The organism is Nostoc sp. FACHB-110 (assembly GCF_014697425.1).
GTDB lineage: Bacteria > Cyanobacteriota > Cyanobacteriia > Cyanobacteriales > Nostocaceae > Nostoc_B.
The window spans coordinates 1-57,671 of sequence record NZ_JACJRU010000038.1; the positions used below are offsets into that span (position 1 = coordinate 1).

Below are 57,671 nucleotides of genomic sequence, written 5' to 3' on the forward strand. Positions count from 1 at the left end.
ATCCAAGAAATCTTTGACCAACTCACATTTGAGCAGGTAATTTCTGTGTCTTCTTATAACTTTATCCTGGAAGCTCTATTCTATGCAGCTTCATATTAAATTGGTATGAGGACGGAAGTAGGAAGTGAAGAGTAGATTTTTCATTCATTTAAGACTGCTATAGTACAATATTTTGTAAATATTTATTGCAAATACTTGACATTGAAATTATTAGCGATCGCCACTAATTTACAAAGGTTAAATTAATCTTAAGATTTCTATTTTTTCTCATAAATTATGCAAAAAATCCGGCTTTTAACGGGAAATTTTGTATTCTCGAAATATTAGTCAAAAATAATATCCATTTCTGTTTTGATTAATATCAAATAACCCTGATTTATCTAAAAATTCTTTTCAAGAAAAGGTTGGATAAATTACTATATAAATCTTAGAGACTGCCTTAACTCATAACTACTAGAACTGTGCAAATTCACTCTTACCCGGAATTTGACCCTAGATCAAACCAACCTGTCGAACAGGGGCTAAAAAGAGTTTTAGAACGCCTGGTGAGAACAATGCAGCGTGATGCCTTAATCAGGCAAACAACGCAAGAACTAAGAGAAGCTCTGCAAGTTGATCGCGTGGTTCTATATTACTTTTACTGGCAGTGGCATGGACAGGTGACTTTTGAAGCGTTAAGTTCAGAAAAATATTCTATTTTAGGTTCTACAGGGCAAGATCATTGCTTTACGAATGAGTATGCAGATTTATATTTAGCAGGTAGGGTAAGAGCGATGGCTGATATTTATCTAGAACCTCTTGAAGCTTGTCATCGAGAATTTCTTCAAAGCCTACAAGTACGTGCCAACTTAGTTGTCCCGATTTTAGTACCCAAGGGATTATGGGGACTGCTAGTAGCCCATCATTGCCAAGAACCACATGAATGGTCGCCAGCAGATATCAGTTTAATGCAAGCCGCAGCAGAAACCCTAGCAACGGATAGCAAAATTTTTGCCAGCTAGCAGGGGCAAAGGTCAGGGCAAACGCACCTTCAACTGGTACAATGAATGTTGACATTTAAGAAAATGTGTGCATTAAAGTTCTTGATTGATTTTGCTCATCCATGAGCCGCCATTATCAAGAGAACTAACTCATCCTACAACCCATTATTTGCCATCACTTTAAATTTAAGATGCAGTTGCCCGGAAATAAAGCCTGATGATTCTGCGTGGAAAGCATGACCACTTTCCAAAAAAGCATTGCTGCTGGAAGAGCAGAAAGACGAACAAAGCGAGCGCCAATTTCATGGCAATACTCTCTAAGCTCTATCCTCAAGAAAACAAGAAACACTAACAAAGGTTACTGCATAATCTCAAATTGTCAGGTAAGCTGACAAATGCAGTTTTTATCCTCAAAAAAAATGACGGCAACTAGTCCTACAATTTTAGCCTTAGACTTTGATGGAGTTATTTGCGATGGACTAATTGAATATTTTGAGGTAGCATGGCGTACTTATTGTAAAATTTGGTCGCCTGCTGACGATACGCCACCAGATGACTTGGCTTTAAGATTCTATCGCCTCAGACCTGTAATTGAAACAGGTTGGGAAATGCCTGTTTTAATCAAAGCTTTGTTAGCTGGAATTTCCGATGAGGAAATTCTGCAAGAATGGACAAAAATTACTCCACAAATTCTCTTAAAAGATAATTTAGTAGCCAAAGAAATTGCTACCAAACTCGACCATTTGCGAGATGAATGGATATCTACAGACTTAGATGGCTGGCTGAGTTTGCACAAGTTTTATCCAGGTGTCATCGAAAAAATTAAATTGACTCTTGCTAGTGAAGTTCAGGTATTTATCGTCACCACTAAAGAAGGGCGATTTGTACAACAATTGTTACAACAAGAAGGAGTTAATTTACCTCCTGCAGCAATTTTTGGCAAAGAAGTCAAACGTCCTAAATACGAAATTTTACGCGAGTTGATTCATTCAGCGAATCAACAACCAGTAAGTTTATGGTTTGTGGAAGACAGAATTAAAACTTTGCAGTTAGTTCAACAGCAAGCTGACCTGGAAGATGTGAAACTTTTCTTGGCAGATTGGGGCTATAATACGCAACCAGAAAGAAAAGCTGCCCAAGACGATGCGCGAATTCAACTATTATCGTTGTCTCAGTTTGTGAAAAACTTCTCTGATTGGTTGTGAAAAAAATTGTAGAGACGCAAAATTTTGCGTCTCTCTATTATTCCATGTTATCAGGGTCAATGCCTAATTCTCTGAGTTTGGCTGCTAGTTTTTGCCGTTGTTGTCTTTCTATTTGAGCAATTTCATCAGAAGTTAAATAGCGATCGCCAGTCTGATCATACCAATACAATACTTCTCTTTGTACTGAGCCAGATATATAGTTTGAACGCCCAATTCATCATCTGGGGTTTTAGAAACTACTTCTAAGACAAATTGCGGTGCTATATGTCTTCATTATCCACAGGTGTATCATCTGAACTTGGTAATTCAGCACTGGTAGGTAGAGTTTTATAAGGGTCAAACTTTACCATAGGTAACATTTTGTGGTCATTTGACCAATAAGCTATGTCTAGAATTATATTTTATGCTTGATTAATTAATGGCTGCGGTTAAAAATCTATGCTTGACCTAACAAAATTAGCGCGACAAATGCAGGGTTTAAGTCAGCATCTTTCTTTAGAAGCTGTGGCAGGTCGCCAGCGTTTAGAATTAGCACAACAACATTTAAAAAATGCTTACGAGTATCAGCAAGATTTAATTGAACGTCAAGAAAAATGGCGAGATCGCATTCTGTTTGCTAATGCTACCCCCATTGAGCCATTAGAAACTCGCATTGATATTCCTGTACCGCCTAAAGTTCATACTGTAATTGCTACTGACGGTTCGCAAATTGCCCCTAGTCATCATGAAATTGCTTACTGTTATTTGTTAAATATCGGTAGAGTAGTGCTGCACTACGGTCAAAATCGCCACCCAATTCTTGATAGTTTGCCAGAAGTATTTTACCGCCCTGAAGATTTATATGCGTCGCGGCAGTGGGGCATTAGAACCGAAGAATGGATGAGTTTCTGTCGCACAGCCAGTGAAACAACGGTATTGGCAGAATTAGCCTGTGCATCTAAAGGTGAAGGGCCAAACCTGGCAATGGTGGATGGTTCCTTAGTTTATTGGTTTTTAGAACAGTTACCCCTAGATGCACGCGATCGCATCTTACCGCCGATTTTACAAGCTTGGCAGCAGTTACGCGAAGCCCAAATCCCTTTGATGGGTTATTTGAGTGCTTCGCGCAACGTAGAAGGTATCAACTTTTTGCGCTTGATGGCTTGTCCACATCCCGCCCCTGATTGTTTGAGTTATTGCCCTAATCAGTTAGAAAAAGTTCCTTGCAAAGTCTTTGAACCGTTGCGGGATACTTCTTTGTGGTCAACCCAACTCCAACCCGGACAACGCGGCCCTCTTTGGCGGAGTAATGCGCGAATATTAGAGTTTTATCAAGGGCAGAATATTTATTTTTGTTATGTTCATGTTGGGGCGGAAATTGCCAGAGTTGAAGTGCCAGCCTGGGTTGTAGAAAATCAGACTATGTTTGATGAAGCCCTAGGTTTGATGTTGGCACAAGTTCAAAAAGGCTATGGCTACCCAGTTGCGATCGCAGAAGCGCATAATCAAGCTGTGGTTAGAGGTGGTGATAAAGCGCGTTTCTTTGCCCTTTTGGAAAAGCAAATGATTAAAGCTGGCTTAAAAAACGTTGGGACTTCTTACAAAGAAGCCAGAAAGCGCGGCAGTATTGCTTAAAAAAATCTGGGACTCATGTTGGATTTGGTAAAAAGCTCAGTTTACCTTTTTGTTGCCGCCTGTTCCCTGCGCCGAGGAGATTTGTAAATATTTATTAATTTATTGGCAACATATTGTAACTTGTTCGCTTAACACTTCTTATTTGAATTTGTTGTGGTTCATGTTTACTTCATACTTTTTTAGGGAAATCTATACTTAGAAGATTGGGTAACAAAAAGCTACTCGTACTCGAAAATGTCAAGTTATCAATATAGTGCAGCAGTTTAAACACTGCTGTGAATATTCATGATTTTTTGTTGCTATTAACCGACTAATCTCACATCTTGCACCTAGCCCCAGCGAATGGAATTCGCGGCTATACAAACGAAGTCCGCCTACGCGGACTGACGAGAAATCAAGGGTTTGGAACCCGCGCAGGTGGTCACTGAGCTTGTCGAAGTGCGGGTTTTGTCTGTGTAGCCGCGACTTCAGTCGCAGGCGTGCAAGATGTGAGTAATTTTATCTAGTCGAGTTGCTAGTACTTTATTGGCATGGCTTGTGAAATGTGAAAGTGAATTTTCACCAAGATTCTCAAGATTTATAAAGTCAAACACAACCAACAAATCTCAATATGCAAGCACAAGTCCCAGTAATTCAAGACCAAGCAAAAGAACAATATTCTCGGTTCTTTTCTCTATCTTTAGATTTATTATGTATTGCAGGATTTGATGGTTATTTTAAAGAAATCAATCCAGCCTGGACAAAAATTTTAGGTTGGTCACAACAAGAATTACTAGGTAAGCCATTTATTGAGTTTGTACATCCTGCCGATAAAGATACTACGCTTTTAGAAGCTCAAAAACTAGCGATGTCTTTTGAAACAATTTACTTTGAGAATCGCTATTTGTGCCATGATGGTTCTTATAAATGGTTATCTTGGTCTTCAACTCCATTTGTTGAAGAACAGTTAATTTATGCTGTGGCTCGTGACATTACGCTACAAAAAGAGAATGAAATAGCATTGCAAAAAACTATTCAAGAGTTAGAAGCATTCAAATTTGCGTTAAATGCTCATTCTTTAGTAGCAATTACTGATGCAACAGGACGCATAAATTATGCTAACGATAAATTCTGTGAAGTTTCCCAATACTCTAGAGAAGAATTATTAGGGCAAGACCATCGGATAGTTAATTCTGGGTATCATCCTCAGGAATTTTTTGCTAATTTATGGCAGACTATTACTGCTGGGAGAATCTGGCGCGGAGAAGTGAAAAACAAAGCCAAAGACGGCAGTTTTTATTGGGTAGACACGCTAATTGTCCCGACGTTGAATAGTCTGAAAAAACCACAACAATATGTAGCTATTCGTACAGATATTACACAGAGGAAGCTTTCAGAATTAGCTTTGTTAGAGCGATCGCGTTTATCATTATTAAGTGCAGAAGTTAGTTTAGCTTTATCTCAAGGTGGTGCTTTATCAGATATTTTACAAAGTTGTACCAACACCATCTCTAATTATCTTGATGTTGACTTTGTATGTATCTGGACTTTTGAGCGACAAACACAGCAAATAGAATTACAAGCTGGAGTGCATTGCCAAGATACTAGCTGTAGTGCGTTAAGCTGTCATAACCAATTTCCTAACCATATCTTGGTCGCCAACAAAATTGTTGGGATTATGGCACATAATTATCAACCAATTTTGAATGAAAAATTCAGTTTTAATTATTCCGGTAGTCTGATTGACCAACACCTTTCCAGGCTGCAATTATCAGCTTACCCCTTAATTGTTGAAGAAAAATTAATTGGAATTATTGCTTTATTTCGTCAAGAAGTATTTAATGAGCCAAGCCATAATTTATTAAATTGGATTGCTAATAATATTGCAGTTGCTATTGATAGAATCTGGGCAAGAGAAGAGTTATTGAGTCGCAGAGAAGCATTATTACTTAGTTTAGCTAGTCAAATTCGGAGTTCTCTTGACCTCAACACAATTTTAGAAACTGCTGTCAAGGAAATTAGGAGTTTATTACAAATTGACCGTTGTTACTTTCTGCAATATTCTCCAGGTATTTCATCAACTAACTTAGAAATTACTCACGAAGCAAGGCATCCAAATTTAGCTCCGATTTTAGGTAAATTGTCAATCCAAAATTATGATTTATTAGCACAAATGCTGTTAAATCAAGAATTGGTTTGCATTGACAGTAGCTACGAAAATTTATCTAATCAGCCAAATCTGCAAGCATTGTTAAGAGAGTTTGGCATAACTGCTCAATTACTCTTACCCGTTAAAAACCATGCTGGTGAATTAGGAGCAATTGTTTGTAGTCATTGTGATGGCGATCGCATTTGGAGTAATAGTGATATTGGACTATTGCAAGCTGTTACCGATCAACTAGCGATCGCTATTGATCACGCCCAATTATATCATCAAAGTCGCACTGCTACTTTAGCCGCTCAAGCTCAAGCCGAACAGCTAACGGAAGCTTTATATCAATTGCAGCAAACCCAATCTCAACTCATTCAACATGAGAAAATGTCTAGCTTGGGACAATTAGTAGCTGGTGTTGCTCATGAAATTAATAACCCAGTTAACTTTATTCATGGCAATATTACTTACGCCAGTGAATATGTTCAAGACTTGCTAAATTTGCTCAATCTTTATCAAGAACATTACCCAGATGCAACACCAGTAATTACCGAATTTGCCGCAGAAGTAGATTTAGATTTTATCCGCAATGACTTAACCAAAATTCTGAATTCCATGAAAATGGGTACTAATCGCATTCGAGAAATTGTGTTAGGCTTACGCAATTTTTCCCGGCTTGATGAAGCTGATAAAAAATTAGTAGATATCCATGATGGAATTGAAAATACATTGTTAATCTTACACCATCGCTGGAAAACTAACGGCATAGGCCTCTGCATCAACATTGTTAAAGAATACGCTGATTTGCCTTTAGTAGATTGCTACCCTGGACAATTAAATCAGGTATTTATGAATATCTTAACTAATGCGATTGATGCTTTAGAAGAATTGATTATTAGTAAAGGTAAAACTTTTGCACCTACTATTTGGATTCGCACAGAAATGTTAGATAACAATTTTATCGCTATCCGCATTTCTGATAATGGTTCTGGGATGAGCGAAGACATCCGCAAGCGTTTATTTGACCCATTCTTTACAACTAAACCTGTAGGTAAAGGTACAGGTCTAGGTCTTTCTATTAGCTATCAAATTATTGTGGAAAAACATGGCGGTAGTTTGCACTGCATCTCAGAACTAGAAAAAGGCACAGAATTTATCATTAAAATTCCCGTGACAGTAAATTAAAAATGCTTTTGTCAGAGAGAAATTGTCACATTAAATCCCCGACTGCTTAAAGGTCAGGGATTTAATTTCAACTAGAAATTTGATGTTCTGCACCTGTGAATTACCACTAAATCAAATCACTTTTCTGGCATGTAAATTTCTCTGCATCAAGAAAAACAAATTCTCATCTTTGGGAAGTTCCCAAGCCAGCAGCGATCGCCTAAACTATCTAACATAGAATTAGCACTACAACCGAAAGCCATGCAAAATGTCAATCAATTTAGCACGATAGGGCTAAGTTTAGAGCTATTCCATGTTCAGAGTAACAAAACTTTTGAATTCCCACCGAATCTCATAGTGATTCGCATTGGTAAGCCAAACGACCAAACACCGCCAGATATTGACGTTTCCCATTTACCATATGCTGAAGTAGTTTCGCGTATCCATGCTCAAATTCAGGTCAATAGCAACAATTATTTCATTGAAGACTTAGGCAGTTCTAACGGTACATTTCTCAACGGTGAAAAGCTAGAACCAGGAGTTAGCTATGATTTAAATTTAGGCGATCGCATCGACTTGGGGCAAGGTCATAAAGTCACTTTTATCTTTCAATACAAACAGCCAAATCTACTGGCTAGTTCTCATCTCACTCATATTGATCAACATCAACCAACTGTGGTCAATCAAACAACCAAGCTGGTAGGTTTAACTTTAATGGTCGCCAGCATCGTCATTTTAACTGCCAGTATTAATGTTGGCATAATTTTGCGAATTCCCGGCATTATTCTCTGCGTGACGGGAATTTTTGTGCTGTGTCAGCCGCGTAGCTATCGCCAGCTTGGATGGATTTTAATTGCTTTAGGAATCGCAGTTATTATCTTTACTGGGAATATTTTTGCTTCCGTGAACTTGTTGCTTTTGCTAGTAACATCTGCATTATTTTTCGCTGGCTATCTAATTTTTACAACCGGAAAAATCTTCGGTTATGATTTGCGATTTTTCCAGCGACTTATGCATAAATGATTGCTCTAAATACATTTTACACAAATCATATTTATCTGCATACGAAAAACTGTCACAACTTATCAGGACTTACGCACAAGCTACTGAAAATCGTAGACGCGATAGCGGCTTGCCGCAGGCTACCACAGAGGCGCAGAGTTCACGGAGAAATGAGAGTTTGAGAGATATTTTGCGTAAGTCCTACTTATTTGTTCCCCATTTCTTTTTTCAACAACGACGTAACTGTGCTAACAACACCACAACCTCATCAATAGCTTGTCTAATATTAGTAACTGGTTGTTCAGATTGATTCACCATAATACTAAATGCTAAAGGCTCATATTGGGGAGAATTAACATAACCAGATAAAGTGACAACACCCATTAAAGTTCCTGTTTTGGCTTGGACAATTCCGGCTGCTGGTGTGTCACGAAAACGATTGATTAAACTGCCACTGACAGCCGCCACAGGTAAAGAATCTCGAAAGATATTTGCTTCTGGTGCTGTCGCCATTGCTTGTAAAATTTGGACTAACGCTGCTGGCGTAATTAAATTTTTGCGCGATATGCCTGAGCCATCTACTAATTTATAACTATTAGAATCAACACCTAATTTTGTTAATGTATCTGTCATAACTTGCAAGCCTAAATCAATCGTAGATTGATTTTTAGCCAGTGGTTGATTATTCGCTAAACTCCTCAATAAAGCCTCAGCAAATAAATTATTACTATTTAAATTTGTCTCTTTGATTAAATCAGATAAAGGTGGAGATTCTACAACTGCAACTTCCCGTGCATTAATACTACCCATAGCAATGGATGTTTGTTTTACCGTAATACCTTCTATAGCTAAACTTTGGCGCAAGTGGCGCAAAAAATTTTGTGTCGGGTCAAAAACAGCAATTCCCGTAGTATTGGGGGGTGAATTTACTGCTAATTGCCCTTGAACATACAGCACAGCCCCTTTTAAATCACGGCTGACTGCAACTGCACCTGGTTCATCTTTTTCAGTAGTCACAGAATTATTCACCACGCGCCATTGATAGGCTTGTGTAGGATCATCCCATCTTAGTTGCAATGGTTGTCCCACACTTTGAGGTATGGCTGTTAATTCAACAGCATTTTCATTCAAAATTAAGCTATTAACAGGCGCACCATAATCAGCTTGCACATCTTCCCATTGCCAACTAGAAGGCACAACATCACCTTGGAAATAACTATCATCGGCAATTAGTTCATTAACTTGAGTCAGGCCTTGTTGACGCAGCTGCTTGGCTAAGGCTGTCAATTGAGCATCTTTGAAACTAGGATCTCCCCTACCAACTACGCGCAAAATCCCTTCACTATCTTGATAAACAGAAGTACGAATGCGAAAGTTTGCGCCTAAGTGCTTTAATGCCGCAGATGTGGTGAATAATTTAGTGTTAGAAGCTGGTGTAAAGTATTTCTCGGCATCATGGCTGTAAAGAGTTTGAGTAGCAGCCAAATTTTTTACTAAAATTCCCCAACGGGCGCGACTAAATAAAGGACGATTGATTACTGTATTGATAGATGCTTCTAATTGAGCCGGACAAAGTGTTTTTGCTGTAGTTGCAGGTGGAGTTTGGGCTTTAACTGCACTTTGAGCCAGACTAATGTGAGTTCCAAAAAACAACAATAGCAAGCTCAGAGAAATTTTTCTAGAAAACATACTCAAACTTCGACTAAAATCTTCAACCATGTGCTGCTTAAACTCCTACTGCCCTAGCAAGTCAACTTTTTTAGTTCATAGTCAGAAAAAACATTCTTGTCGCCTTTATTTTCCCCTCTCTACTCCCAACTGTTTATTTTTAACCATCTATGGCTAAACTTTTTGAAGGTATCACTGCGGAACTACAAGAGTTTATTACTGCTCAACAGATGTTCTTTGTTGGTAGCGCGCCTTTAAGTCCCACAGGTCACGTTAATTTATCACCTAAAGGTCTAGATTGTTTTCGTATCCTATCACCCAATAAAGTAGGTTACTTAGATTTAACAGGTAGCGGTAACGAAACATCTGCTCATCTTCAAGAAAATGGGCGCATTACTTTTATGTTTTGTGCTTTCACTGAACCTGCTTGTATATTGCGACTTTATGGCAAAGGATCTGTAATTTTACCGAATTCTCCTGAGTGGGATTCTACTTATTCTGTGTTTCCTCAGCTACCAGGAACTCGGCAAATTGTTGTAGCTGATATTGAGATTGTGCAAACTTCTTGTGGCTTTGGTGTGCCACTTTATGAATATCAAGGTCAGCGTCAGGTATTAGTTGATTGGGCGAGTAAAAAAGGCGAAGAAGGAGTCAGGAAATATCAACAAAAGAAAAACCGGATTAGCATTGATGGTTTACCAACTCCGCTAAGTGAATTCCTGGAGCCAGAAGAGTTAGCTATCAGTCAAAACCAAGAAGTTTAAAAGTGATGGGAATTTATTTTTTTGCTAAAGGAACTATTATTTTAGTTCAGTGTCTTGACGTAAGGAATTGTCCCGAATTATGATTCGAGTTTATTCCGGATCAACTGGAACACTCCCGAAAATTAGTGCAAGTAAATTCAACTGTCGCTCTGATAATCACACGCATGAGATTACGCTTTTTTTTACTTAGCGTTGTCAGTATTGTCCTGCTTTCTTCTCCTGTAAGAGCAGTACGCTTACAATCTTGGAACTTTGATACGGCGCAAAATCAACTCAACATTACAACAGCATCTGGAGTAAAACCAAGAGCATTTTTAATTCAAAATCCTACAAGACTCGTAATTGATTTACCAGGAACTGAATTTGATAAGAATACAGTTCGTCAAAACTTTGGGGCAACAGTCAGAGAAATTCGAGTTGGTAAGGTTGATGAAACAACCACTAGACTAGTAATTGAATTAGCACCAGGGTATACTGTTGACCCTGCTAAATTATTAGTTCAAGGTGATTCTGCAACTCATTGGATAGTGAAATTTCCCCAGGTACAACGCATTGATAGTAATAGTAATGTTGTTGCTTCTAGTGAAGAACAAATTCCGGTTGCAGTTAGCGATGTTTCTTTGTTTGCCGGAGTTGTGCCTTTAGGTAAGGAAATACCACAATTGCGATCGCAAGTACAAGCATTAGCAGCGCGTTATCGTTCTCTTGATCCTGGCTTATTCTTCTTAGATTTAGAAACTGGTAACTATCTCGACTTCAACGGAGAAAAAGTATTTCCTGCCGCTAGTACAATTAAATTCCCCATTTTAATTGCCCTATTTCAAGAAATTGATGCAGGTAGAGTCAACCTAAATGAAACCCTAGTCATGCGCCGTGATTTAATGACTGGTGGTTCTGGTGAAATGCAATATAAGCGTGCTGGTACTAAGTTTAATCTCTTAGCAACCGCGACTCAAATGATTACCATCAGCGACAATACTGCTACCAACATGATTATTGATCGCTTGGGTGGTAAAGCTAAATTAAATCAGCGTTTTCGCAGTTGGGGTTTACAAAACACCTACATTCAAAATCTCTTAGGCGACTTCAAAGGTACGAATAAAACTAGCCCGAAAGATTTAGTGCGTCTGTCAGCATTAGTAGCCAGCAATAAGTTATTGACTGACTCTAGCCATGCCAAAGTCATCAGTATTATGCAGCGTGTTCATAATACCAAATTATTACCTGCTGGTCTTGGTAAAGGTGCAGTCATCGCTCACAAAACCGGAACTTTAGGAATTGTTTTGGGTGACGCTGGAATTATTGAAATGCCATCTGGTAAGCGTTACTTAGCCGGAATTTTTGTCAGAAGACCTTTTAATGATTTAAAAGCTAGAGATTTTATTAATCAAGTTTCTCGACTTGTTTATGGTTATTTAGATCAGCCAAGAGTTGCCAGCAAATCTGAATGATTTGGGCGCGGGAAATTAATATTTTAGTTAACGCAACCCCTGATATTTATATCTAGGGGTTTTTTGCGATCGCACTCTACACTAAGTCAAGTATGAATGTTACGATTCGCCAACTAACCCAACAAGATGAGCCGTTTCTCTGGCAAATGCTATCCGAAGCAGCGCATATCCAAGCCGAAGGTAAAACGATGCAGGATTTGATGAATAATCCTGATTTGGCTAAGTATGTTCAAGCTTGGGGAACGAATGATGATTTAGGTGTGATTGCTATCCATCACAGTAATCATCAACCTGTAGGAGCCGCATGGCTGAGATTATTCACGGTAGAAAATCCTGGTTATGGCTATATTGACGATCGCACACCGGAACTCGCGATCGCAACTCTCCCAGAATACAGAAATCAAGGTATAGGTACTCAATTACTCGCTCATTTAATCACCATCGCTCAAACAGCTTACCCAGCAATCTCACTCAGTATTAGAAGCACAAATCCTGCTTTGCATTTGTATCAACGATTTGGCTGGCAAGTTGTCCCTGGTAGCGAAGTTGTTAACCGCGTTGGTGGTATTTCTTTCATAATGAAGCTTGATTTTAACTAGCAAGTAATAGCTAGCAGCATCTCATACAGCATTTTTGACATCTGAAATTGCTCAAGCCTTGTGGTATCAATATTTTTCTCTTTTAGCTACTGCTAACCACTCTTGCATCGCTGGTAATTCTAGAATAGCTTGTGCGTAATTTCTAGAAATATCGTCTAACTGCACATCGTAGGTAATAAAGCGCATAACTACCGGAGCAAAAAAAGCATCGGCAATTGTAAATTGACCAAATAAGAAATCACCACTTTGACCAAAATTCTGCCGACATTCTTGCCAAATATTAGTAATGCGATCAATATCTTTTTGTACTGCTGGCGTTAAACCTTGACCAGGAAGTTTAGCACGGCAATTCATGGGCATATTCTGGCGCAAATCTAAAAAACCAGAGTGCATTTCTGCACTAATAGAACGTGCTATGGCCCTATGTTTTTTATCTTGCGGCCACCAATAAAGGTGTGGAAATACTTCGGCTAGATATTCACAAATAGCGATAGAGTCCCAGATAATTAAATCATCATGAATTAAGGCTGGTACTCTTCCCGAGGGAGAATATTGCCTAATTTTTTCGCCACTATCTGGCTTATATAGGGCAATGTTAATCTCTTGGAATTCTAAGCCGACCTGTTTCATAATTATCCAAGGGCGTAGCGACCAAGATGAATAATTTTTATTACCAATTACTAAAGTCAGTTCGTCCATAATTATCAGACCTCGATATTTGTTCAATCCATATACATACATCAGCTTCCGAGCCAGAAGCAAAAGACTTTTCAGTTTTTGGGTCGTAAGCAACCCAGTAATTATTACCTTGGCGATCAACTTTTTTCCAGACTTTTAATTCGTTAGGGTCTGCTAATAAAGCTTGCTGGAATTTTGCCCAAATATATCGCAGTATTGTTGGGATATATGCATATTGGCGGACTGGTAATTGTTTGTTTAAGATTGGGTTACAATTTGTTTCTATGTCTTTAGATTCTAGACAAACCAGGTTATTTTTCATATTATTCTTTGAGAAAGTAGCTTAGTAATTAGAACTTTAGCAATGTCTCTGTGGGTAATCAAAACATTACTTGTATAGTTTCTATAAATGCGATTTATAGATATAAAGATTTATTCCTATAATCTGTTTGTAAGATAATCTAGTCTCGATTACATCATTGGCCATGAAACTTTCCCAACTTCGTGCAGTGGTGGCAGTAGCCGAGTGTGGTAATTTTAGTGAGGCTGCATTGGAGTTGCAGCTTTCTCAGCCAGCAATTAGTCATGCTATTGCGACTTTAGAAGAAGAATTAGGTGTACCTTTGTTTGCTAGAGGTCGTCATGGCGCGGTGTTGACACCTGCCGGCGATCGCATCCTCTATCATGCGCGTCAAGCTTTACAAAGTTTAGAAATGATGGAGCGGGAAGCAAACTTGCACAAAGGTTTGCATGGCGGCCATGTGCGAATTGCTTCGTTTCGCAGCGTTGCGACGCACTTATTACCAAAAGCGATCGCTAAATTTCACAACCAATTCCCAGAAGTCGCCGTCACTATTATCGAATCTATAGCCTATACAGAAGTCGAACAATGCTTGCGTGATGGCCGCGCTGACATTGGTGTTACTTACCTTCCCACTAGTGATGAATTTGAAACGTGGGAAATTTTGCGAGATGAGTATGTAGTGCTATTACCACCTGAAGCTAAAATCAAAGGTTCAACAATTAGCTGGGACGATATTGCAGTTTATTCTCCAGTTTTATTAGCTTGTTTACCCTGTGGCAGAGCACTACATCATCACATCAAAAAAGTAGCACCTTTTATCCAAACTGTTGCTGATATTCAAGAAGATTCGACAATTGTTAGTCTAGTAAATCAAGGATTAAAAGCAGCTATTTTGCCACGGTTAGCAGCTGTGCCAATTCCTAAAGCAGTGCAGGTTTATAGCTTACCAGAACCAATGGAAAGGGTAATGGCGATCGCTATCTTAAGTAATGCACTTCATGTACCTGCGGTGTTTACATTTTTGGAGATGCTAAAGAAATTTGATTTTTATACCTTGGTTAAAGCTACTTATTGATAATGTTGGGGAAGTAGTTATGAGTAATTAAATTATGACTTATAAATTCGTACATCAACTCACTTCTCAACAGATTGTCGAGTTGGTAGATATGTATAAAAATGAATTTTGGAGCAAACAGCGCACATATCAAGATGTTGAAAAAATGCTCAAGGCTTCAGATATTATTTTAGGTTTAGTCGATAATGAAGACAAATTAGTTGGTTTTACTAGAGTCTTAACTGACTTTGTTTATCGCGCCACTATTTATGATGTCATCATTAAACCAAGCCATAGAAATCAAAGACTTGGTGTTAAATTAATGGATGGAATTGTCAACCATCCCCAATTAAAGCAAGTTGAACATATTGCACTTTTCTGCTTGCCAGAAATGATTACCTTTTATGAGCGTTGGGGGTTTACTACTAATGTGGGAAATCTCAAATTAATGTATCGTTATAACCACTTGGATCAGGAGAAGAACAATGATTATTGACCCCGAAAATGTTCCTAATCGGACAACTTCAAATTACCCAGAGCAATTTAAACATATTGTCAAAGGTAGAGTTAAAAAAGCGTTAGGAAATGCAGCCGGATTAAAAAATTTTGGTGTTAATTTAGTTACCTTACAACCAGGAAGTTGTTCGGCTTTAAGACATTGGCACACCCGACAAGATGAATTTATTTATATTCTTTCAGGGGAAGCCACATTAATAACTAATGCAGGTGCAGAAATTCTCACACCAGGTATGATGGCAGGGTTTCCGGCTGGTGAAGAAAATGGACATCACTTAGTCAACCGTTCTGATGATCTCGTGATTTATTTAGAAGTTGGTGATAGAACTGCTAATGATGAAGGTGCTTATCCCGATGATGATTTGATAGCCAAAGCCGATGGTAATGGTAAATGGATTTTTACAACTAAAGATGGAACATTATATCAATCTTAATTGATGGATAATCTGCGATGCTTATTGTCTATCCGGGCCACCTCAATACGGCAGCTTACTCTATGAAAGAAAAAATTGCTGATATTTGGCAAATCAAGGCATCCTCTGGATTATACAATCAATAAAAACTTGTCCTCCTGAAAAGCGATCGCATCATCCTCAAGACAACAAAAGTATTTTTCCGAGAAAATTTCCCTCTGCGGCTAAACGCAAGTTCGGATACATTAATTGATGGGTTGCAATCATCGGAGAGTAAAATGACAGAAGCGTCACAACAAAAACGTATAGTAGTCGTGGGAGCAGGTTGGGCTGGTTTAGGTGCAACCTACCATTTGGCAAAGCAAGGGTACGACGTGACACTTCTAGAAGCCGGCCCCTATCCAGGTGGACTCGTTGCAGGTTGGAAAACCCCAGGCGGTAAATCTGTAGAAGCCGGCATCCACGGTTTTTGGTATCCTTACAGAAATATTTTTGCCCTAATTAACGAATTAGACATTAACCCCTTCACTAGCTGGACTCGTTCGGCGCAATATTCACCCGCAGGCTTAGAAGTCGAATCACCAATTTTTCAAGAAATGCCCCAACTACCTGCACCCTTGGGTACATTTGTTTACACTCGTTTTCAACGCTTGCCATTAATTGACCGTCTCAGTGCCTTACCTTTACTTTATGCTGTGATTGATTTTGACAACTCCGATGCAGCTTGGCGACGTTATGATTCTGTCACAGCGCGGGAATTGTTCAAAGATTTTGGTGTATCTGCAAGACTTTATCGTGATGCGTTTGAGCCAATGCTGTTGGTTGGCTTATTTGCCCCAGGAGAACAATGTTCTGCCGCCGCCACATTAGGAATGCTTTATTATTTTATTTTGGCGCATCAACCTAATTTTGATGTAGTTTGGTGTCGAGGAACTGTAGGCGAAAAAATCTTTCGTCCTTGGGTAAAAAAAATTGAAAAATTGGGCGGTAAGGTATTAGCTAAACATCGCGTTACTGATGTAATTGTCAATGATCATAATCGCGCCACAGGTGTAGTTTGTGGTGAACAAGTTTTTGATGCTGATGCCGTAATTTTTGCCGTTGGGATTACGGGAATAAAGAAAATTGTTTCTTCGAGTCCTAGTTTACAAAGTCGGGAAGAATTTCGGAATCTGAATAATTTAGGCGCAATTGATGTGTTAGCAACTAGGCTGTGGTTTGATCGCAAAATTGATATTCCGCGTCCTTCTAATGCTTGCTTTGGCTTTGATGACTCTACTGGATGGACATTTTTTGATTTAAATGCCTTGCATGATGAATATCAAAATGAGCCGGGGACTGTAATTGAAGCTGATTTTTATCACGCCAATCAATTGCTCAATTTAAATGATGATGAAATTATTACTATTGTTCATAATTATTTAGCCACTTGTGTACCAGCATTTAAACAAGCAAAAGTAATTGATAGTAGTGTCATTCGCTTACCAAATGCAGTGACTCACTTTGCACCTGGTAGTTATCGTGATATGTTGCCAGCCAGAACCAGTTTTGCCAACGTATTTATGAGTGGTGATTGGATTATTACTCGTCACGGTTCATGGTCGCAAGAAAAAGCCTACGTTACAGGTTTAGAAGCCGCCAATCTCGTAACGTCTTACTTACAACAAGGTCAACCTGCTGAGATTTTACCTGTAGAAGCAGATGAAGTACATATTCAAATTGGGCGATCGCTCAACGAAACAGCCCGTAATTTAGGTAAAGCTATCTTACCTAACTTTTGGTTGCCATAGTAATTTGATTAACCATCAATGGAAGCCATTATTTTTATCGGTATTCAAGGAGCAGGTAAATCCACTTTTTATCACCACAACTTTTTTCATACCCACATCCGCATCAATTTAGATATGCTCAAAACTCGTCATCGTGAGCATATCTTTTTGCAAGCTTGTTTAACAGCTAAACAGCGTTTTGTGGTAGACAATACTAATCCCACCCTCGAAAATAGAAAACGCTACATCATCCCAGCCAAAGCCAATGGTTTTCGAGTTGTGGGTTATTATTTTCAATCTCAACTAGAAGATTGCCAACAGCGCAATCACCAAAGACCACCCAAACAAATCGTCCCATTAGTAGGATTATTAGCCACTGCTAAGAAATTAGTTTTACCCAGTTGGACAGAAGGCTTTAATGCCATTTATTCGGTTAAAACTGAATTGAATTACTCCTTCATGATTGAGGAATGGCAACGTGAAATTTGATGAACTTGATAGCAGAATGCGCGTATTTGAGACTGCCCATGACTATTGTGTTTTGCCAGGAATATATATAGTTGCCAGATTAGATGGGCGAAGTTAAGAGAATAGTAGGTTGGGTGTAGCGATAGCGTAACCCAACAAAGTATGCGTGAATGTTGGGTTCCGTTCCTCCACCCAACCTACACCAGTCTGCCTGTTCCTGCAATACGACGACGTATTCGACGAGATTTAGACCTTCCTATGAAGGATGAATACAGCCTATTTATTCGCCAATTAATCACTGCACCCATTTAATCAGATTAAATCCCCGACTTCTCAAAAAAGTCAGGGATAATGAAGCGGGGAATAAATTGTTTTTTATTTTCTACTCCCCACTCCCTAATCCCGATTCCCTAAATCATTAGCTGGCTGACTGTCGGACATATTGCCCATTTAATCCGGCTTGAATCCAACTTAAGCATTCAAATTCAGAATTGAATAATTTTGGTGCTGCAATATTATTTAATAATTCTGGGGGGTAATGGTCGTAGAAATATTTGCCTTCTTCTGCAAAGATAATTATTAAATGATTGCGGAAAATATAACGCGATTTAAAGCAATCTTTTTGACTGACAAATTCTGAATTTTTGTCAAGGTGTTCTTGAGCAATATCAATAATATTACTGATATTGTTGCCATAAATTGCTGCTGGATTATCTGCTTTGTGGAATTGGCTTTTATTGCCAATTTCTGACAACAGCTTATAGGAATATATTTCGTAGGTATCTGCTTTGCCAAACACAAACGGAATGATGAGATATCCTTTGTATGAAACTGAGTTTTCATAAATAAGACGACTCATCTGAACCTCCTTTCATTCAATGACTTACACAGCGATCGCACCATAATTCACATTCAAAATCAATACACTTCTCTAGTTTATTATTAAGATTTATTACTATGTTTTGAGTAAATTTACCCAAAAGAAAATTAGCCTTCTTTTGTATGAGAAGGTAACTCAAAACTTATTAGAAATGTATATCAATAACTATTATTACTCTTTTTGAAAACCTGATTAACTGAAAATAGCCATCAAATACATAAAGATAGAAAGTTCTACCCTAAGATAGCAATTTGAGGAATGTTAATTTGAATAGATGGCAAAATTGTATCAGCCACAACAGACAATGAATTAACTTGTATAAGATTTATGATGTATGTCTACGTGCTTTATTTTGACTTTACCTAAAAAAATACTTGATTTTTACGACAGTAACATATATATTGCTACCCATCTTTTGCCGCTAAATTTTTGACTTTCATCTTCCGGGAGTTCTGAACAAAGGCGGAATTCTACAAGTTGTAGTGGCGGCTGATGTGTTCACAGAATTCTTTTGGCATACCCATGCGGTTTCGATATCCTTATCATGTCTACCCAACCCATAATTGAAAGCATATACACTGATGGTGCTTGTACTGGCAATCCTGGCCCTGGCGGTTGGGGTGTTGTAGTTTATTTTCAAGATGGCGCAGTTCACGAAATGGGTGATGCTTCACCCCACACCACGAATAATAAAATGGAGATGCAGGCTGCGATCGCAGCTTTAAAATATTTCCACGCCACTAGACAATCTCAACCCATCACTCTCTATACCGATAGCGAATATCTGATCAACTGTGTTACCAAGTGGGTAAAAAATTGGAAAAAAAAAGGCTGGAAAAAAGCAGACGGTAATCCTGTGCAAAACCAAGACCTTTTGGAAGTTTTAGATGAACTAAATACCCGTCAAATTAGTTGGCAACACGTTCGTGGTCACGCTGGTAACGTTGGTAACGAACGTTGTGATGCGATCGCTAGGGGTTTTGCTCACGGTAAAATTCCACATCTGCAAGAATTATCACTGATTGATGCTCACAAAACTTTACCAATTTCTCATAAATTAAATGTAGCAAAAGTTTCTGAAGATAAGGCACACTCGACAATAATTAACAAAGTAAAACCAGAAACCATTAGTTCTGTATCAGATATAACCGCTATGGAACCATCCACCGCGAATACTGCGGGCATAGACACAATAGCTCCCGAAATGAGGGTCGGACAACTCCGCAACTTGGTTGAAACTCTACGTATTGCTGATGAAATCGCTGAAAAAGGCTACCTAATAACTAGTTCAGAACTAGCTGATTTGATGGATGTCCACGCCAGTGCCGTCACTAGCAGGGGAGATCAGTGGCGTTGGCGGAACTGGATAGTTTCACGCGTCCGGCGCGAAGGCAATCAAATTCTCTGGGAACTGGAACGAGGCGATCGCGTAGGAGGTGAAGAAGAATAAAAATTAGGGAGTAGGGAGTAGAAGATTTCTTTTCACTACCCACTTCCTCATTTTATGTGCCATATTTTCTGCCCCGCCATTGTTTAGGAGTGCGGAACGCAGATAAGAAAATACGCAACACTGCTAGAGGATCGGCTAAGGGAGACAACCAAAATAACCAGCCACCTTTAGCAGTTTTGCGATCATAAGAAGGTGCGATCGCTAATAACATCCCCAAGCGAATCAGCAGCAAAAAGGCATTCAACCCTAACAATAAACGCACAGGCAACAGCGCAGCCCCAGGAAAGATGAAGTAAGCAATTAAAATTAGCAAGGGAAGACCTTGCACAGATGACAATAACCATAAATCTCCCCAAGTTTGAGCAGATGTCGAGGCATCTTTCAAGTCGAGACTCCGCCCCCACTCTTTCCAAGTCTCTAATGCCCCTTCATACATCCGCACTTTCAGCACCTTAGCACCATCGAGAAAACCAACCCTAAATCCTTGATGAGCAATATATCGAGCTAAGGTAACATCATCGCAAAAAGAGCTACTCGCACTCCGATAACCACCCACAGCAGCTAACACAGAGCGACGACATAAAAAACATTGCCCATTGGCCATGACTCTTTCTGGCTGTTCGGTTGTAATGCCCGCTGGGTCAAAGCGATACAACAAAGTCATCAATAAAGCAGGTTGTAACAAACATTCCCCTGGGTATTGCAGGATGAATTGTGGCGAGAGAGAAACTAAATCATAACCTTGTGTTTGGGCTACTTTGACCAACCCAGCCACTAAACCCGGATGTGGTTGAGTATCAGCATCCATCCCCAAAAACCACTCGCTATCTTCGGAAGTACTCAAAAAGCCGTAATTTAACGCCCAAGGACGACCCACCCAACCAGTAGGTAAAGGGTCATCTGTAATCACACGAAAGCGGGGGTCTTGCTGCTGGGCGGCTTTGACTAGCTCAGGAGTGCCATCTTGGGAATTACTATCCACAACCACAATTTCTCGGACTTCGTAGCTTTGCTGACTCAAGCCAGATAATAAAGGGCTGATGCGGCTAGCTTCGTTTAATGTGGGAACCACAACGCTAACGTTACCTAATAAATCTGGTGTTGGCTGTTGTGGTTGAATTGGCGGTAATCTTCTTGGGCCTTTCAAAAGACGCGACAGCAGAATCGCCGTTGCTGGTAGTTGGATGAGTAACAATATAAGCGATATGGCGTTTTCTACTGTCAAAACCTTGTCCACGAGCAAAATACAGTGCAATTAATTGAATAAAGTCTGAAGTATGAAGTCTGAAGTATGAAGTCTTATGTTTCATACTTCATAGTTCATAACTTATTTCAACGCTACTTTGACGCTAGCAACAGAGACTTCTTTTGTTGCTGGTTCAACACTAATAGGTGCAGCAGTAGCTGATGCTTTCCACCAAAAGGTTACAGCAGGAGCAACGCCTAAAACTAACCCCAGCAATACAGGAATCGAGAATCCAGCCGCCAAGCTCATCACTGTAGCGAAACCAAAGTTGCCTAAGTAGACAGCTAAGGGTAAATTAAGCTGCGATCGCTCAAATTGAATTGGTTGATTTCTCCATAAAAAAGCAGCCACAGTCATAAACACTGCGCCAGTTCCCAACCAACCAGCAAAGTTTTGATAAGGCATCCCAAAAAAGGCTCCTGGTTGTTGCCAATACCAGAAGGGTAAAGCTGTTTGACTCATCGCTGGGTCAAGTACAAAATCCCAAGAGGTGAGCAGCAAAGAACCCAATCCAATTGCACCTATATGTCGCCACCAGCTCGGTTTTTGATCTACTTCTAAACCTGCACGGGCTAGCAAATAAGATACACAGCCCAAATAAAACCAAGATAAGGGAATTGTAAAAGGAACTAAACCTGCAATTTTATACCCTAAACCACTTAAATAGCTGTAGTGACCAAAAGGAAAGCCTGTACTGGTTCCTAAGAGTTCGCTGGTTAAAGAAATAAATACAGCAGGCAGCATAAACGCCAAGGCACGATTAATACCTAATGTCCGCGAAGCATACAACAATACTGCTGCGGCCCCCAAAATCATATAAACTACGCCACCACCTGCCATACTCCACTGCATCGCAGTTTGTCCGATCTCAGACAAGTGAAAAACAACTTCGGCATTAGGTACAACCAGCAATATCCCTACCAATCCAAACACCATTGATACGATATGACCAATGAGGCATACGCGTTCAGCAACAACAAGTTGTTTCATGACCATTCCTTAATCAAGATGTGATACTTTGCTACTCTGCTGCTAACAGTTTACAAATGTTTACGAAAATATTTAACTAATTTGTACCGCAATTCTCAGTAAATTTATGAAACTCCCATCAGGAGCATAACAGCCTATTGATTGCGACTAGAAAAAATAGGATGATAAACTAATAGTCTAAGTCATGACCGTCCCAATCTATCCAAGTTAAAGTAGCATTCTTGTAGTTAGCGATCGCCTTTATTCTCCACATTCAAAAGGCTTATACAAGCAAGCTCAAGCAGCTGCTACACTGCATACTTAAATGAACATAATACTTTAGCCGCTTATGGCAAAACCAACTCATGTTACCTTCCAAAAGATTTCCCTGGATTTCCTTATTCCTTGTACTGGTTAGTTACAGTACCCTTGGTTGGGTATTATCCGAAACCCATACCTCCTGGGTGATGTGGATACTTGTTGTCATTGGGATACTATTTCTGCTATTCAGCCTCAATGCTCCCTTGCCTACAGTGGCAGATTATTCAACGGTATTGTTGAAATCAAGTAGTAGAAGTTTTTTGGTTGCTGTTTTTGGCGCATTTTTATTTTTCCTGATGGTTGCTTGGTTTCGTCTTTTCTTAGACACCTTGTTAATCATTGCGGCTGCCGTACTAGCCAGAATTGATTTTCAAACATCAGGATATAAGGAAATACAAGCTTTTGCGTTGACATCCTTATTTTCATTGCTTGGTATGGCCAGTGGCGCTGCAATACACCTAGGATTATCACAGTATACGCACTTGTGGTGAGTATTTTTCTAGTGCCAACTCGCTTCAGCTTAGTAAAAATGAGGGCGGTAGTTACCAACCCTCACTTTGATTAATTGATGATGAGTAATTAACCTAGGATAAATAGGTTTTAACTAGCTGCTGCTTCGGTTGCTACGGTAGCAGAGTAAACACTGACCTTTTTACGAGACTTGCCTTTTCTTTCAAAGGTTACTACACCATCAATGAGAGCAAACAAAGTGTCATCACTACCGATACCAACATTGTTACCGGGGTGGAACTTTGTACCACGTTGACGTACCAGGATATTTCCAGCGCGGACTACTTGACCACCATAGCGTTTGACACCTAAACGCTGGGCGTTAGAGTCGCGGCCGTTACGTGTACTACCTGTACCTTTCTTGTGAGCCATAATTTCCTCTTGTTTGTATATATTTAGATGATTATTCAGCAGTTGCTTCTGCAGGAGATTCTGCCGCTTCTATAGTTTCAGCAGCTGCTGGAGCAGCAAATACCTGACCATTAAGAGTAATAGAGTTAATCAATAGTCTGGTAATTTCCTGACGATGCCCCCGTTTTTTCCGGGTTTTCTTCTTGGGCTTCATTTTGTATACTAAGACCTTGCGACCTCGCAAATGCCGCAAAATAGTCCCTTCTACAGTTGCTCCTGAAACCAAGGGCTGACCAATGCTGACTTCCCCGTCGTGCTGTACTAGTAGTACGGAATTTATTGTAACTTTTTCGTCTGGCTGGGCGCTCAGTAGTTCAATATCGTAGAAACGACCTGGCTCAACTCTTAATTGTTTGCCGCCAGTTTCAATAATTGCGTAAGTCATGAATGAAATTGTCCTTGAAGTTGCCGTACAGGTAGCTAGCGATTATCTTTAGTGCTAAAATCAGCGATTGATTTTAGCTTGAGCGATCGCAATTTGCTAGCTTTTGTGATGTGTCTACCTGATCCGAGCAGGAATTAGACAGACAATCTAAAATTATAAATTTTTAGATATAAATAGTCAATCCCTTCATCAAGAAAATACTCGTAATCCGCAAAAATCTGTAGAAACCACAGATATGATCACAGCAAATTTACAAATTCTCAAATTTTTTTGTGTTGATTTGCGTAATTTTGCTCAAGACCGCTGAAATTAATAATGACACAGAACAGCACCATAAATCTGAGCAGAAGATGTCACTGCTCAGATTTTTCCCTTAATACGCCCTAAAATTGGGTTTTTTGAGAGTTTTTATCCCTAAGTACAGAACATGACAAAAAGTTTTTCCATCCTATTTTGATGTATCCACCACTCAGAAAAGTAGGGAAAATTACAGAATATTTTGATTACTCATTCAACAGGACTATTTTTACCGCAAGTACTTTTACGGCGATTACTCAGCATTTGCAAACCTACTCCAGTTACACCCATAACAAGTAAGCTGATAGTGGCTGATGGTTCTGGCACTTGCTTGGGAGTTTGCAAAGTGAAGCTGAGTTTAGCCAAACCGACAGCAGGAACGCCTGGTGTTCCTAGTTCATCTTCTTCGGTAAACGTGATTGTACCTGTAGCATTTTGAAATAAGCCAGTTCCACCAAATATATTTATCGTTCCGCCACCCTTAATAGTTCCTGTGGCAAAATTAATCTCAGCACTGTCACTCGCTCTGCCAAATAACTCATTAGCACCGCCATAATATCTATCAGAAAATATTGGTTGTCCCTCTAAGCCAAAAACGCTAGCATCTGAATTGAAAATATACTTATTAATTGATGGGTTTTCAATAGGTTGTAGCTGTCCATAAGTATTGCTCAAAAAATAATCTAACCCATAAGGCACAGGTTCAACACTTTTACCTGTGATAGTTGCTCTGACAATACCTAAATCTGGTCGGAAGTTGGGATCGATAGTAACTGTTGTATTGTAATTAGCACTAAATGTATAAGTATTATTAAAACTCTGGGCAGTTACACTTTTTATATTTGAGCCTAAAGTAGCTACAGTTAGGGTTGTAGTAATTAGCCAGCCAAAATTTGAACCAAACATAATTATCCTGTTTCGTCCGCAAATAAATTATATTTACTCCCACAAAGTGCAGGAATTTAATTTGGAAGTCTATTAGCAAGAACAGTTATAAACAAAACTGTTGTTAAAAACCATATTAAATATAATTGTTTTGCTTTTCAAGATTAATGAGATGAGATTGAATGAATTATTTTTAGATGATTGCTGTAAATTAGACAAGTTAAATTAGATATTTAGTGTGCTATGTGAGTTCATTTCGAGGAGAGGTCAAATAATGGTAAGTATACATCCGTCAGAATTCAGGAGCCAGAATAGGAGAAAATTTCATCACATTCTTCAGGGTAAAAATATTCTCATTATCCTAAATTATCTTAAATTCTGAATTCTGACTTCTGTGTGCTGAATTTTTACCAAAAATGTATTGTAACTAACCAATAACTGCCATAACATTTATTGTGCAATCTCTTAATCTAAACCTAAAATTATTCTGCCTTCTGCTTTCTATTTCCTATTATCTCATCCAATATTAATAAACATGTTGCTAATAATAACGGCAAAAAATAATATACGCCGCGATAAGCTAACATTGAGCCTAAAACAGCAGCCGCAGAAATTTGCCGAGAAATAATTAATAAAATTACTGTTTCAAATACACCTAAACCGCCAGGAACATTACTCACAACACCAGCGAACATTGCGAGTAAATAAATCCCTAAAAAATCGAGATAAGATAAAGCTGTATTATTAGGTAATAAAGCATAAAGTACGGCAGCAGCGAACATCCAATCTAAACTAGAAATAATGATTTGCATGAAGGATATTGGTAAACCTGGAAAGCGGAATTCATGAGCGCGAATAATTAATGGTTGTTTAATAGTAAAGCTGCTGATTAGATAAATGAGAATTAAACCGAGAAATATTACACCCAAAGGACGCACAGTGGTAAATGGTAAATGTAGCTGTGTCGGAATATTTAAAGGGTGAATCAAAAAAATTAACCCAGCAACAGTAAACATACCTAACCAAAATGTGAAATTAACGAAAGCAATGATTTGCGCGATCGCAATTGGTGATACTTGCCATCTAGAATAAAAACGATAGCGAATAGCACTACCAGTAAGTAATGCAAAACCGATAGTATTACTAAAGCTAGAACTAATAAAATTAGTCAACGCAATTTTGCGCCAATTTAGGGAACGATGAATATAAGCAAAGCCTAAAATATCGTACCCAACCATAATTAAATAACCAAAAGCCGTCAGTACAATTGCCCAAACCAAACTCTGTGGTGAAATTGCCGCGATCGCCGCTAGAATATCATGATAATTATACTCATGCAGTTCGTTTGCGATCGCCCATACAGAAAGAGCCAGCAGCAACAAGCCAAATAAAGAACTAAAGTTAATTTGCAGCTTTTTGGACATTCTTAAAAACCTATTCGCAAATATTCCATTACCTTGACACAGCATTGTCATATCACAGGTTTAAGCTTTGGGTGGAAAACAATCACAGTTTAAATAAGTAATGTAGCAGCTTTCCATGACGGATGATGACTGTTTTGAAGATGCTTTAGTTGGTTCCTCAATTCACCTGCGGCGAGGAATAAATTTACAAGTTTGCCATAGTCCGGGCATGACTCCGCCGATAGTTTTTATCCACGGCGGTATGGGCAATCATTTTAACTTTAGAATGCAGTATGAATTTGCCCAAAATCAAGGTTGGGAAGTTATCGCCTATGATTTAGCAGGACATGGAAAATCTAGCCGCTACTCGCGTTATTCTATTGCACGACATTGCCGCGATTTGCAGCGATTGTTAAACAAATTTGCCATAGAATCGCCTGTATTATGCTGTCATAGCTATGGCGTGCCTATCGGTTTAGAATTTGCCCAACATCATCAAGTAAGTGGCATAATTGCTATTGCTGGCGGAACTCATGATTTAGCACCTTGGTGGGAAATTCCATTGATGAAGTTAATGGCTTGGGGTGGTAGATATCTCTTCCATCTACCTATTGTACAAATCTTCAATAGTTTCCTCTCAACTTCTTACCGTCACAGCGTCATGGAAAGATTTTTTGCGGAAAATCCTGTACCCACTGATTTTGATGCTTACAAAGCCTTAGAAATTTTTTGGGACTATAACTTTTTTGTCCGTCATACGTTACCGCGAAATTTGCATATTCCCACTTTAGTAATTACTGCGGGAAAAGACCCGATGTTTACCCAAAAAATGGGGGATGAGTTAGCAAGTCACTTTGTCAACGCTACTCATTTACATTTTGCCCAAGCCGGACATCTTGTGATGGCAGAGTGTCCAGAACTAGTTAATCAAGCGATCGCAAATTGGTTAACTAAACAAATTTATTCTTAATCTATCATGATGAATTGCAAAAAAATTCTACTAATAATTTCCGTATTAACTTTAGTTGGCTGTAAATATTCCCCGACTATCGCGGCTAAACCACCAAAAACAATCACAGCTTCCTTACCAGCGCAACCAGACACTAAAACTTTAGCGACTCCACTTTCCTATAAAATTGAATCTTACGATAGCAAAGCTATGCCAGGAAAACGCACCTATGGTGTTTCTTTACCACCTGGTTATGAACAAAACCCCCAACAACGCTATCCAGTAATTTTTCTCCTCCACGGTGGACACGGTGAACCTACTGACTGGTTCAGCGAGAAAAAAGGACAAGCACTCAAAACATTGACAACACTCTACAATAGTGGAAAGCTACCACCAAGTATTATTATTACGCCCGATGGTAACGACAAACGCGGTTCCAGTCGTTATTTTGACCCGCAATATATTGACGGCCCCAATGGCAACGTTTCTACCGCCGTGGGAAATGAACTTGTAAAAATAGTGCAGAGTCGCTATCGCACTTTACCAAATCCCGATTTTTGGGCGATGGGTGGATTATCTTCTGGTGGTTGGGGTGCAATGAATGTTGGGTTACACAATTTGCAAAACTTTTCAATTTTATTTAGTCATAGCGGATATTTTAGAGATAAAACTGGCCCCCAAAATAGCCCAATAGTTTATATCAAAACTCTGCCAACCCAAGCTAAAAAAAGATTGCGAATTTACCTAGATTCAGGCGAATCTGACAAAGAAGAATTAAATGATGCTAAAGAATTTACGCAAGTTCTGAGTCAACAAAAAGTTTACAATTTGTTTCGACAATTTCCAGGTAGCCATACTTGGCAATATTGGCGAGAACATTTAGCAGATTCTCTCACATTTGTCGGTGAACAATTTCGGATTGCTGAAATTGCCCATGCCGCTGATAATGTAGGGGTTAATCAGCAAACACATAAATAACAATATACCCGACTTGTCAAAGAAGTCGGGTATATTAGCCTCGGTTACAAGCTATCAATATATGAAAATTTCTAAATTTTATCTAGGTTTAGCAGGTGCGATCGCTATTCTTAGTAGTGTGGGATATTATTATGTTTTTATCTTAGGTGCGCCACAACTAGATCCACCCCAACAAGAAGCAGATACAGGCTTAAAATTTCAACTAGAAACTTTCAATTCTCCAGCTATGGGTACAGTCCGCCAATATGGTGTGATTTTACCTCCTAACTATCAAAAAAATCCCCAAACTCGCTATCCAGTTATATTTTTATTGCATGGTGGTCATGATGATGCGCGAGCCTATGCTGATAAATATGCCATCATTAGCGTATTACATGAATTATATAAAAGTGGCAAATTACCACTATCAATTATCATTACACCAGATGGTAATGATAATCGCGGTTCTAGCCCTTTATATGACCCCGATTATTATGATGGGCCGAACGGTAAAATCGGGACTTTGATTGGTTCAGAATTAGTCCAAGTTGTAAAGTCACGCTACCGGACTTTAAATCAGCCCCAATTTTGGGCATTAGGTGGTTTATCTTCTGGTGGATGGGGCGCGTTTAATATTGGTTTACGCTATCTCAATAACTTTAATATATTATTTAGTCATAGCGGTTACTTTACCGATGACAGTGGGGCGCAAAATAGCCCCTTACAAATAGTGCAACAGCTATCAATTGCTGATCAAAAGCGACTAAGGATATATCTTGATGCAGGCTTGAACGATCATAATTTATTAGCTTCTACTAAAGCTTTTCACCAAGTTCTCAATAAGTTAAATATAGTTAATGTATTTTATGCTTTCCCGGGAGGTCATGGTTTATCTGGTGCAGATGTCGGCTGGAATTATTTTCACAAGCATTTAAAAGATTCTCTTTCTTATGTGGGAGAACAATTTAAAACAGCTAAAAAATAGTTAATTGTAATTAAATATTATAATTTTAAGTAATTAATGATTCATAAATTCAAAACTCAAATTGGACTTTGGAGCGTAGCTGTCCTGACTGGGTTAGTCGGTATAGTCAATGTTTTATCTGCGGTTACACCAAATCTATATGGGCGTAATCATTGGTTAAAAGAATTTTTACCTTTTGAAATTCGTGCCAGTGGTCATATATTTGCAGCTTTAACAGGCTTTGTTTTGCTGACATTAGCTACTAATTTATTACGGCGCAAGCGTGTTGCTTGGCTACTTACAATCAGTATATTAATTATTTCAATTTTTAGCCATCTACTTAAAGGACTAGATTACGAAGAAAGTATCTTATCTGGTATCTTGCTAGGACAATTAATGTTAATGCGTCATGTGTTTACAGCCCAATCAGATAGACCTTCAATTGCTAGAGGTGTACGAGTATTGATTGGGGCGTTGCTGTTTACCTTGGCTTATGGAACAGTAGGATTTTATTTATTGGATGGCAAATTTTCCGAAAATTTTAATTGGGGAGAAGCCGTAATTCAGACTTTAGCAATGTTTTTTACGGAAGATAATTGGGGTTTACAACCTACTTCAAAATTTGGGGAATTTTTTGCTAATTCTATATATGTAATTGCTGCCAGCACAATTACTTTTGCAATCGTGATGCTGTTACAGCCTGTATTTTTGCAGAACTCAGCAACAGCTATTGAGCGACAAAAAGCTCAAGAAATTGTTGAACAGTATGGTTGCTCTTCTTTAGCAGCATTCACACTTTTAAGTGATAAAAGTTATTTTTTTAGTCCCTCTGGTAAAAGTGTAATTGCTTATGTACCCAAAGGACGCGGAGCGATCGCCCTCGGAGACCCCATCGGCCCAATTGAAGACCGCAAAGAAGTAATTGTGAGTTTTCAGCAGTTTTGTCAACGCAATGATTGGTATCCTGCCTTTTATCAAACTTTACCCGATGATATTGATATTTATACTTCTTTAGGGTTTAGGGTAATGAAGATTGGCGAAGAGGCGATCGTTGATTTGCAAAATTTTACTTTACAAGGCAAAGCCGGAAAAAACTTTCGTCCCTCAATTAATCGGTTAACCAAACTCGGTTATCAAGTCAATTTTTATCACCCACCAATAGCAAATGACTTGTTACATCAACTCAAACCTGTGAGTGATGAATGGCTAAAAATGGCCCAAGGTTCAGAAAAACGCTTTTCTTTAGGCTGGTTTGACGAAACTTATCTGCGAAATTGCGAAATTGCAGTGGTACATACTCCAGAAGGTGGAATTGCTGCATTCACTAACGTTTTACCTGAGTATCAGCTAAACGAAATCACCATCGATATGATGCGCCATCGTGCCGAGATGGAAAATGGGATGATGGATTTTTTATTTACTTCCCTGCTGCAACATTTTAAAGACGAAGGCTACGATACTTTTAATTTTGGCCTCTCCGCCTTGGCTGGTGTGGGTGACAATCCAGAGTCACACCGCTTAGAAAAAGTTCTGCGCTATTTGTACGAACATTTAAACCGCTTCTACAACTTTCAAGGCTTACATGCTTACAAAGACAAGTTTCGCCCCAATTGGGAACCCCGTTATTTGGTTTACCCTAGTTTAACGGCTTTACCTGATGTAGTTGTAGCATTAATTCGCGCCGATTCAGGCGATCGCCTCCTTGATTATTTTAAACCAGGAGCCTAGAGCATCTTGATTCTGACTCCTGACTCCTGGCTTGTGAATTCTTCTTTAATTACCTATCTCTGCGTTAAATACAGGACTTACGCAAAAATTCTCAAAAAGCTTAATTTATCGAACCGCCAAGTCGCCAAGAACGCCAAGAAATCGTAGAGTCTGCGTAAGTCCTAAAATACTCCAGTTAAGCGAGATTCAACACCTTGCGTAACAGTGCTTGGTCTTCGATTTTCGCTTTGAGGCGACCATTTTCCACATCTCGAATCCAGCTTTGGCTTTTGCCGGTGAGTTTGGCTAATTCTCGTTGGGAGAGATTTAAATTTTTGCGGGCTTCTAAAATCTGTTCGCCAACTAAATCGCCTGTAATTCTGACTCGTCTTCTATTTTTGATAGTGCGTCGTTGCTTCTTTTCCGAGTCAGAAATTTGCTGTTCCCATTCTGGCGGTAGTTCAAATGACAAAATCCGCGCGTTCATCAACAGGTTCCATTTTCCACGGGGGCCGGAATCTGTCAGTCGGGTTTCGCCACCACCATCGTTAATCCAAAATTCTAAGGCTTCGTCTGGATCTTCGGGAATGCCCATTAACTTCGCCCACAATGGTTGAATTTCTAAGGGGTAAGTTACTGGGTCAAACATGGGTTTGATACCCAAATGATTCAGCACTTCTAAGTCATTTTCAAATGTCCGCAGTAGTCTTTTGCGTTCTTCTCGCTGTCGGGAAGCTAGGGTAACTTTTTCCTCACCATAAGCAATGCGTAACAAGGTAGGAACAGTGATGCGTTGTTCTCTACCCATCTTGGTTTTGAATAATAACCACAACATGAGTCGGACTGCGCCTTCGTGTTGTTGCCAAATACTCATAACGGTGGTGAGTAAGGTTTTGGGCAAACTACCGTATTGATAAAAGGCGCTACGCTCTTTACAAGCTTGTTTGTTGAGGAAATGCTGCGCCCAAATTCCGGCGCGAATTTTGAAGGTTAGCCCGACTAGGTATTTACAGCCTATGTCATCTTCTTGGAAGTGGTGTTGGATATGGACTAAGTGCCACAAGCGAGATTGAGTAACTGAAAATCCTTTGACACGCCCTTGTTGCGGCCAGTCAATAGATATTAACAGCGAGCAAGCTTGTTGGACAAGATTTTTCATTAAGGTGAGTTTGGCAGTTTTACTCAGGTCTTTGCGCTTTTCTAGCCCCAAGTATTTTTCTATTTGCCGTTCATCTAGGGAAAATTCTTGCTCCCAAGGTTGTTCTAAGGTTGTGGCGTAGGCGGCAAATATTAAATGGATACAAGCCGCCCGAATATCCATTGTTTCGATCGCTTCTAAATTAGTGATATGATCGCTAACTTGAAAAGGATGTTGAATGTGAAAAGCAATCGCACCTTTGCCTTGGCTGACTTGTCGGCTGTAACATAGATATCCTTCTGCATCATGTTCCCAATTTAAGGATGTGCGTTGAGCCAATAAATTACACGCTTCCCAAATTGCGATCGCTGAAGCAAAAGGGTTATTCTTCCCATTAGAAAATAAATCCGGGCTAGTAGCGTCTCGCGGTTCGACTTTGCATCTCCCCTTTTTCGCTTGCCACGGTATAGGCGAATTTGTCGGACAAGCTATTACACATTGCGGTTCAGGATAATAGCCCTCACAATTGTTACACAGACAAGGATCAATCCAATATTCATCATCTTCTAACTGAATCGCACCCGTAGGACATTGGGGACGGCAGTTATCACATCCAACGCAACTGTTGTTAGGAATTGTATACGGCATAAAACAACTTCTTCCCACCTAATCGTTGAGATGTTTGGCTCAAGTCTCCCCTGGATGTGTCCTGTTTATTTATCACTCGCAACCACATTAATTACCTAGCAAGAAGTAAATTTCCTTGCTGCGATAATTGCCCACATCCATATTCAGACTTAGTATCCAAGTAGAGGCTCAATTAGGCTTTTCAGCCCAGCCGAATCTTTATTGTTCATTAACTATAAATTTCATAAATATTTAGATGATTTTGTTCATCATGAGCTTAGGAAATTTTCTTAAGCTTTCATATTTTTTTAATTCTTAACCTTTAATGTTTGGCATCAAAACCTTAACCCAAGGTTTTTTGCTGAATTTTTATACACACAATTGTTTGGCATAATCCCATTTATTAATAATTTTAATATTTAATATCAAGCTAACTGCTGCTATAAAAATTACATTTTGAATTGAAATGCTCAAATTACCAGATTATTGGTACTTTGGGCATTTTTATTGCTAAATAACAATACGTTGCTAATACAAATTGCAAATATATTTATGTAATGAAAGAACATAAGTTTTGTATAGTGATTTACTGTCTTTTTGATGTCGGCTAAAAGCTGCAAAAGAATTGCATTATTAATTTAGGCAGTAATTAACTTTAAGGTAATTGATTTAACTAAATATAGGCAATGCAAATCCCCAACTTTTTAAAGAAGTCGGGGATTTTGGCAGACACGAATCATTGAATACTACAATTTTTATCAAAAAATATGAAAATTATTGCTATAAAGTCTCATTTAAATCATCAAAATTAACTAGAAAACAGATGAAAAGTCATCAAATTTTAATGAAAGAAAAATTAATTGTTTCACAACAAAACAAAACAATTAGATTAAGTTAGTATGAAATTAAGTACAAACGATTAGATTGGCAAAATTGCCGAAGGTTTATTCATGGCAGCACTAACAGGATTGACATTTGGAGGTAAAACCTGGACACCTAAATTTGCCCAGGAGATTGACAAAGATAAATGTATCGGCTGTGGCAGATGTATTAAAGTGTGTGGGTATAGTGTGCTGGATTTAAAAGCACTCAATGAAGAAGGCGAATTTGTCGAAGATGAAGAAGATGATGAAATCGAGCGCAAAGTCATGGTAGTTGCTCATCCAGAGAACTGCATTGGTTGTGAAGCTTGCTCTCGGATTTGTCCTAAGAACTGCTACAGCCACGCTGAATTGAACAACTAAACATTTGCGGAAACTTCAAAGTTGTTGTGTTGATAAGGGGGTACTCAGCAAGGTAAATTGAGGGGAATTGATCTAATTACTAGGAATGGTGAAAAAGTTCATAGTAAACAAATGCGTAAATTGTAAATTGTTACTTATTAACTAAATCATACTTGCTGCTATTTTGAATGTTCAAAATGAGAACTAATAGTACCCTCTGACAACAACTATTACTGCTTGTAGAACTAGAAGGTACTCTGGTCGAATTTATTAGAAATATTGTTAAGTTTTGGGGGAAGGATCTGAAGAGATTTGGAAAATTCTCCCAAGTTTTACATTATGTAAGATACAACGTTAATAAGTAGAACTCAAAAGTCAAAAATCAAATATCGACAGAATTTGATTATAAGCTTTTGTACTGATTTAAATCGTGAAGTTAAGTGTGTTAATGAAGTATCAAAAAATGAAGTTCACCAAATAAATTTCATACTTCATACTTCACACTTCATACTTCATCCTTACAGGAGCTTTTATGCAACAAATTCCTGTTTCACTATGGACGCTAGTTGCTGGTATGGCAGTTACAGCGTTTAGTGTTTGGGTTGGTCAAAATCACGCACTATTACCAGTACAAGCATCACAACAAGCTCCTTTGGTAGATGGATTTTTTAACATCATGTTTACCATTGCGATCGCTTTATTTCTGGTTGTAGAAAGCACCATTCTGATTTTTTTAGTAAAGTTTCGTCGCCGTCGCGGTGACGAAACCGATGGTTTACCAATAGAGGGCAATGTTCCTTTAGAAATTTTCTGGACAGCTATCCCATCAGTGATTGTGATTGGCTTAGGCATTTATAGCGTAGATGTCTTTAATCAGATGGGTGGTTTGGAGCCAGGAAGTCACGCCCATTCTCCGGCTCATGTTGCCCATAGTTCTGGAACTGCCCTAGCCGCTACCCTCAATGATATCCCAGAACCAACTTCAGCCCCAAGCATTGGCCTTGGTGCGAGTCGAGGAGAAAGCAAACCTGCGGATTTGGTAGTGAACGTTACCGGAATGCAATTTGCTTGGATTTTCGAGTATCCCAACGGTGGCGTTACCACTGGTGAGTTACATATTCCTGTAGGTGCTGATGTGCAGTTGAATTTGTCAGCCCAGGATGTGATTCACGCCTTTTGGGTTCCACAATTCCGGGTGAAACAAGACGCACTTCCCGGTATCCCCACTCAATTGCGCTTCACCGCCACTAAAACAGGTACTTATCCCGTCGTGTGTGCGGAACTGTGCGGTGGCTATCACGGTTCTATGCGATCGCAAGTCATCGTCCACACACCAGAAGAATACGATAGCTGGTTGAAAGAAACCCAACTCGCCCAAAAACCAGACTTGCAAAAAGCGATCGCAATTAATCCCGCCGACTTATCACCCTCCGAGTTCCTTGCGCCTCACATCCAACACCTGGGCGTGAGTGCAGCAACTCTAGAGTCAATAGTCAAAGGTCAATAGAAAGTATGAAGTGTGAAGTATGAAGTATGAAATTTTTTATCCTTCATCACTTTAGGCTTCTTTGTTTAGGAGTCAACGGTAAAGAACGAATGACAAATGACCAATGACTCATGACTCATGACAAATGACCAATGACAAAGCGCAAAGTCTGAACGGAGGCTTCCTCCGATCAGAACTTTGTAAGAAAGGACAAACTTATGACACAAACAGACTTACCTCGGAACACACCGCCCGATAAAAATCCACAAGTAGCCGTTACCCATACTGCACATCCCAAAAAGTGGAAATGGTACGACTACTTCACCTTCAACATTGACCATAAAGTAATCGGGATTCAGTATCTAGTCACGGCGTTTTTGTTTTACCTCATCGGTGGATTGATGGCTATTGCCATTCGCGCCGAACTCGCCACCCCAGATGCGGATATTCTCGATCCCAACCTATATAACGCCTTCATGACCAACCACGGGACAATCATGATTTTCCTGTGGATTGTTCCCAGTGCGATTGGGGGATTTGGCAACTATCTAGTACCGTTGATGGTTGGTGCTAGAGATATGGCATTCCCCAAACTGAATGCGATCGCTTTTTGGTTAAACCCACCAGCCGGATTATTGCTGTTAGCAAGTTTCTTCTTTGGTGGTTCCCAATCAGGTTGGACAGCTTACCCACCACTGAGTTTAGTTACCGCGCCAGTTGCCCAATCTCTATGGATTTTGGCGATTGTCTTAGTCGGTACTTCCTCAATTTTGGGTTCCCTAAACTTTGTCATCACCATCTTAATGATGAAAGTCCCCAGCTTGAAATGGGATCAACTACCCTTATTTTGCTGGGCAATCTTAGCCACCTCAGTACTAGCACTTCTCTCTACACCTGTGTTAGCTGCGGGTTTGGTATTGCTGTTGTTTGACCTAAACTTCGGCACATCCTTCTTTAAACCAGATGCAGGCGGTAACGTTGTTATCTATCAACACCTTTTCTGGTTCTATTCTCACCCGGCAGTATATCTGATGATTCTGCCAATTTTCGGCATCATGTCCGAAGTCATTCCCGTTCACGCCCGTAAACCAATTTTCGGATATAAAGCGATCGCTTATTCCAGCGTCGCCATCTGCGTCGTCGGATTATTCGTTTGGGTACACCACATGTTTACCAGTGGTACACCCGGTTGGATGCGGATGTTCTTCACAATTTCTACCCTCATCGTTGCTGTTCCCACTGGCGTAAAAATATTTGCTTGGGTGGCGACCCTCTGGGGTGGAAAAATCCGCTTTACCAGTGCCATGCTATTTGCCATTGGTTTATTGTCGATGTTCGTCATGGGTGGTTTAAGCGGCGTAACAATGGGAACAGCCCCCTTTGATGTTCACGTCCACGATACCTACTATGTAGTCGGACACTTCCACTACGTCTTATTTGGTGGTTCCGTATTTGGTATTTACGCAGGTATATATCACTGGTTCCCCAAAATGACCGGACACAAGCTAAACGAAACCTTGGGTCAGATTCACTTTGCCCTCACCTTCATCGGGACAAACCTTACCTTCTTACCGATGCACGAATTAGGTCTACAAGGTATGCCCCGACGAGTCGCCATGTATGACCCCCAATTCACTAGCTTGAATGAAATTTGTACCATCGGCGCATTCATCTTAGGCTTATCAGTCATCCCCTTTACCATCAACATACTGTGGAGTTGGAGTAGAGGCGAAGTTGCTGGTGATAATCCTTGGCGGGCTTTAACCTTAGAATGGACAACCAGTTCACCCCCATTGATTGAAAACTGGGAAGTCTTACCCGTAGTCACTCACGGCCCCTACGACTACGGCCATAGCCCCGAAGCACAACCCACCGCAACACCTGAAGTGAGTGCGTAGTTATAAACCTAACCCCCCAACCCCCTTCCCTCGTAGGGAAGGGGGAGTCAGATAGATTCCCCTCTCCTCTTAGGAGAGGGGTTAGGGGAGAGGTCAAAATTCCCCCCTGAAAAATTCAGATGGTAAAAATATGACAGTCGCCACACCCAGCGAACACCACACCGAAGAACATCATCCAGATTTGCGAGTTCCGGGATTATTAACCTTCCTCATCTCCGAATCTTTAATGTTTGGCGGATTCTTTGCCACATACTTGTTCTTTCGCGGCACTACAGATGTCTGGCCGCCAGAAGGAACAGAAGTAGAACTACTCGTTCCGACAATTAACACCATCATTCTGGTGTCTAGCAGCTTCGTCATTCACTTTGGTGATATGGCGATTAAAAAGAATAACGTCGCCGGAATGCAATGGTGGTACAAAGTGACCGCCGTTATGGGCGCAATGTTTTTGTTAGGTCAAGTGTATGAGTACCTAACCTTGGGATATGGCATGACAGCCAATATCTTTGCTAACTGCTTTTACATCATGACAGGCTTCCACGGATTGCACGTATTTGTGGGACTGTTATTGATTTTAGGAGTACTGAAGCGATCGCAACGTCCCGGCCATTACTCCGCCACCAAACACACCGGCATCGAAATGGCAGAAATTTACTGGCACTTCGTAGACATCATTTGGATTGTTCTTTTTTCTTTGTTGTACATTCTCACACAGTTTTAAGTGATGAGTAGGGTGTGTTACCGCACAAAGTGATTCAATGTAAACACATATCTTGCACGCCTGCGACTGAAGTCGCAGCTACACAGACAAAACCCCTTCGGGTTCGGGGGTTCGCAATCGACGGGAACCGCCAAGACTGCGACCCCCTCACCGCCTGCGCGGGTTCCAAACCCTTGATATTGCGTTAGTCCGCGTAGGCGGACTTCGTTTGTATAGCCGCGAATTCCATTCGCTGGGGCTAGGTGCAAGATGTGAATAAAGAAAACTATTCTTTCTGCCGTAACGCACCAATCAATTCGGTGCGTTACGCTGACGCGATAACACACCCTACAAATTTCACACTTCATACTTCATACTTCACACTTCATACTTCATACTTCATACTTCACACTTCATACTTCACACTTCATACTTCATACTTCATACTTCACACTTCAGAATTTTTATGGTCGATACCAATAGATTTTCTTGGTTTCAAGTACCAGAAAATGTCAAAAAATTACTAATTCTCGCTGCTGATACTTGGCATAATAATTCTGAATCCGAGAAATATATGCAACAAGCCATCACCGAAGCCGGAGAAAATACAGACATTTTAGTTTCAGCTTATAGATATTTTTACTACAAAAATAATTATTCTCTCGCCTTGCAAACAATAACCAAATTATTAGATAAAATTAAAAAAGCAGAAAATTTTCCGGAAAGTTGGGAACAGCTAAAACCCATACTCATAAATCGGAGGGAAGAAAACCAAATCAGATTGTATTTAAATGCCTACTCTGCTACTGGTTTGGTTTTAGCTAAATTAGGAAACATCGAACAAGCCAAACAAATCAGCATCAGGGTACAAGAAATTGACCCTAAAAATGATTATGGTGCTGGTATCCTGCTGGATATTTTGACACGTCCAGCAGAAGAAGAAGATTGAAATTTTAACTTTTTCTTTTTGTTTTGTTCCGTCAAATACCTAGCAAAACTCAACAGTAAAAATTTACAAACTATGATGAACAATTTTTCTTTGTCCAAAACTTTTGCTACATTTGCCATGCCTGACAATCCACTACCCACTACTATTAACTTATCCCCTGTAAGTCTTCCCGATACCAGTTCTCCTTGGTATGCAGCACCTATAATTGTTATGCCTTCAACTTCTCAATATAAATTCTAAAAGTTATGCAAGGTAGGGATTGGCTACTTACTGGAGACGGTCAGTATCAAATTTGTAAATCTGTCAGAGCATGGGATTTATTGCGAGAAAATTATCGCCTCTATCGTTTTTTGACTGAGGTAGAAGATGTTCTCAATGGTGTTGAGGATGAATCTAGCCGTCTACCAGAAATTAGGATGTTGGTGAGGCGCTTAATTGCCAATTCCTACTGGGTGAGAAGTCAACATTTAGAGCCTTGCCCCAAAACAGGAACTTCTGTTCTTCTCTTATACGATGAATTGGGTTTTCCGTTAACTGTCCAAACAGTAACTTTTGCACCAGGGACAACTTCAAATATTCATAATCATGGCACTTGGGGAGTTGTCGCGGTGTTAAAAGGTCAAGAAAAAAACACTGTTTGGCGACGTACAGATAACTCAACAACTTCAGCTAAAATTGAACAAACAGGAGAAATAATTTTATCTCCAGGAGATATTGTGAGTTTCACTCCTGATGCAATTCACAGCGTGCAAGCAGTCGGTGATGAACCCACTGTAACTTTTAATATTTATGGGGAAACTGATCCAAAACAAAGATTTGAGTTTGATTTAGTTACCCATACGGCAAGGAAGTTTTAGTAGAGGGGTGTAGGAGAAGAAAGGGTGTACTTCGACTGCGCTCAGTAACCAGGGTGTAGGGGAAGATTGTGTGACTCAGCATTTTTAACCACAAGAAAATCTCACAAACATAAACATCTTTCCCTTATACCCCTACCCCCCTACACCCCCTAATTTAGAGTGGAATCTGCGTAAGTCCTAAACCATAAAGTGGATTAGGAGCAAGCACAATGGCAAGAGTAATTTTTTATGAAAAACCAGGCTGTAAAAATGGTACTAGACAAAAAGTGTTGCTGACGGCGGCTGGTCATGAAGTAATTGCATACAACTTATTAACCGAACCTTGGACGATTGAGCGCTTACGGTCATTTTTTGGTAATCGCCCTGTATCTGAATGGTTTAATCGGGCTGCGCCCAAGGTAAAATCAGGCGAGATTGTTCCCGAAAATATCGACGCGGAAACCGCCTTGGTACAGATGTTGCGTGATCCGTTATTAATTCGCCGCCCTCTACTTCAAGTAGGCGATCGCCGCGAAGTCGGTTTTGAGGTCGAAAAACTTGACGCTTGGATTGGCTTAAAACCTGTTGATGAATCCTTCCAATCTATGAGTGAAGACCTGATGAGTAAGGATTTGCAAGGCTGCGCCCACGGTGGTAATCACCACCATGAACACGGCCACGGTCATGGTAATTGTAAACATTAAATAATGTAGAGACGCACAAATATGGGCGGTTAGAAACCGCAGCTACACAGACAAAACCCGCCTACGCGGGTTTCAAATCTTTAGTCCGCGCAGGCGGACTTCGCTTGTGTAGCCGCGAATTCCATTCGCCCAAGCTTGTTTGTTTCCTTTTTTACTTCTCAACTAAGGCTCAAATCTTGAAACATTGCGGTGCTGAGGTAACGTTCACCGAAGGAAGGCTGAATCATCACAATCAAACGACCAGCATTTTCTGGTCGTTTTGCTACTTGCAATGCAGCACACAAAGCTGCACCTGAAGAAATACCTGATAACAAACCTTCTTCTTTGGCTAACCTGCGTCCGTAAAGCATGGCTTGGTCATCGCTAACTCGGATGACTTCATCCACCAATTCCAAGCGCAGGACATCGGGGACAAACCCTGCGCCAATACCTTGAATTTTATGAGGGCCTGCTTCGCCACCAGAGAGGACAGGGCTATTGCTGGGTTCAACTGCGATCGCTTGGAAACTGGGTTTACGTTGTTTCAATACTTCGGCTATTCCGGTAATTGTTCCGCCAGTCCCAACCCCAGCAATCACAATGTCTACTTCCCCGTCTGTATCTTCCCAAATTTCTTCGGCGGTGGTGTCGCGGTGAATTTTGGGGTTAGCTGGGTTACGGAACTGTTGCAGCATATATGCGTCTTGTGTGTTCGCTACAATTTCCTCGGCTTTGCGAATCGCGCCCCGCATTCCTTCTGGGCCTGGTGTTAACTCTAGTTTTGCACCATAAGCACGCAGCATTGAGCGGCGTTCTTGGCTCATGGTTTCTGGCATAGTTAGAATTAGGCTGTAACCACGGGCGGCGGCGACCATTGCCAAGGCGATTCCTGTGTTCCCAGAGGTAGGTTCGACTAAGATAGTTTTTCCTGGCTTGATTAAACCCTCTGCTTCGGCGTTATTAATCATACTTACGCCAATCCGGTCTTTTACAGAAGCGGCTGGGTTCATCCCTTCGAGTTTGGCAACTATCCGCGCTACTGCACCTTCGGCTTGAGGTATTTTATTTAGTTGAACTAAGGGAGTTCTACCGATTAGTTCTGTTATATCGTTAGCAATTCGCATAAATTAACTCCTAAACCTTTAATTTTAAAGCAGCCTATTTACTTATAACTATCATTTTTGGGGAACTGTTGAGATGAGCGATCGCCAAAACTATTTACTCTCACTAAAGCATAAATATGTAACACCCATAAATAATTTTGGTTAATTGACACCTGAATTTGGATTTTTCACTACCATTGGCTGCAAATTGTCTGATTTAAGTATTTGAAAATACTAAACTTCAGTTAGTTTGCAGGAACTTAATCAGATTATCTTCTGTCTAATAAACCAATAACATAAATAGCATTTCCTATTTTTCAACAGATTAGAAACCAAATCAACGTCTTATTTGACAGTTTGGCAAAATATCTCGAAAACCAGACACAAAGCTCTAAAATGTAAGTTAAATACAGCAGAATAATTAACTCATCAAATCTTGATTTTTTGCCTTAATTTAATTGAAAAATCACTAAATATTAGCTATTTAAAAGATTTATTCTTTGGCTTGAGTACAAAATTTATTCATTAAAAACAATCCTAAAAAATCGTTTTTCACTCTATCCTGTCTAGATTTGAGGCTGAGTGCAAAACTACCAGACCCCCTGATCAGCAATACTAGTCCCTTGACCCGAAAATACTCGTCCCCATACACCAAGTAATTTTTGAAATTCTTCTATAGTCAAGATTTGACGGCTTGAGTACAAATTTAATCAATTTAATAAACTTAATCTGCACCAAATAAACAGCCATACAAAAATGCGACTGATATAAAACATATAGGATTTACGCAGAGATTCCCCTCTACCCCCCGAAATTTTCTAGCTTGCTAGCGAACTAGGGGGGACTTCTTAACTCCACATTTTGATTTTTGGGTAAGAAGGCGTTAATTGAGCAGGTATAAAAAGATAATTTTTATCAAAACCAGTAATTATCCAATAGCTAATAAATATCACGATTAAATCCCCGAATTCATTATGAGTTCGGGGATTTGAAAGCCAATAAGTTTGACAAATTCACGATCTAAAACTATTTAAATTAACTTCTAATATCTCACCTCTAGCCTCTAGTTTCTGCCTAGCCAAGGAGAGCAATAATGAAAGTCAAACTTTTAAATGTTCTCACAGTTTGCATTGTGACATTAATCGTAATTTCTCCAGCAATGGTAGTCCTAAGAGTAGTTTGGGAAAAACATGGAGAGTTAGTTAAGGCACAGAATCTAACTTGTGAAGTTAATAAGATTAACAAAGTCAATCAAGCCTTGTATCCTCCGGTAACGGCTGGTATTAATAATTGCGATCGCTACATCGTGAACCAACCGCTCACAACTGATTCTATCTATAAATTTGCCATTATCCTGCAATGGTTTATCTTGCTAACCCCTATATGTATTGGGTTAGGAATTCTTGTATACGACAGGTATCTAGCGCATCGCGCCGCCGTATTTCAAGAACAAGTAGAAATGTTAGAAAGACTTTGGCAACAAAGCATTGAACAATAACCAATCCACCTTACACAATTACAAAATATTATGACTGAAGCACGGCAAGCCCAATATTTTGATTTAATTGATAAATTACTCAAATGTCCTAATGGTCAAGAACCAGAAATTTTAGAAGCACATTCAGAATTAATTGACGCTAATTTCATCGAAGCAATAGCGAGAGTTGCTACAATGTTTGCCCACGAGGGTAATCAAGATGGGGCTAAATTTTTATTTCACGTAGCCCGTGAACTTGCTAAACAATTAGGTTTATATCCCGATTTTAATAATTCCGAAGCTGCAAAATCTGAAGTGCCTAACAAGGAGTAATCATGCTACTGACGGCTACTGATGCTGGACATATAGCTTTAGAGTTTCTCTTAGCAGACTGGAATATTCGTGACGAATATAGAGAGTGGTTTACTATTATCAAATCTCGTTTAGTTGGCGAGTATTGGTATATTGTCGAGTTGGGTGTAGAAGGTTTTCCTGATAGATGGTTTATTCAAGTCTACGATACAGGAGAATGCGACCCAAGCTATACATTTATTTCTCCTATCAGTGGTAAAGAAGGATTTGCTGATTGCTCTGATTTACCGGAAATGGTGGCGGAAGTATTAGTAGCAGAAAGAAAATATCGATAATCGGCGTTGCATAAATGCGGGATGAATTGAGATGTTTAACAAAAATAAAATATTGATTCTTCGCGCCTTTGCGCCTTTGCGCGAAACAAAAAACATCCCACTAATCAGCAATGCCCGATAATCAATCTGTTGTCGCATAACATATATCAAAAGTTGGCAAATTTTATAACCACGGCTTATTTAATAAGCCGTGGTTTTTGGATTATAAATAAATTAACTATCTCTACTATCTACTTCTAAAATCAAAATTAATTTATCATATTTTCTATATATTTTTTCACACAAAAAGCAATATAAACTACACTTTATGTCATGCTTAGTTGACAAATATGTGTTATATTAAATATCGTGATGAACGCTACAGAAACATCAGCTAAAATGATTACTGAAGATATCATCGCTCAAGAATTCAAACGAATTGTCAGCGAATATTATCCAAAAACTGGTGAACTACTAGACGGGTGTCATGTGAAAGTCATCACCTGTTTTTGGGGAAGACCTCCTAGACGTTTGCAATACATAGGTATTTATTGCTCTGAGGAAATGTTGCCCCACATTAGAGAACAACAAAAAATTCTCAGAGACATAGCAGACAATATGGGATTAGTGCAAGTTGTTTGTATGAATGCGAAACGCTTGATTCGAGACCCTAAATCAAAGCTGAAAGATACCGATCCACGTTTATGGTTGGAGTTGCAAATGGTGGCAACCTAAAAGTAGTAAACAATGAAAATTGGACTTTTCTGCAATTACGAAAATCATCATCAAAATGCCCGTCGTGCTATTTTTGAGCAAGTCGCTTTAGTCAGACAAGCTGAAAGCTTAAACTTTGACGAAGCATGGATAAGTGAGCATCATTTTAGTGAAGTCAATCTCAGTTCTGCCATGCTGGTATTGATGGCACATTTAGCGGGTGTCACTTCTAAAATTCGCTTAGGTACAGCGGCGGTTTTATTACCATTTCACAACCCAATTCGCGTAGCAGAAGATATTGCTACGTTAGATAATTTGTGTAATGGCAGACTATTATTTGGAGTTGCCAAAGGCGGGCCTTTTCCTCAGCAAAATAAACATTTTGCGATTTCTATGGGAGAATCTCGTGCCAGAATGTTAGAGGCTGTGGCATTGATTCAAAAGCTTTTATATGAAAAAGAAGTTTCATTTTACGGGCAGTATTATCAATGCGATCGCCTCACAGTTTATCCTAAACCTTTGCAACAGCAAATCCCTGTCTATATAGCCAGTGGTGATGAAACAAGCATTGAATTTGCGGCTAAAAATTCCTTTAGCTTAATGGGGGGGCCACCCTTCGCGCTAGAGAGATTGAAAAAAACACTCAGCCGATACCGAGAAATTAATCCGAGTGGTGCAGATAAATTTGTCTTAGCGCGGTTCTTTTTTGTCAGCAGCACTAAAGAAGCTGCTATCAACGAAGCAATGCCTTTTATCCGCCAATTTAGCCAAAAAATGCAAGCTAATGCGGCAGTAGTAATGCAGAATATTTCCTATAACGGTCATAAACCATTTGAACGGACAAACATTTGTTTTGACGAAGACTATTTGATGGAAAACTCAATCATTGGTGATGCTATCACTTGTCGAGACAAAATCAAAAAATTTCAGGACGAATTGAATCTAGGGACATTAGCACTCAAACCCGCATCGTTTGATATGCAAAAAAACCTTGAAAGTTTGCAGTGCTACAACCAAGAGGTACGCAATTATGTCTAAATTAAACCAGCTTCCACCCGATGATTTACCACCAACTAAGGTTACAAGAGAGGATGGAATGCTGCACTTAGAGTTAGAGCAAGCGATTGGCAGATGTTTTTATTACAGTTGCGATCGCATTACGCAAGCTCTACTCAATAATTGTCAGTGGTATCTAACAGATAAAAATACAAAAGTTTTGTTAGTAATTGATTGCCCTGACATCGTATCTTACTGGCATATTGTCAGTAGTATTCCTCAGTTAGGTAATAGATTAGAGAGATTTACAACTAATGCTAAAATCAGAGTACATCCACCATTTGGTAAAGGTGCGCCACTAGAAATTAGTGTGCATGAAATAGCCGCTTATCGAGATTGGTTATAGAGTATTCAAAAATTTGTTAAACCCAGTTATTCGTAAAAAGCTGGGTTTTTCTTGATCAAAATATTTCGGGTTAAGAAGATTTTATCGAACCGTTCCAGGCACAGATTCATAAGATTTTGAGAGAAATTTTAAATAATGTAGAGACGTTATGTATAACGTCTCTACGAAAGTTTATCAACAAAAGATTAACGATAAACCAATAGATATTCATCTAGGAAACTGCACAAACACCTTTTCACCTTTAATTTGAACAGGATAAGCCTGCAAAGGTACATCAGCCGCAGTCAGACATTCTCCTGTTGCTAACTGATATTGAAATCCATGTATAGGACAGGTGAGGATGCCATTTTCTACCTGACCTGTGTCTAACGGCGATGCTAGATGAGAACAAGCATTGCGATAACAGTTAATGCGATCGCCTTGTCGATATAAAATTAAGGCATGACCAGCAACCTTAGTAGCAAATATATCTAAATCGGAAACCTGATCAATAGTTGCTACTTTCACCCAAGCCGCCTTGATTTGTGGAGAGAAGGGGCTAATTATATTAGTATTGCTATTATCTCCTGTTGGGCGATCGCTAACTGCAACAACCTGATTAATTTCTGGACAATGATTTTTAATTGCTTGTTCTACTCCCTGAGTTAATGTCAAATTAGAAGCCGGACAACTACTACAAGTACCAATCAATTTAACTTCTACAGTATCTGGCGGTTTAAAGGCGACTAATTCTATATCACCCTTATGGCTTTTTAACCCTGGGCGTACCTCTTCTAAGGCTGTTTGAATCCGTTGTAATATTGGTGGTAGCGGTGGTTTAACTAAGTCGTGATATAGCAAAACTGCATACACGACTTCATCATCAGCCGCATGACGTAATGCTGACATAGACTCTTGCTTGAGACTCTTAATCAACCGCGTCAATGCTTCTTTATGTAAATCCTCAATTGCCCTTTTTAAACCGACTGCTACACACCTTTGGCTTTCATCCCAATCGGATATAATCGCTTCAAAACGATTAATTTCTGCAATTAATTCCTCAAGTTTTGTCATTAGTCAATTAAAGTATGAAGTATGTTCGCCCCTGGCGTTCCCGCAGGGTAGGATGAAGTATGAAATTGTTTGACTATTGACTAGCAAATTACTTCGTTTTGAAATCTTTGAGGAGGAAAGGCATAACCATACCTGTCACTAAACTAGACACGGTAATGGGAATACATAAAGGAGTTGCTATTTGGACAAGTAGCAGTAGTGATAGCAAACCAATGCTGACTCCGATGGTAGTTTGGCGAATAAAATAGGCGGGGTCACGTATGAGTTTGCCTTGAAGAAATAGCTTGGCTGAATAAAACCCAATTTTCAACATTATGCCTCCTAATAGTTAATCAGCAAATTGATTACTGCCAGACCTAAAATAATTGCCGGAATAGCACCAGCCGGAGCGAAAAATGCACCTAGCATGGCTGAAAATGAATAACCAATATCTTTTCCCGCTAAGATTATGCCGCCGATCGCACCACCAATCATAGATATAATTGTGGCAATGATTATCCAAACAAATCCAGTAACTATATTGATGTCGCTAGACACCATACTTGTCAAAAAATCACTCATCTCTAGTTATCCTTTTTAATTAGCTGTTTTCTAGTCCCTACTCTCTACTCACTACTCCCCCAGTTCTGATTTCTGCTTCTACATCTTTCAAAGCCTGAACTACTACATCTGCTTGGTCAAGTTGTTGATGTTGCGTAAAAATTGACCAAGCTTCTTGATAGTATTCTCGTGCCTGTAAGAGATTTTTGGGATTCCCTAATTCGGGTTTTTCTGGTTCGTCGGGTAAGTTGAATAAAGCGTTAGCTTTGTTAGAGATTGTATTAGCGTATTCTAAAGGTGTATCTCTAGCATTACGCACTTTGAGGGCTTCATTATATGCAGCGATCGCTCTGATATTATTGTCTACAGGATGGGAACTTACTAAATATTGCAAAGCATTACCCAAGTTGTTTTGCAACATCGCATATTCTCTCGGATGCTCAATCAGATTAATATGCTTGAGAGCGACTTCAAAAGATTGCACGGCTAACCCTTGACGCAAGTATTCCCGTTCTGATGCCATTGGCATTGAGAGGTACGCGATCGCAATATTGTTGTATAAAATCGCGTACTCTTGGGGGTAATCTTGCCAAGTAAACACCCGCAACGCTTCATGATAAGCTTGGATGCTGTCGCTAATGCGCGCCAAATTATGCGGTGCTAACGCTTGCAACACCAGTCCAAAATTCATCTGTGTCTCTGCAACTTCTTCTGCAGAGGCTAACTTTTGTAAGATGGGCAACGCTTCTTCATAACCCGTCTTCGCTTGTACTAGCAGTTCCATACCCGCATCAGGAATTGCTTGTAATGTACCAGCCATCCCCACCTGGGCGCGGGCTTTCAGTAGAGGATATTCCTCACCACACATTTCATAAGCCCGATAATATAGCGAAACTGCATTCCGCAAATCTTGGGCAGTTTTCGGCTTTTTTTGAAAGCCTTGCGCCATCTCAATCAGCATCTCGATTTTTTCTGCTGTTGTGGCTGACTCGGAGGTGATAGCCGCAACTGCCGCCTTTACTGCTGAATCTGTAATGCTAGGTGTCATAAATTACCATACTCTAGCTATTTGAGGAATTTAGTTTGCAACACCCATGAAAGATAGAACCACATCCTCACTCAAATCAAAGGTTATGCTGATTGACGCAGGCTTTGATTCCCACCACTTAAGATTTAATCTCTAATATCTAGTTGCCGAGATTAAGTACATCAATTTTTTTACTATAAAACAATCTATTTAGAAATTTCTAGAGGGAAATTAACAATATTATTATCAAATTTAAATACTTCCTTATTCAAAAATATTTTGGTATCACTAGCGAACATAATTCTTATTATTGAAATATAAATTTCACAGATAAAATCAGTAATTTAGTAAGAAAAAATACACTTATATTAGGTAATAAAAATCAGACTTGAAAGTATTTTTTTATTAAAGATAAAGCTTACCATAAATATTTTTCAAACTTCCATTTCTCCGTGAACTCTGAGCCTCTGTGGTTTGTGCCGTAGCTCATACGTAATTTATAAATTACAAATAAAATCATCTAATCCTTGACAAATAAATCATCTAAACTTAAATTAATAATCAGCTTATCAACATCATTGTAAAATCGCATAAAATAGCATATTTTTATCGATAAAATTGTTATTTTTGTACATAAAAAACACATTTTAATCTGATTGGTAAAAAAGGTTAATTATTAATTTTTATTTAATAAAAAATAAATTACTAAAAAAATCTCTTATTGTAAAGAATAAACATTAAAAACAGGCGAGGCTCTACAAGACATATCGCCTGAATCATGCATGGTAAACAATAGAAGACCCATAGCCAATGACTAACGTACTCTGGCTGCAAGGTGGGGCCTGTTCGGGCAACACCATGTCGTTTCTCAATGCCGAAGAACCGACAGTATGCGACCTCATATCTGACTTTGGCATTAAAGTGCTTTGGCATCCTTCCTTGGGGTTGGAATTAGGCAACAACTTACAAACCCTGCTGTGGGACTGCATCTTAGGTAACATTCCTTTGGATATTTTGGTATTTGAAGGCAGTGTAGTAAATGCCCCCAACGGCACAGGTGAATGGAATCGCTTTGCCGATCGCCCCATGAAAGATTGGTTAACAGACCTAGCCCAAGCTGCCAGCTTCATAGTTGCTGTCGGAGATTGTGCCACTTGGGGCGGGATTCCCGCAATGTCTCCCAACCCCAGCGAATCCCAAGGCTTACAATTTCTCAAACGGCAAGAAGGCGGCTTTTTAGGTAAAGACTTCCGCGCCAAATCAGGATTACCAGTAATCAACATTCCCGGATGTCCCGCACACCCTGATTGGATAACGCAGATATTAGTGGCGATCGCTACCGGACGCATCGGCGATATTGCTTTGGATGAACTAAATCGTCCCCAAACCTTCTTCAATACCTTCACCCAAACAGGCTGTACACGCAACGTCCACTTTGCCTACAAAGCAACCACCGCCGAATTTGGTCAACGCAAAGGCTGTCTCTTCTACGACTTAGGCTGTCGCGGCCCCATGACTCATTCATCCTGCAACCGCATCCTCTGGAACCGCGTCTCCTCCAAAACCCGCGCCGGAATGCCGTGTTTAGGTTGTACAGAACCAGAATTTCCCTTCTTTGACCTCAAACCCGGAACCGTATTTAAAACCCAAACCGTCATGGGAGTTCCCAAAGAAGTACCCCCAGGAGTCAACAAAAAAGACTACGCCCTCCTCACAATGGTCGCCAAAGATGCCGCACCAGCATGGGCAGAAGAAGACTTTTTCACAGTTTAGTTCGTAGTGATGAGACTTATTGCGAAATTCCTTCTTTCCTTTGCGCCTTTGCGCCTTTGCGTGAGGCAAAAAAATATTTATGCAAGAGGTCTACTAACCAATGGGAAAACAAACATTAGATATATCACCCGTCGGCAGAGTCGAGGGTGATTTAGATGTCCGCGTCGAAATCGCTGATGGCTATGTAGTCAACGCCTGGACTCACGCCGAACTATTTCGCGGCTTTGAAATTATCCTCCGTGGCAAAGACCCCCAAGCTGGATTAATTGTCACACCTCGGATTTGCGGTATATGTGGTGGTTCTCACTTAACTTCTGCATCCTGGGCATTGGATACAGCCTGGGGTACAGAAGTACCACGCAATGCCATCTTAGCCAGAAACCTCGGTCAAATTGTCGAAACTATCCAAAGTATCCCCCGTTACTTTTATGGATTATTCGCCATTGACTTAACCAATAAAAACTACCGTAGTAGTCGCTTCTATGATGAAGCAGTCCGACGCTTTTCTGCCTTCACCGGGAAATCTTACGAACTCGGTGTAACTATTTCGGCCAAACCCGTAGAAATTTACGCCTTACTAGGTGGACAATGGCCGCACAGCAGTTATATGGAAATAAATTAGGAAATGGCTTATGTAGTAAGGATTTGCCAGGATAGGTGCAATGATTCCCTCAGTTTTCCTTAAATTAGGCAATAAACCCACTCCAGCAACATCATAAATCCATTTATTTTTATCTACTAAAAGTTATTTCCTTTTCTCAGGCGTTACCTAACTTTTCCCTACATTGCCTGCTCCAACTCCAAAATCGTCTAAACTCAAAGTGTCCGCTAACCCTCAAAGTCTCATGCCTCGCTGGTTCAACATTGCAGGCCCTTGTAACCCTGAAAAGCACTACACCATCTCAGCCACAAGTCGTCTCCCAGACTTATCAATGCTGATTGAACAAGAAAGTTATTTTGTCGTTCATGCACCGCGACAAACAGGGAAAACCACAGCAATGTTAGCTTTAGCACAGCAACTGACCGCCACAGGACGTTATGCAGCAGTAGTGGTATCGGTAGAAGTGGGAAGTGCTTTTAATCATGACCCAGGTGCAGCAGAATTAGCAATTTTGGGAACTTGGTATGATACGATTTCTATTCGCTTATCTAATGAATTGCAACCATCTGTTAAGCAATGGCAAAAGGAAGAAGCAGGAAACAGAATTAAAGCTTTTTTGCAAGGTTGGGCAAAAGCTTTACCTCGACCTTTAGTATTATTTATTGATGAAATTGATTCCCTACAAGACCAAACACTAATTTCAGTATTGCGGCAATTACGAGATGGTTTTCCTAATCGTCCAGAAAATTTTCCCTCATCGGTAGGATTAATTGGTTTAAGGGATGTGCGGGATTACAAAGTAGCATCGGGTGGTAGTGACAGATTAAACACATCCAGTCCTTTTAATATTAAAGTAACTTCCATTACCCTCAGAAATTTTAATGCCGAGGAAGTGGCAGAACTATATCAACAACATACAGAAGAAACAGGACAAATTTTCACACCAGAAGCCACAGCAACAGCCTTTGATTTAACTCAAGGACAACCTTGGTTAGTGAATGCTCTGGCTAAAGAAGTTGTGGAAAAAATGGTGAAAGATAGAAGTATTTCTATTACCAAAGAACATATTTTACAAGCAAAAGAAATATTAATTGCCCGTCAAGATACTCATCTTGATAGTTTAGCCGAACGCTTACGAGAACCCAGGATAAAAGCAATTATTGAACCGATGTTAGCAGGTTTGGAATTGGGGGATATACCCAATGATGATATTCAATTTGTGATTGATTTGGGATTGTGTAAAATGCACCCCCAAGGTGGATTAACCATTGCTAATCCCATCTATCGGGAAGTTTTACCCAGGGTGTTAACAGTGACACCAATGGCTTCCCTACCAGTGATTGCACCAACTTGGTTAACTCCAGAAGGTGAATTAAATATAGATGCGTTACTGGCAGCATTTCTCAAGTTTTGGCGACAGCATGGAGAACCGTTATTAGGTAGCACTAGCTACCATGAAATTGCCCCCCACATCGTATTAATGGCTTTCTTGCATCGTGTGGTTAATGGTGGTGGAGTCTTGGAGAGGGAATATGCAATTGGTAGTGACAGAATGGATTTATGTCTGCGTTACAAAGATGTCACGTTAGGTATCGAGTTAAAGGTATGGCGGGAGAAGAAGCGTGACCCCCAAACTGAGGGGATTGAGCAGTTGGAATCCTATTTAGGGCGTTTGGGGTTAGATTTTGGTTGGTTATTTGTGTTTGATAGGCGTAAAAATGCCCTACCAATGGAAGAACGTTTATCAACTCAGGTTGTGCTGACAGAAAATCAGCGTCGGATTACTGTGATTCGGGCTTGAGTATTTTGTATGATTGATTTGTTTGTTTGAGCGATCGCTTTTCTCAAATATGTTTAACAGTGAAATTATAAGGTGCGTTACATTCCATTAACGCACCCTACTGGATTGGCGATCATGCTTCAAAATCTCTTCTTTTTAACTCTTCCAAAAGAGCAATACGATATGATTCTTTTCTGAATTGTCTTTCTCTTTCCACTTCTTCTCTACTCATAGAACCTGATTCTATTAGACTTTCTTCCAATTTCAACATCTCATTTTTCAATATCGACATAACTTCGTCATTTGTATGTTCAGCATACAACCTCTCAACCCATTTATTAAACTCTTTATCTCTTTGCTTTTGTTTTGAGATGACTTGTGTATCAAGACAGTTCAAGCAATAATACATAGTTTCATCATCTGAAATGTTATTTCTTATTCTTGTTTCTGAACCACAGGATGAGCATTTTGTATCGTATGGTTCAAAGGGTAAAAATGAAAATTCTTCATTATCTTTCTCTTGTTTTATCGTATTTTTCAAATAATCAATTTTTGCAATTTTTTCATCACAGACAAAACACTTACAATCTTTATGATCATCCTTAAAGACTACGAAACCAAGTGACCGACAACTCGGACATACAACAAGAATTCCATTATTACTTTCAGTAATCCCATTAATTACTGGCTCGAACTTTTTTAGCCTTTGCCGTTTATATTCTTCATAACTAGTTGCAATTGATTTTATCTGCCCAAACTTTTTTGTTGTTCAACTGTACTCTTGTCAATTAGGTGTTTATCCCAGAAGTTTATAATTTCATCTAATGCTGAAGCAATAGTTTCTTTACATTCACTGATAGATACTTTTACCTCAAAATGCTCAAATCTATTTCTTAAGGCTCGAAGCATTTTAAATGGTTTGTCGTTAATATCAATGTTTAGAATACCCTTAAGCCTTTTAAGCAACTCATCATGATAGATACTTACAAAATCCCCACTTTGAAGCTTCCTGGGATCTGCACTACTAACATCTTGAAATATTAAGCTCCAATGCTCTTGTCTAAGTTTTTCTTTTAGTAATAATTCAATTCCTGAGTAGAGATGTAATATGGAATATTTAAGAAAGTGTGGAGATTCAAGACGATTAAGAAATAATGGACGTACTGCCTCAAGAATATAATCTATGCCATTATCTAGCAAACTTAATATAATGTTTTCCATCTCTTTGCTTATATGTATAACTTGTACTGATGTACATCAACATACCAAGAACTTTTTTGCAGATCATCAATATCCACATATTATACAGACATTTTCCAGATAACTACCTAAATCTGGGTGGATAGCAATAAATTCTCTGGCTATTATCTTTTCCCAAGTAATAGACGGAATGATTCGGTATATCTACCCGATGTTCATACAAACAAAAATCCTCAATTAGCCCTTCCTGCCATCCCCAATCTTAAAATCGTCTAAACTCAAAGTATCCGCTAACTGCCAAAATCCTATGTCTCGCTGGTTTAATATTGCAGGCCCTTGTAAAGACGATATCCACTATATGCTCTCTCCAACAATACGATTACCAGATTTGGAGGAGCTAATTCGACAGCGTAGTTATTTTGTCGTTCATGCACCGCGACAAACAGGGAAAACCACAGCAATGTTAGCCCTAGCACAGCAACTTACCGCCACAGGACGTTATGCAGCAGTAATGGTATCTGCGGAAGTGGGAAGTGCTTTCAATCATGACCCCAGTGCAGCAGAATTAGCGATTTTGGGAACTTGGCGTAATACAATTGAGGATAACTTACCCCCAGAACTACAACCCCCAGCTTGGGTTTATAATGCCCCTGGGCAGAGAATTGGCGAAAATTTAAGAGCTTGGTCAAAAGCTATAAATCGTCCGTTAGTATTATTTATAGATGAAATTGATTCCCTACAAGACCAAACACTAATTTCAGTTTTACGACAGTTACGAGATGGTTTTCCTAATCGTCCAGAAAATTTTCCCTCATCGGTAGGATTAATTGGTTTAAGGGATGTGCGGGATTACAAAGTAGCATCGGGTGGTAGTGACAGATTAAACACATCCAGTCCTTTTAATATTAAAGTAACTTCCATTACCCTCAGAAATTTTAATGCCGAGGAAGTGGCAGAACTATATCAACAACATACAGAAGAAACAGGACAAATTTTCACACCAGAAGCCACAGCAACAGCCTTTGATTTAACTCAAGGACAACCTTGGTTAGTGAATGCTCTGGCTAAAGAAGTTGTGGAAAAAATGGTGAAAGATAGAAGTATTTCTATTACCAAAGAACATATTTTACAAGCAAAAGAAATATTAATTGCCCGTCAAGATACTCATCTTGATAGTTTAGCCGAACGCTTACGAGAACCCAGGATAAAAGCAATTATTGAACCGATGTTAGCAGGTTTGGAATTGGGGGATATACCCAATGATGATATTCAATTTGTGATTGATTTGGGATTGTGTAAAATGCACCCCCAAGGTGGATTAACCATTGCTAATCCCATCTATCGGGAAGTTTTACCCAGGGTGTTAACAGTGACACCAATGGCTTCCCTACCAGTGATTGCACCAACTTGGTTAACTCCAGAAGGTGAATTAAATATAGATGCGTTACTGGCAGCATTTCTCAAGTTTTGGCGACAGCATGGAGAACCGTTATTAGGTAGCACTAGCTACCATGAAATTGCCCCCCACATCGTATTAATGGCTTTCTTGCATCGTGTGGTTAATGGTGGTGGAGTCTTGGAGAGGGAATATGCAATTGGTAGTGACAGAATGGATTTATGTCTGCGTTACAAAGATGTCACGTTAGGTATCGAGTTAAAGGTATGGCGGGAGAAGAAGCGTGACCCCCAAACTGAGGGGATTGAGCAGTTGGAATCCTATTTAGGGCGTTTGGGGTTAGATTTTGGTTGGTTATTTGTGTTTGATAGGCGTAAAAATGCCCTACCAATGGAAGAACGTTTATCAACTCAGGTTGTGCTGACAGAAAATCAGCGTCGGATTACTGTGATTCGGGCTTGAGTATTTTGTATGATTGATTTGTTTGTTTGAGCGATCGCTTTTCTCAAATATGCTTAACAGCAAATCTAACACCTCTAGACTGCGATCGCTTCCTTAAAGTCCACAATCTTGGTTTGTTCCCAGGAATTTATCGGCGGAGTGATTAGGAGTTATCTTCGGGAACGCAGCCTACAAGATCCGCGATCGCACTAAAAACCCAGTAAAGCCTTTTGAACTTCCTCCGATGAGACTTCAACTAGATTTTCAGCCGCGACATTTTCGTGCTGATGACTCAACTCAATCATTCCGCCAACAGCGTTTACAAGCCTAAGAGTTAAGGGTACTACTCCTTCAAGAACACCATAATTGCCTGTAAGTTTATTTTTGTAAAAAGGTTTACTCATTTTTGTACAATTTTATTACTTTTTTACTATAAAATAATACTTTTTTCTTATTTTTGATTTGCTGAATAGATATCTGTCCATGAGTCAAATCTTTTTACTCTAGCATTCGTCCTCTGGTTATCCAAACCGAGTTCCCTACAAATAATTTTATAAATATCTGGAGGAAATCCGCCAGGAAACTCCCATTCTGTACTTCCATCTTCCATTATCACGATACCTGAGATATTTGGATACTTATAACCAAGTTCATATCTTACAATATATTTCGAGAGTTGCTTACTATGTGTAAAACCTAAAGGACGCATCTCCGTTAGTAGTTGATGCAACTCATCAGCCTTCGTTTTCTCTAAACGATGCTTATTAGCTATTCTTGTAATTTCATTTTCTCGTAGAGCTTCTGCCTCCCTGCATCGCTCCTCCTCTGCCGCTCTAAGTTGACTTTCTAAGTTATCTCGCTCAAAACTTAGTTCATGTCTACGATCAACTCCAACTAACTCTATCGTTACAAGGTCAAGCCAGCTAGGTTTTGGAGAGTCTACATTTTTCCAGATACTCTCTACTGTTTGGATCAAACCACATAATTCATGTGTATAGCTTTGAGGGATATTGTCTGCGTTTAGCCAAAGCTTACTAACTTGTTCGCCTTTTTCAGTTGTTTCAATTTCATACCAGAAATTGACTGTTTCTAAAGCTTCGCTATTGTCCAATTTTTGGGCTAATTCAGGATGTTTCTTCTTGATTTTTTTTATATGGAAGAAAACTTTTCCATTAGGATTAGAAAAAGTACGACCGACAAACCCAAATCCTCTGTCAGCATGGTAGTTGTTAATACTACCAAAATCTATCGTCATAAAATCAAACCCCTTGATGTCCCCGGTCATACACCTCAGATAATCTCTGCATCATAACCGAAAGCTCTCCATTAATGAGAACCGGGATTTTACTTAAAGAAAGTATAAAAAAAGTTGTATTTACAGTTGTACTAAGTTCTCAAAGCAAGAATATAATGATGGATTGAAAAGTTAGCGATCGCACTTAAAAATCAAGACAGTCATTACGCCTGTTTTTGTTTTTAGACTTAACGGAACACTATTGATTTATATTTGTTTTCTAAATCGTGGTGCTAAAGCTATTCACAGTCCTCTGGATTGTTAAATATTCTCTGAGAATTTCAACTTTTCCACCTCCAACTTCAACCTTTCATTCTCCATCCGTAACGCCAATATTTCATTTTTCTGCAACTCAATTAATGACTTTTGACTAATTACCTCACCAAAGGCCTTTTTCCTATTTTCAATCCCAAACCATCTTTGATAAGTTTTTGTATGCTCATCAACAGTATGACCTAAGTTATCTGCTGCGGCTTTGATCGCTATTCCCTGAAGATGCGATCGAATCGCGCAAGCATGGCGTAAATCATAAGGTTGAAACTCAATTCCCACTTTTCTAAACCATCTGGATATATCTCTCCGCATCCAAT

General features: G+C 39.5%; 58 protein-coding genes and 2 pseudogenes (1 of these 60 running past the window's edge). 38 read left to right on the forward strand and 22 right to left on the reverse strand.

Features of this window, described 5'->3' with window-relative positions:
- Positions 1-461: 461 nt before the first annotated feature.
- Together H6G69_RS25800 and H6G69_RS25805 are read left to right on the forward strand one after the other, a co-directional pair.
- Positions 462-1,001 carry a GAF domain-containing protein gene (locus H6G69_RS25800; RefSeq protein WP_190691974.1) on the forward strand — a complete coding sequence of 180 codons (540 nt, stop codon included), beginning with the start codon at positions 462-464 and terminating at the stop codon, positions 999-1,001.
- A gap of 398 nt (positions 1,002-1,399) precedes the next feature.
- Positions 1,400-2,185, forward strand: a complete 786-nt coding sequence (locus tag H6G69_RS25805; RefSeq protein WP_190691975.1) for an HAD family hydrolase — start codon at positions 1,400-1,402, stop codon at positions 2,183-2,185.
- 37 nt (positions 2,186-2,222) lie between these two features.
- On the opposite strand, the gene H6G69_RS34510 is transcribed toward H6G69_RS25805, so the two are convergent.
- Positions 2,223-2,354 carry a hypothetical protein gene (locus H6G69_RS34510; protein ID WP_277883464.1) on the reverse strand — a complete coding sequence of 44 codons (132 nt, stop codon included), beginning with the start codon at positions 2,352-2,354 and terminating at the stop codon, positions 2,223-2,225.
- 269 nt (positions 2,355-2,623) lie between these two features.
- On the opposite strand from H6G69_RS34510, the gene H6G69_RS25810 reads away from it, so the two are divergent.
- The 3 genes from H6G69_RS25810 (at position 2,624) to H6G69_RS25820 (ending at position 8,117) form a co-directional block, all read left to right on the forward strand.
- Positions 2,624-3,799, forward strand: a complete 1,176-nt coding sequence (locus tag H6G69_RS25810; RefSeq protein ID WP_190691976.1) for a DNA double-strand break repair nuclease NurA — start codon at positions 2,624-2,626, stop codon at positions 3,797-3,799.
- A gap of 610 nt (positions 3,800-4,409) precedes the next feature.
- A complete protein-coding gene (locus H6G69_RS25815; protein ID WP_190691977.1) occupies positions 4,410-7,115 on the forward strand; it encodes a PAS domain S-box protein in 2,706 nt (901 codons plus the stop codon).
- Positions 7,116-7,355: 240 nt separating this feature from the next.
- Positions 7,356-8,117 carry an FHA domain-containing protein gene (locus H6G69_RS25820; protein WP_190691978.1) on the forward strand — a complete coding sequence of 254 codons (762 nt, stop codon included), beginning with the start codon at positions 7,356-7,358 and terminating at the stop codon, positions 8,115-8,117.
- 207 nt (positions 8,118-8,324) lie between these two features.
- Here H6G69_RS25820 and dacB read toward each other — a convergent pair whose 3' ends face one another.
- Positions 8,325-9,785, reverse strand: a complete 1,461-nt coding sequence (dacB, locus tag H6G69_RS25825; RefSeq protein WP_190691979.1) for a D-alanyl-D-alanine carboxypeptidase/D-alanyl-D-alanine-endopeptidase — start codon at positions 9,783-9,785, stop codon at positions 8,325-8,327.
- A 149-nt stretch (positions 9,786-9,934) separates the two neighbouring features.
- Between dacB and H6G69_RS25830 the strand changes: the two genes are divergently transcribed.
- The 3 genes from H6G69_RS25830 to H6G69_RS25840 all read left to right on the forward strand — a co-directional run bounded on the left by H6G69_RS25830 (position 9,935) and on the right by H6G69_RS25840 (position 12,578).
- Positions 9,935-10,528, forward strand: a complete 594-nt coding sequence (locus H6G69_RS25830) for a pyridoxamine 5'-phosphate oxidase family protein (protein WP_190691980.1) — start codon at positions 9,935-9,937, stop codon at positions 10,526-10,528.
- 164 nt (positions 10,529-10,692) lie between these two features.
- Positions 10,693-11,979, forward strand: a complete 1,287-nt coding sequence (locus H6G69_RS25835) for a serine hydrolase (RefSeq protein ID WP_190691981.1) — start codon at positions 10,693-10,695, stop codon at positions 11,977-11,979.
- 92 nt (positions 11,980-12,071) lie between these two features.
- The gene (locus H6G69_RS25840) at positions 12,072-12,578 is read left to right on the forward strand and encodes a GNAT family N-acetyltransferase (protein ID WP_190691982.1); all 507 of its coding nucleotides are present in this window, start codon (positions 12,072-12,074) and stop codon (positions 12,576-12,578) included.
- Between the two features lie 66 nt (positions 12,579-12,644).
- Here the strand turns inward: H6G69_RS25840 and H6G69_RS25845 are convergent, their stop codons facing one another.
- Positions 12,645-13,277, reverse strand: a complete 633-nt coding sequence (locus H6G69_RS25845) for a glutathione S-transferase family protein (RefSeq protein WP_190691983.1) — start codon at positions 13,275-13,277, stop codon at positions 12,645-12,647.
- Entirely contained in the window at positions 13,249-13,578 is a 330-nt protein-coding gene (locus H6G69_RS25850) for a hypothetical protein (protein ID WP_190691984.1), read from the reverse strand. Before H6G69_RS25850 ends, H6G69_RS25845 begins: the two co-directional genes overlap by 29 nt.
- 163 nt (positions 13,579-13,741) lie before the next feature.
- Here H6G69_RS25850 and H6G69_RS25855 point away from each other — a divergent pair, with 163 nt between their 5' ends.
- The 6 genes from H6G69_RS25855 (at position 13,742) to H6G69_RS25880 (ending at position 18,092) form a co-directional block, all read left to right on the forward strand.
- Positions 13,742-14,635, forward strand: a complete 894-nt coding sequence (locus H6G69_RS25855; protein WP_190691985.1) for a LysR family transcriptional regulator — start codon at positions 13,742-13,744, stop codon at positions 14,633-14,635.
- A gap of 34 nt (positions 14,636-14,669) precedes the next feature.
- Positions 14,670-15,110, forward strand: a complete 441-nt coding sequence (locus tag H6G69_RS25860) for a GNAT family N-acetyltransferase (RefSeq protein ID WP_190691986.1) — start codon at positions 14,670-14,672, stop codon at positions 15,108-15,110.
- On the forward strand, positions 15,100-15,564 hold the full coding sequence (locus H6G69_RS25865) for a cupin domain-containing protein (RefSeq protein ID WP_190691987.1): 465 nt from the start codon (positions 15,100-15,102) through the stop codon (positions 15,562-15,564). Before H6G69_RS25860 ends, H6G69_RS25865 begins: the two co-directional genes overlap by 11 nt.
- Positions 15,565-15,821: 257 nt before the next feature.
- Complete coding sequence (locus tag H6G69_RS25870; protein WP_190691988.1) at positions 15,822-17,333, forward strand: FAD-dependent oxidoreductase; 1,512 nt, start codon at positions 15,822-15,824, stop codon at positions 17,331-17,333.
- A gap of 18 nt (positions 17,334-17,351) precedes the next feature.
- The gene (locus H6G69_RS25875; RefSeq protein ID WP_190691989.1) at positions 17,352-17,801 is read left to right on the forward strand and encodes an AAA family ATPase; all 450 of its coding nucleotides are present in this window, start codon (positions 17,352-17,354) and stop codon (positions 17,799-17,801) included.
- A gap of 141 nt (positions 17,802-17,942) precedes the next feature.
- Complete coding sequence (locus H6G69_RS25880; RefSeq protein ID WP_190691990.1) at positions 17,943-18,092, forward strand: hypothetical protein; 150 nt, start codon at positions 17,943-17,945, stop codon at positions 18,090-18,092.
- Between the two features lie 106 nt (positions 18,093-18,198).
- Here H6G69_RS25880 and H6G69_RS25885 read toward each other — a convergent pair whose 3' ends face one another.
- Entirely contained in the window at positions 18,199-18,639 is a 441-nt protein-coding gene (locus H6G69_RS25885) for a hypothetical protein (RefSeq protein WP_190691991.1), read from the reverse strand.
- 565 nt (positions 18,640-19,204) lie between these two features.
- On the opposite strand from H6G69_RS25885, the gene rnhA reads away from it, so the two are divergent.
- A complete protein-coding gene (gene rnhA, locus H6G69_RS25890) occupies positions 19,205-20,110 on the forward strand; it encodes a ribonuclease HI (RefSeq protein WP_190691992.1) in 906 nt (301 codons plus the stop codon).
- A gap of 52 nt (positions 20,111-20,162) precedes the next feature.
- Here rnhA and cruG read toward each other — a convergent pair whose 3' ends face one another.
- Together cruG and cruF are read right to left on the reverse strand one after the other, a co-directional pair.
- The gene (cruG, locus tag H6G69_RS25895) at positions 20,163-21,347 is read right to left on the reverse strand and encodes a 2'-O-glycosyltransferase CruG (protein WP_190691993.1); all 1,185 of its coding nucleotides are present in this window, start codon (positions 21,345-21,347) and stop codon (positions 20,163-20,165) included.
- A 90-nt stretch (positions 21,348-21,437) separates the two neighbouring features.
- Positions 21,438-22,346: a gamma-carotene 1'-hydroxylase CruF gene (gene cruF / locus H6G69_RS25900; RefSeq protein WP_190691994.1), complete on the reverse strand. Its 909-nt coding sequence runs from the start codon at positions 22,344-22,346 to the stop codon at positions 21,438-21,440.
- Positions 22,347-22,690: 344 nt separating this feature from the next.
- Here cruF and H6G69_RS25905 point away from each other — a divergent pair, with 344 nt between their 5' ends.
- Complete coding sequence (locus H6G69_RS25905) at positions 22,691-23,137, forward strand: hypothetical protein (RefSeq protein ID WP_190691995.1); 447 nt, start codon at positions 22,691-22,693, stop codon at positions 23,135-23,137.
- Positions 23,138-23,246: 109 nt separating this feature from the next.
- Here the strand turns inward: H6G69_RS25905 and rpmA are convergent, their stop codons facing one another.
- From rpmA to H6G69_RS25925, 4 genes are all read right to left on the reverse strand, one after another.
- The gene (rpmA, locus tag H6G69_RS25910) at positions 23,247-23,528 is read right to left on the reverse strand and encodes a 50S ribosomal protein L27 (RefSeq protein WP_190691996.1); all 282 of its coding nucleotides are present in this window, start codon (positions 23,526-23,528) and stop codon (positions 23,247-23,249) included.
- Positions 23,529-23,559: 31 nt separating this feature from the next.
- A complete protein-coding gene (rplU, locus tag H6G69_RS25915) occupies positions 23,560-23,952 on the reverse strand; it encodes a 50S ribosomal protein L21 (protein WP_190691997.1) in 393 nt (130 codons plus the stop codon).
- Positions 23,953-24,459: 507 nt separating this feature from the next.
- Positions 24,460-25,155, reverse strand: coding sequence for a hypothetical protein (locus H6G69_RS25920; protein ID WP_190691998.1), 696 nt, complete (start codon positions 25,153-25,155; stop codon positions 24,460-24,462).
- A gap of 461 nt (positions 25,156-25,616) precedes the next feature.
- Positions 25,617-26,558 (reverse strand): lysylphosphatidylglycerol synthase domain-containing protein, encoded by a 942-nt coding sequence (locus H6G69_RS25925; RefSeq protein WP_190691999.1) that lies wholly within the window; start codon positions 26,556-26,558, stop codon positions 25,617-25,619.
- 115 nt (positions 26,559-26,673) lie between these two features.
- Here H6G69_RS25925 and H6G69_RS25930 point away from each other — a divergent pair, with 115 nt between their 5' ends.
- The 4 genes from H6G69_RS25930 (at position 26,674) to H6G69_RS25945 (ending at position 31,135) form a co-directional block, all read left to right on the forward strand.
- Positions 26,674-27,507 (forward strand): alpha/beta fold hydrolase, encoded by an 834-nt coding sequence (locus H6G69_RS25930; protein ID WP_190692000.1) that lies wholly within the window; start codon positions 26,674-26,676, stop codon positions 27,505-27,507.
- Between the two features lie 6 nt (positions 27,508-27,513).
- Entirely contained in the window at positions 27,514-28,464 is a 951-nt protein-coding gene (locus tag H6G69_RS25935) for an esterase family protein (RefSeq protein ID WP_242072186.1), read from the forward strand.
- A gap of 61 nt (positions 28,465-28,525) precedes the next feature.
- Positions 28,526-29,428, forward strand: coding sequence for an esterase family protein (locus H6G69_RS25940; RefSeq protein WP_190692001.1), 903 nt, complete (start codon positions 28,526-28,528; stop codon positions 29,426-29,428).
- 36 nt (positions 29,429-29,464) lie between these two features.
- Positions 29,465-31,135 carry a phosphatidylglycerol lysyltransferase domain-containing protein gene (locus H6G69_RS25945; protein ID WP_190692002.1) on the forward strand — a complete coding sequence of 557 codons (1,671 nt, stop codon included), beginning with the start codon at positions 29,465-29,467 and terminating at the stop codon, positions 31,133-31,135.
- A 175-nt stretch (positions 31,136-31,310) separates the two neighbouring features.
- Here the strand turns inward: H6G69_RS25945 and H6G69_RS25950 are convergent, their stop codons facing one another.
- The gene (locus H6G69_RS25950; RefSeq protein ID WP_190692003.1) at positions 31,311-32,900 is read right to left on the reverse strand and encodes a helix-turn-helix domain-containing protein; all 1,590 of its coding nucleotides are present in this window, start codon (positions 32,898-32,900) and stop codon (positions 31,311-31,313) included.
- Positions 32,901-33,829: 929 nt separating this feature from the next.
- On the opposite strand from H6G69_RS25950, the gene fdxB reads away from it, so the two are divergent.
- From fdxB to H6G69_RS25995, 8 genes are all read left to right on the forward strand, one after another.
- The gene (fdxB, locus tag H6G69_RS25955; protein WP_190692004.1) at positions 33,830-34,123 is read left to right on the forward strand and encodes a ferredoxin III, nif-specific; all 294 of its coding nucleotides are present in this window, start codon (positions 33,830-33,832) and stop codon (positions 34,121-34,123) included.
- A 511-nt stretch (positions 34,124-34,634) separates the two neighbouring features.
- Positions 34,635-35,609 carry a cytochrome c oxidase subunit II gene (locus H6G69_RS25960; protein ID WP_190692005.1) on the forward strand — a complete coding sequence of 325 codons (975 nt, stop codon included), beginning with the start codon at positions 34,635-34,637 and terminating at the stop codon, positions 35,607-35,609.
- Positions 35,610-35,806: 197 nt separating this feature from the next.
- The gene (gene ctaD, locus H6G69_RS25965; RefSeq protein WP_190692006.1) at positions 35,807-37,486 is read left to right on the forward strand and encodes a cytochrome c oxidase subunit I; all 1,680 of its coding nucleotides are present in this window, start codon (positions 35,807-35,809) and stop codon (positions 37,484-37,486) included.
- A gap of 130 nt (positions 37,487-37,616) precedes the next feature.
- Positions 37,617-38,207, forward strand: coding sequence for a heme-copper oxidase subunit III (locus H6G69_RS25970; RefSeq protein WP_190692007.1), 591 nt, complete (start codon positions 37,617-37,619; stop codon positions 38,205-38,207).
- A gap of 445 nt (positions 38,208-38,652) precedes the next feature.
- A complete protein-coding gene (locus H6G69_RS25980; RefSeq protein ID WP_190692009.1) occupies positions 38,653-39,135 on the forward strand; it encodes a hypothetical protein in 483 nt (160 codons plus the stop codon).
- Positions 39,136-39,207: 72 nt separating this feature from the next.
- The gene (locus tag H6G69_RS25985; RefSeq protein WP_190692010.1) at positions 39,208-39,375 is read left to right on the forward strand and encodes a hypothetical protein; all 168 of its coding nucleotides are present in this window, start codon (positions 39,208-39,210) and stop codon (positions 39,373-39,375) included.
- Between the two features lie 5 nt (positions 39,376-39,380).
- Positions 39,381-39,992: a cupin gene (locus H6G69_RS25990; protein WP_190692011.1), complete on the forward strand. Its 612-nt coding sequence runs from the start codon at positions 39,381-39,383 to the stop codon at positions 39,990-39,992.
- A gap of 209 nt (positions 39,993-40,201) precedes the next feature.
- Positions 40,202-40,675 (forward strand): ArsC/Spx/MgsR family protein, encoded by a 474-nt coding sequence (locus H6G69_RS25995; RefSeq protein WP_190692012.1) that lies wholly within the window; start codon positions 40,202-40,204, stop codon positions 40,673-40,675.
- A gap of 158 nt (positions 40,676-40,833) precedes the next feature.
- Here the strand turns inward: H6G69_RS25995 and cysK are convergent, their stop codons facing one another.
- Positions 40,834-41,778, reverse strand: coding sequence for a cysteine synthase A (gene cysK, locus H6G69_RS26000; RefSeq protein WP_190692013.1), 945 nt, complete (start codon positions 41,776-41,778; stop codon positions 40,834-40,836).
- A 1,072-nt stretch (positions 41,779-42,850) separates the two neighbouring features.
- Here cysK and H6G69_RS26005 point away from each other — a divergent pair.
- The 6 genes from H6G69_RS26005 (at position 42,851) to H6G69_RS26030 (ending at position 45,976) form a co-directional block, all read left to right on the forward strand.
- A complete protein-coding gene (locus H6G69_RS26005) occupies positions 42,851-43,255 on the forward strand; it encodes a hypothetical protein (protein ID WP_190692014.1) in 405 nt (134 codons plus the stop codon).
- 30 nt (positions 43,256-43,285) lie between these two features.
- Positions 43,286-43,567, forward strand: a complete 282-nt coding sequence (locus H6G69_RS26010; protein ID WP_190692015.1) for a hypothetical protein — start codon at positions 43,286-43,288, stop codon at positions 43,565-43,567.
- A gap of 2 nt (positions 43,568-43,569) precedes the next feature.
- Entirely contained in the window at positions 43,570-43,881 is a 312-nt protein-coding gene (locus tag H6G69_RS26015; RefSeq protein WP_190692016.1) for a hypothetical protein, read from the forward strand.
- A gap of 351 nt (positions 43,882-44,232) precedes the next feature.
- The gene (locus tag H6G69_RS26020; protein WP_190692017.1) at positions 44,233-44,595 is read left to right on the forward strand and encodes a hypothetical protein; all 363 of its coding nucleotides are present in this window, start codon (positions 44,233-44,235) and stop codon (positions 44,593-44,595) included.
- A gap of 12 nt (positions 44,596-44,607) precedes the next feature.
- The gene (locus tag H6G69_RS26025; RefSeq protein ID WP_190692018.1) at positions 44,608-45,612 is read left to right on the forward strand and encodes an LLM class flavin-dependent oxidoreductase; all 1,005 of its coding nucleotides are present in this window, start codon (positions 44,608-44,610) and stop codon (positions 45,610-45,612) included.
- Positions 45,605-45,976 (forward strand): hypothetical protein, encoded by a 372-nt coding sequence (locus tag H6G69_RS26030; protein ID WP_190692019.1) that lies wholly within the window; start codon positions 45,605-45,607, stop codon positions 45,974-45,976. The genes H6G69_RS26025 and H6G69_RS26030 overlap by 8 nt, the downstream gene beginning before the upstream one ends.
- 207 nt (positions 45,977-46,183) lie before the next feature.
- On the opposite strand, the gene H6G69_RS26035 is transcribed toward H6G69_RS26030, so the two are convergent.
- From H6G69_RS26035 to H6G69_RS26050, 4 genes are all read right to left on the reverse strand, one after another.
- Positions 46,184-47,029, reverse strand: coding sequence for a NifU family protein (locus tag H6G69_RS26035; protein ID WP_190692020.1), 846 nt, complete (start codon positions 47,027-47,029; stop codon positions 46,184-46,186).
- Positions 47,030-47,117: 88 nt separating this feature from the next.
- Positions 47,118-47,342 (reverse strand): hypothetical protein, encoded by a 225-nt coding sequence (locus H6G69_RS26040; protein WP_190692021.1) that lies wholly within the window; start codon positions 47,340-47,342, stop codon positions 47,118-47,120.
- An 8-nt stretch (positions 47,343-47,350) separates the two neighbouring features.
- Positions 47,351-47,590 carry a hypothetical protein gene (locus H6G69_RS26045; protein ID WP_190692022.1) on the reverse strand — a complete coding sequence of 80 codons (240 nt, stop codon included), beginning with the start codon at positions 47,588-47,590 and terminating at the stop codon, positions 47,351-47,353.
- A 37-nt stretch (positions 47,591-47,627) separates the two neighbouring features.
- Positions 47,628-48,617, reverse strand: coding sequence for a hypothetical protein (locus H6G69_RS26050; protein ID WP_190692023.1), 990 nt, complete (start codon positions 48,615-48,617; stop codon positions 47,628-47,630).
- A gap of 789 nt (positions 48,618-49,406) precedes the next feature.
- Here H6G69_RS26050 and H6G69_RS26055 point away from each other — a divergent pair.
- From H6G69_RS26055 to H6G69_RS26065, 3 genes and pseudogenes are all read left to right on the forward strand, one after another.
- Positions 49,407-50,369, forward strand: a complete 963-nt coding sequence (locus H6G69_RS26055) for a hydrogenase small subunit (RefSeq protein ID WP_190692024.1) — start codon at positions 49,407-49,409, stop codon at positions 50,367-50,369.
- 100 nt (positions 50,370-50,469) lie between these two features.
- Positions 50,470-50,979, forward strand: a pseudogene (locus H6G69_RS26060) (nickel-dependent hydrogenase large subunit); the annotation flags it as partial.
- Positions 50,980-51,214: 235 nt separating this feature from the next.
- Positions 51,215-52,771, forward strand: coding sequence for an ATP-binding protein (locus tag H6G69_RS26065; protein ID WP_190692025.1), 1,557 nt, complete (start codon positions 51,215-51,217; stop codon positions 52,769-52,771).
- A 112-nt stretch (positions 52,772-52,883) separates the two neighbouring features.
- On the opposite strand, the gene H6G69_RS26070 is transcribed toward H6G69_RS26065, so the two are convergent.
- Positions 52,884-53,291, reverse strand: coding sequence for a hypothetical protein (locus H6G69_RS26070; protein WP_190692026.1), 408 nt, complete (start codon positions 53,289-53,291; stop codon positions 52,884-52,886).
- A 203-nt stretch (positions 53,292-53,494) separates the two neighbouring features.
- A complete protein-coding gene (locus tag H6G69_RS26075; protein WP_190692027.1) occupies positions 53,495-53,971 on the reverse strand; it encodes a hypothetical protein in 477 nt (158 codons plus the stop codon).
- Between the two features lie 286 nt (positions 53,972-54,257).
- Here H6G69_RS26075 and H6G69_RS26080 point away from each other — a divergent pair, with 286 nt between their 5' ends.
- Complete coding sequence (locus H6G69_RS26080) at positions 54,258-55,808, forward strand: ATP-binding protein (protein WP_190692028.1); 1,551 nt, start codon at positions 54,258-54,260, stop codon at positions 55,806-55,808.
- A gap of 188 nt (positions 55,809-55,996) precedes the next feature.
- Here the strand turns inward: H6G69_RS26080 and H6G69_RS26085 are convergent, their stop codons facing one another.
- The 3 genes and pseudogenes from H6G69_RS26085 to H6G69_RS26095 form a co-directional block, all read right to left on the reverse strand.
- Positions 55,997-56,191, reverse strand: a complete 195-nt coding sequence (locus tag H6G69_RS26085; RefSeq protein WP_190692029.1) for a hypothetical protein — start codon at positions 56,189-56,191, stop codon at positions 55,997-55,999.
- A 47-nt stretch (positions 56,192-56,238) separates the two neighbouring features.
- Positions 56,239-57,042 (reverse strand): cold shock domain-containing protein, encoded by an 804-nt coding sequence (locus tag H6G69_RS26090; protein WP_190692049.1) that lies wholly within the window; start codon positions 57,040-57,042, stop codon positions 56,239-56,241.
- Between the two features lie 278 nt (positions 57,043-57,320).
- Positions 57,321-57,671, reverse strand: a pseudogene (locus tag H6G69_RS26095) (site-specific integrase); it runs 1,132 nt beyond the window's last position.

Excerpts from the sequence above, each read along its gene's own strand:
- H6G69_RS25805 (WP_190691975.1), top strand. The coding sequence starts at position 1,400 with ATGACGGCAACTAGTCCTACAATTTTAGCCTTAGACTTTGATGGAGTT.
- H6G69_RS25810 (WP_190691976.1), top strand. The coding sequence starts at position 2,624 with ATGCTTGACCTAACAAAATTAGCGCGACAAATGCAGGGTTTAAGTCAG.
- H6G69_RS25815 (WP_190691977.1), top strand. The coding sequence starts at position 4,410 with ATGCAAGCACAAGTCCCAGTAATTCAAGACCAAGCAAAAGAACAATAT.
- H6G69_RS25820 (WP_190691978.1), top strand. The coding sequence starts at position 7,356 with ATGCAAAATGTCAATCAATTTAGCACGATAGGGCTAAGTTTAGAGCTA.
- dacB (WP_190691979.1), bottom strand. The coding sequence starts at position 9,785 with ATGTTTTCTAGAAAAATTTCTCTGAGCTTGCTATTGTTGTTTTTTGGA.
- H6G69_RS25830 (WP_190691980.1), top strand. The coding sequence starts at position 9,935 with ATGGCTAAACTTTTTGAAGGTATCACTGCGGAACTACAAGAGTTTATT.
- H6G69_RS25835 (WP_190691981.1), top strand. The coding sequence starts at position 10,693 with ATGAGATTACGCTTTTTTTTACTTAGCGTTGTCAGTATTGTCCTGCTT.
- H6G69_RS25840 (WP_190691982.1), top strand. The coding sequence starts at position 12,072 with ATGAATGTTACGATTCGCCAACTAACCCAACAAGATGAGCCGTTTCTC.
- H6G69_RS25845 (WP_190691983.1), bottom strand. The coding sequence starts at position 13,277 with ATGGACGAACTGACTTTAGTAATTGGTAATAAAAATTATTCATCTTGG.
- H6G69_RS25850 (WP_190691984.1), bottom strand. The coding sequence starts at position 13,578 with ATGAAAAATAACCTGGTTTGTCTAGAATCTAAAGACATAGAAACAAAT.
- H6G69_RS25855 (WP_190691985.1), top strand. The coding sequence starts at position 13,742 with ATGAAACTTTCCCAACTTCGTGCAGTGGTGGCAGTAGCCGAGTGTGGT.
- H6G69_RS25860 (WP_190691986.1), top strand. The coding sequence starts at position 14,670 with ATGACTTATAAATTCGTACATCAACTCACTTCTCAACAGATTGTCGAG.
- H6G69_RS25865 (WP_190691987.1), top strand. The coding sequence starts at position 15,100 with ATGATTATTGACCCCGAAAATGTTCCTAATCGGACAACTTCAAATTAC.
- H6G69_RS25870 (WP_190691988.1), top strand. The coding sequence starts at position 15,822 with ATGACAGAAGCGTCACAACAAAAACGTATAGTAGTCGTGGGAGCAGGT.
- H6G69_RS25875 (WP_190691989.1), top strand. The coding sequence starts at position 17,352 with ATGGAAGCCATTATTTTTATCGGTATTCAAGGAGCAGGTAAATCCACT.
- H6G69_RS25880 (WP_190691990.1), top strand. The coding sequence starts at position 17,943 with ATGCGTGAATGTTGGGTTCCGTTCCTCCACCCAACCTACACCAGTCTG.
- H6G69_RS25885 (WP_190691991.1), bottom strand. The coding sequence starts at position 18,639 with ATGAGTCGTCTTATTTATGAAAACTCAGTTTCATACAAAGGATATCTC.
- rnhA (WP_190691992.1), top strand. The coding sequence starts at position 19,205 with ATGTCTACCCAACCCATAATTGAAAGCATATACACTGATGGTGCTTGT.
- cruF (WP_190691994.1), bottom strand. The coding sequence starts at position 22,346 with ATGAAACAACTTGTTGTTGCTGAACGCGTATGCCTCATTGGTCATATC.
- H6G69_RS25905 (WP_190691995.1), top strand. The coding sequence starts at position 22,691 with ATGTTACCTTCCAAAAGATTTCCCTGGATTTCCTTATTCCTTGTACTG.
- rpmA (WP_190691996.1), bottom strand. The coding sequence starts at position 23,528 with ATGGCTCACAAGAAAGGTACAGGTAGTACACGTAACGGCCGCGACTCT.
- rplU (WP_190691997.1), bottom strand. The coding sequence starts at position 23,952 with ATGACTTACGCAATTATTGAAACTGGCGGCAAACAATTAAGAGTTGAG.
- H6G69_RS25920 (WP_190691998.1), bottom strand. The coding sequence starts at position 25,155 with ATGTTTGGTTCAAATTTTGGCTGGCTAATTACTACAACCCTAACTGTA.
- H6G69_RS25925 (WP_190691999.1), bottom strand. The coding sequence starts at position 26,558 with ATGTCCAAAAAGCTGCAAATTAACTTTAGTTCTTTATTTGGCTTGTTG.
- H6G69_RS25930 (WP_190692000.1), top strand. The coding sequence starts at position 26,674 with ATGACGGATGATGACTGTTTTGAAGATGCTTTAGTTGGTTCCTCAATT.
- H6G69_RS25935 (WP_242072186.1), top strand. The coding sequence starts at position 27,514 with ATGATGAATTGCAAAAAAATTCTACTAATAATTTCCGTATTAACTTTA.
- H6G69_RS25940 (WP_190692001.1), top strand. The coding sequence starts at position 28,526 with ATGAAAATTTCTAAATTTTATCTAGGTTTAGCAGGTGCGATCGCTATT.
- H6G69_RS25945 (WP_190692002.1), top strand. The coding sequence starts at position 29,465 with ATGATTCATAAATTCAAAACTCAAATTGGACTTTGGAGCGTAGCTGTC.
- H6G69_RS25950 (WP_190692003.1), bottom strand. The coding sequence starts at position 32,900 with ATGCCGTATACAATTCCTAACAACAGTTGCGTTGGATGTGATAACTGC.
- fdxB (WP_190692004.1), top strand. The coding sequence starts at position 33,830 with ATGGCAGCACTAACAGGATTGACATTTGGAGGTAAAACCTGGACACCT.
- H6G69_RS25960 (WP_190692005.1), top strand. The coding sequence starts at position 34,635 with ATGCAACAAATTCCTGTTTCACTATGGACGCTAGTTGCTGGTATGGCA.
- ctaD (WP_190692006.1), top strand. The coding sequence starts at position 35,807 with ATGACACAAACAGACTTACCTCGGAACACACCGCCCGATAAAAATCCA.
- H6G69_RS25970 (WP_190692007.1), top strand. The coding sequence starts at position 37,617 with ATGACAGTCGCCACACCCAGCGAACACCACACCGAAGAACATCATCCA.
- H6G69_RS25980 (WP_190692009.1), top strand. The coding sequence starts at position 38,653 with ATGGTCGATACCAATAGATTTTCTTGGTTTCAAGTACCAGAAAATGTC.
- H6G69_RS25985 (WP_190692010.1), top strand. The coding sequence starts at position 39,208 with ATGATGAACAATTTTTCTTTGTCCAAAACTTTTGCTACATTTGCCATG.
- H6G69_RS25990 (WP_190692011.1), top strand. The coding sequence starts at position 39,381 with ATGCAAGGTAGGGATTGGCTACTTACTGGAGACGGTCAGTATCAAATT.
- H6G69_RS25995 (WP_190692012.1), top strand. The coding sequence starts at position 40,202 with ATGGCAAGAGTAATTTTTTATGAAAAACCAGGCTGTAAAAATGGTACT.
- cysK (WP_190692013.1), bottom strand. The coding sequence starts at position 41,778 with ATGCGAATTGCTAACGATATAACAGAACTAATCGGTAGAACTCCCTTA.
- H6G69_RS26005 (WP_190692014.1), top strand. The coding sequence starts at position 42,851 with ATGAAAGTCAAACTTTTAAATGTTCTCACAGTTTGCATTGTGACATTA.
- H6G69_RS26010 (WP_190692015.1), top strand. The coding sequence starts at position 43,286 with ATGACTGAAGCACGGCAAGCCCAATATTTTGATTTAATTGATAAATTA.
- H6G69_RS26015 (WP_190692016.1), top strand. The coding sequence starts at position 43,570 with ATGCTACTGACGGCTACTGATGCTGGACATATAGCTTTAGAGTTTCTC.
- H6G69_RS26020 (WP_190692017.1), top strand. The coding sequence starts at position 44,233 with ATGAACGCTACAGAAACATCAGCTAAAATGATTACTGAAGATATCATC.
- H6G69_RS26025 (WP_190692018.1), top strand. The coding sequence starts at position 44,608 with ATGAAAATTGGACTTTTCTGCAATTACGAAAATCATCATCAAAATGCC.
- H6G69_RS26030 (WP_190692019.1), top strand. The coding sequence starts at position 45,605 with ATGTCTAAATTAAACCAGCTTCCACCCGATGATTTACCACCAACTAAG.
- H6G69_RS26035 (WP_190692020.1), bottom strand. The coding sequence starts at position 47,029 with ATGACAAAACTTGAGGAATTAATTGCAGAAATTAATCGTTTTGAAGCG.
- H6G69_RS26040 (WP_190692021.1), bottom strand. The coding sequence starts at position 47,342 with ATGTTGAAAATTGGGTTTTATTCAGCCAAGCTATTTCTTCAAGGCAAA.
- H6G69_RS26045 (WP_190692022.1), bottom strand. The coding sequence starts at position 47,590 with ATGAGTGATTTTTTGACAAGTATGGTGTCTAGCGACATCAATATAGTT.
- H6G69_RS26050 (WP_190692023.1), bottom strand. The coding sequence starts at position 48,617 with ATGACACCTAGCATTACAGATTCAGCAGTAAAGGCGGCAGTTGCGGCT.
- H6G69_RS26055 (WP_190692024.1), top strand. The coding sequence starts at position 49,407 with ATGACTAACGTACTCTGGCTGCAAGGTGGGGCCTGTTCGGGCAACACC.
- H6G69_RS26065 (WP_190692025.1), top strand. The coding sequence starts at position 51,215 with ATGCCTCGCTGGTTCAACATTGCAGGCCCTTGTAACCCTGAAAAGCAC.
- H6G69_RS26075 (WP_190692027.1), bottom strand. The coding sequence starts at position 53,971 with ATGGAAAACATTATATTAAGTTTGCTAGATAATGGCATAGATTATATT.
- H6G69_RS26080 (WP_190692028.1), top strand. The coding sequence starts at position 54,258 with ATGTCTCGCTGGTTTAATATTGCAGGCCCTTGTAAAGACGATATCCAC.
- H6G69_RS26085 (WP_190692029.1), bottom strand. The coding sequence starts at position 56,191 with ATGAGTAAACCTTTTTACAAAAATAAACTTACAGGCAATTATGGTGTT.
- H6G69_RS26090 (WP_190692049.1), bottom strand. The coding sequence starts at position 57,042 with ATGACGATAGATTTTGGTAGTATTAACAACTACCATGCTGACAGAGGA.